The organism is Streptomyces sp. NPDC004051 (assembly GCF_053604275.1).
On record NZ_JBSGHG010000004.1, the window covers coordinates 114,681 to 172,351 of the forward strand.

At 72.4% G+C, this 57,671-nt stretch carries 47 protein-coding genes and 3 pseudogenes (2 of these 50 cut by a window edge); 36 read left to right on the forward strand and 14 right to left on the reverse strand.

Annotated features, from left to right (window positions below; all coding sequences use genetic code 11):
- A protein-coding gene (locus ACWEQO_RS07535; protein ID WP_452979947.1) for a methyltransferase domain-containing protein crosses the window boundary here: on the reverse strand, positions 1–84 show its 5' portion. The gene continues 738 nt to the left of window position 1, outside the view; 84 of the gene's 822 nt are visible here — the first part of the coding sequence; its start codon is at positions 82–84; the stop codon falls past the left edge of the window.
- A gap of 147 nt (positions 85–231) precedes the next feature.
- Between ACWEQO_RS07535 and ACWEQO_RS07540 the strand changes: the two genes are divergently transcribed.
- Both ACWEQO_RS07540 and ACWEQO_RS07545 read left to right on the forward strand, forming a co-directional pair.
- The gene (locus tag ACWEQO_RS07540; protein WP_452979950.1) at positions 232–1,851 is read left to right on the forward strand and encodes an ABC-F family ATP-binding cassette domain-containing protein; all 1,620 of its coding nucleotides are present in this window, start codon (positions 232–234) and stop codon (positions 1,849–1,851) included.
- Positions 1,852–2,001: 150 nt separating this feature from the next.
- Positions 2,002–2,259 carry a DUF6158 family protein gene (locus tag ACWEQO_RS07545; RefSeq protein WP_361462529.1) on the forward strand — a complete coding sequence of 86 codons (258 nt, stop codon included), beginning with the start codon at positions 2,002–2,004 and terminating at the stop codon, positions 2,257–2,259.
- Between the two features lie 42 nt (positions 2,260–2,301).
- Here the strand turns inward: ACWEQO_RS07545 and ACWEQO_RS07550 are convergent, their stop codons facing one another.
- Together ACWEQO_RS07550 and ACWEQO_RS07555 are read right to left on the reverse strand one after the other, a co-directional pair.
- The gene (locus ACWEQO_RS07550) at positions 2,302–2,844 is read right to left on the reverse strand and encodes a type 1 glutamine amidotransferase domain-containing protein (protein ID WP_452979953.1); all 543 of its coding nucleotides are present in this window, start codon (positions 2,842–2,844) and stop codon (positions 2,302–2,304) included.
- Positions 2,845–2,948: 104 nt separating this feature from the next.
- Positions 2,949–3,341, reverse strand: coding sequence for a DUF2795 domain-containing protein (locus tag ACWEQO_RS07555; RefSeq protein WP_452979956.1), 393 nt, complete (start codon positions 3,339–3,341; stop codon positions 2,949–2,951).
- Positions 3,342–3,513: 172 nt separating this feature from the next.
- Between ACWEQO_RS07555 and ACWEQO_RS07560 the strand changes: the two genes are divergently transcribed.
- The 3 genes from ACWEQO_RS07560 to ACWEQO_RS07570 all read left to right on the forward strand — a co-directional run bounded on the left by ACWEQO_RS07560 (position 3,514) and on the right by ACWEQO_RS07570 (position 6,039).
- Entirely contained in the window at positions 3,514–3,666 is a 153-nt protein-coding gene (locus ACWEQO_RS07560; RefSeq protein ID WP_452979959.1) for a hypothetical protein, read from the forward strand.
- A 180-nt stretch (positions 3,667–3,846) separates the two neighbouring features.
- Positions 3,847–4,686, forward strand: coding sequence for a hypothetical protein (locus ACWEQO_RS07565; RefSeq protein WP_452979962.1), 840 nt, complete (start codon positions 3,847–3,849; stop codon positions 4,684–4,686).
- A gap of 120 nt (positions 4,687–4,806) precedes the next feature.
- Positions 4,807–6,039, forward strand: coding sequence for an aminotransferase class I/II-fold pyridoxal phosphate-dependent enzyme (locus ACWEQO_RS07570; protein ID WP_452979965.1), 1,233 nt, complete (start codon positions 4,807–4,809; stop codon positions 6,037–6,039).
- A gap of 41 nt (positions 6,040–6,080) precedes the next feature.
- Here ACWEQO_RS07570 and ACWEQO_RS07575 read toward each other — a convergent pair whose 3' ends face one another.
- Positions 6,081–6,761 (reverse strand): DedA family protein, encoded by a 681-nt coding sequence (locus ACWEQO_RS07575; protein WP_452979968.1) that lies wholly within the window; start codon positions 6,759–6,761, stop codon positions 6,081–6,083.
- Positions 6,761–7,534 carry an MBL fold metallo-hydrolase gene (locus ACWEQO_RS07580; RefSeq protein ID WP_452979971.1) on the reverse strand — a complete coding sequence of 258 codons (774 nt, stop codon included), beginning with the start codon at positions 7,532–7,534 and terminating at the stop codon, positions 6,761–6,763. The genes ACWEQO_RS07575 and ACWEQO_RS07580 overlap by 1 nt, the downstream gene beginning before the upstream one ends.
- Positions 7,535–7,615: 81 nt before the next feature.
- Here ACWEQO_RS07580 and ACWEQO_RS07585 point away from each other — a divergent pair, with 81 nt between their 5' ends.
- From ACWEQO_RS07585 to dnaK, 4 genes are all read left to right on the forward strand, one after another.
- The gene (locus tag ACWEQO_RS07585; RefSeq protein ID WP_361462511.1) at positions 7,616–8,017 is read left to right on the forward strand and encodes a hypothetical protein; all 402 of its coding nucleotides are present in this window, start codon (positions 7,616–7,618) and stop codon (positions 8,015–8,017) included.
- Between the two features lie 146 nt (positions 8,018–8,163).
- Positions 8,164–10,245: a phage holin family protein gene (locus tag ACWEQO_RS07590; RefSeq protein ID WP_452979974.1), complete on the forward strand. Its 2,082-nt coding sequence runs from the start codon at positions 8,164–8,166 to the stop codon at positions 10,243–10,245.
- Positions 10,246–10,418: 173 nt separating this feature from the next.
- Positions 10,419–10,847, forward strand: a complete 429-nt coding sequence (locus ACWEQO_RS07595; RefSeq protein WP_279332583.1) for an OsmC family protein — start codon at positions 10,419–10,421, stop codon at positions 10,845–10,847.
- 193 nt (positions 10,848–11,040) lie between these two features.
- Positions 11,041–12,930 (forward strand): molecular chaperone DnaK, encoded by a 1,890-nt coding sequence (gene dnaK, locus ACWEQO_RS07600; RefSeq protein ID WP_361462515.1) that lies wholly within the window; start codon positions 11,041–11,043, stop codon positions 12,928–12,930.
- On the opposite strand, the gene ACWEQO_RS07605 is transcribed toward dnaK, so the two are convergent.
- Positions 12,924–13,787: a helix-turn-helix domain-containing protein gene (locus ACWEQO_RS07605; RefSeq protein ID WP_361462518.1), complete on the reverse strand. Its 864-nt coding sequence runs from the start codon at positions 13,785–13,787 to the stop codon at positions 12,924–12,926. The genes dnaK and ACWEQO_RS07605 overlap by 7 nt on opposite strands.
- Positions 13,788–14,024: 237 nt before the next feature.
- Here ACWEQO_RS07605 and ACWEQO_RS07610 point away from each other — a divergent pair, with 237 nt between their 5' ends.
- The 3 genes from ACWEQO_RS07610 (at position 14,025) to ACWEQO_RS07620 (ending at position 17,051) form a co-directional block, all read left to right on the forward strand.
- Positions 14,025–14,330 carry a 4a-hydroxytetrahydrobiopterin dehydratase gene (locus tag ACWEQO_RS07610; protein WP_452979979.1) on the forward strand — a complete coding sequence of 102 codons (306 nt, stop codon included), beginning with the start codon at positions 14,025–14,027 and terminating at the stop codon, positions 14,328–14,330.
- A gap of 5 nt (positions 14,331–14,335) precedes the next feature.
- The gene (locus ACWEQO_RS07615; protein ID WP_452979982.1) at positions 14,336–15,094 is read left to right on the forward strand and encodes a class I SAM-dependent methyltransferase; all 759 of its coding nucleotides are present in this window, start codon (positions 14,336–14,338) and stop codon (positions 15,092–15,094) included.
- A gap of 85 nt (positions 15,095–15,179) precedes the next feature.
- On the forward strand, positions 15,180–17,051 hold the full coding sequence (locus ACWEQO_RS07620) for a rhamnogalacturonan lyase (protein ID WP_452979985.1): 1,872 nt from the start codon (positions 15,180–15,182) through the stop codon (positions 17,049–17,051).
- A 69-nt stretch (positions 17,052–17,120) separates the two neighbouring features.
- Here ACWEQO_RS07620 and ACWEQO_RS07625 read toward each other — a convergent pair whose 3' ends face one another.
- Complete coding sequence (locus tag ACWEQO_RS07625) at positions 17,121–19,802, reverse strand: cellulose binding domain-containing protein (RefSeq protein WP_452979988.1); 2,682 nt, start codon at positions 19,800–19,802, stop codon at positions 17,121–17,123.
- Between the two features lie 190 nt (positions 19,803–19,992).
- Entirely contained in the window at positions 19,993–22,908 is a 2,916-nt protein-coding gene (locus ACWEQO_RS07630) for a glycoside hydrolase family 48 protein (RefSeq protein WP_361452355.1), read from the reverse strand.
- 584 nt (positions 22,909–23,492) lie between these two features.
- On the opposite strand from ACWEQO_RS07630, the gene ACWEQO_RS07635 reads away from it, so the two are divergent.
- Positions 23,493–25,214, forward strand: coding sequence for a glycoside hydrolase family 6 protein (locus tag ACWEQO_RS07635; RefSeq protein ID WP_452979992.1), 1,722 nt, complete (start codon positions 23,493–23,495; stop codon positions 25,212–25,214).
- 170 nt (positions 25,215–25,384) lie between these two features.
- Complete coding sequence (locus ACWEQO_RS07640) at positions 25,385–26,296, forward strand: class I SAM-dependent methyltransferase (RefSeq protein ID WP_452979995.1); 912 nt, start codon at positions 25,385–25,387, stop codon at positions 26,294–26,296.
- A gap of 100 nt (positions 26,297–26,396) precedes the next feature.
- On the opposite strand, the gene ACWEQO_RS07645 is transcribed toward ACWEQO_RS07640, so the two are convergent.
- Both ACWEQO_RS07645 and ACWEQO_RS07650 read right to left on the reverse strand, forming a co-directional pair.
- Positions 26,397–27,224 carry an aldo/keto reductase gene (locus ACWEQO_RS07645; RefSeq protein ID WP_361452363.1) on the reverse strand — a complete coding sequence of 276 codons (828 nt, stop codon included), beginning with the start codon at positions 27,222–27,224 and terminating at the stop codon, positions 26,397–26,399.
- 84 nt (positions 27,225–27,308) lie between these two features.
- Positions 27,309–28,256 (reverse strand): LysR family transcriptional regulator, encoded by a 948-nt coding sequence (locus ACWEQO_RS07650; protein ID WP_452980268.1) that lies wholly within the window; start codon positions 28,254–28,256, stop codon positions 27,309–27,311.
- Between the two features lie 204 nt (positions 28,257–28,460).
- On the opposite strand from ACWEQO_RS07650, the gene ACWEQO_RS07655 reads away from it, so the two are divergent.
- Positions 28,461–29,528 carry a bile acid:sodium symporter family protein gene (locus ACWEQO_RS07655; RefSeq protein WP_452979999.1) on the forward strand — a complete coding sequence of 356 codons (1,068 nt, stop codon included), beginning with the start codon at positions 28,461–28,463 and terminating at the stop codon, positions 29,526–29,528.
- On the opposite strand, the gene ACWEQO_RS07660 is transcribed toward ACWEQO_RS07655, so the two are convergent.
- From ACWEQO_RS07660 to ACWEQO_RS07670, 3 genes are all read right to left on the reverse strand, one after another.
- Complete coding sequence (locus tag ACWEQO_RS07660; protein ID WP_452980002.1) at positions 29,464–30,735, reverse strand: DUF4185 domain-containing protein; 1,272 nt, start codon at positions 30,733–30,735, stop codon at positions 29,464–29,466. The genes ACWEQO_RS07655 and ACWEQO_RS07660 overlap by 65 nt on opposite strands.
- 130 nt (positions 30,736–30,865) lie before the next feature.
- Positions 30,866–31,750, reverse strand: coding sequence for a formate dehydrogenase accessory sulfurtransferase FdhD (gene fdhD / locus ACWEQO_RS07665; protein ID WP_452980005.1), 885 nt, complete (start codon positions 31,748–31,750; stop codon positions 30,866–30,868).
- Between the two features lie 35 nt (positions 31,751–31,785).
- Positions 31,786–32,646 carry a 2Fe-2S iron-sulfur cluster-binding protein gene (locus ACWEQO_RS07670; protein WP_452980008.1) on the reverse strand — a complete coding sequence of 287 codons (861 nt, stop codon included), beginning with the start codon at positions 32,644–32,646 and terminating at the stop codon, positions 31,786–31,788.
- A 43-nt stretch (positions 32,647–32,689) separates the two neighbouring features.
- On the opposite strand from ACWEQO_RS07670, the pseudogene ACWEQO_RS07675 reads away from it, so the two are divergent.
- The 19 genes and pseudogenes from ACWEQO_RS07675 to ACWEQO_RS07765 all read left to right on the forward strand — a co-directional run.
- Positions 32,690–33,001 (forward strand): annotated as a pseudogene (locus ACWEQO_RS07675) (MFS transporter); the annotation flags it as partial.
- Complete coding sequence (locus tag ACWEQO_RS07680) at positions 32,970–33,125, forward strand: MFS transporter small subunit (protein ID WP_361452378.1); 156 nt, start codon at positions 32,970–32,972, stop codon at positions 33,123–33,125. The pseudogene ACWEQO_RS07675 and the gene ACWEQO_RS07680, both read left to right, overlap by 32 nt.
- 164 nt (positions 33,126–33,289) lie before the next feature.
- Positions 33,290–34,237 carry a beta-ketoacyl-ACP synthase III gene (locus ACWEQO_RS07685; RefSeq protein WP_361452380.1) on the forward strand — a complete coding sequence of 316 codons (948 nt, stop codon included), beginning with the start codon at positions 33,290–33,292 and terminating at the stop codon, positions 34,235–34,237.
- A gap of 149 nt (positions 34,238–34,386) precedes the next feature.
- Positions 34,387–35,070, forward strand: coding sequence for a GntR family transcriptional regulator (locus ACWEQO_RS07690; RefSeq protein WP_452980271.1), 684 nt, complete (start codon positions 34,387–34,389; stop codon positions 35,068–35,070).
- 237 nt (positions 35,071–35,307) lie between these two features.
- Positions 35,308–36,489, forward strand: coding sequence for an ROK family protein (locus ACWEQO_RS07695; protein ID WP_361452383.1), 1,182 nt, complete (start codon positions 35,308–35,310; stop codon positions 36,487–36,489).
- 189 nt (positions 36,490–36,678) lie between these two features.
- Entirely contained in the window at positions 36,679–38,196 is a 1,518-nt protein-coding gene (locus ACWEQO_RS07700; RefSeq protein ID WP_361452386.1) for a sugar ABC transporter ATP-binding protein, read from the forward strand.
- Positions 38,193–39,212, forward strand: a complete 1,020-nt coding sequence (locus ACWEQO_RS07705; RefSeq protein ID WP_361452389.1) for an ABC transporter permease — start codon at positions 38,193–38,195, stop codon at positions 39,210–39,212. Before ACWEQO_RS07700 ends, ACWEQO_RS07705 begins: the two co-directional genes overlap by 4 nt.
- A gap of 17 nt (positions 39,213–39,229) precedes the next feature.
- Entirely contained in the window at positions 39,230–40,279 is a 1,050-nt protein-coding gene (locus ACWEQO_RS07710) for a substrate-binding domain-containing protein (protein WP_361452392.1), read from the forward strand.
- An 80-nt stretch (positions 40,280–40,359) separates the two neighbouring features.
- Complete coding sequence (locus tag ACWEQO_RS07715) at positions 40,360–41,586, forward strand: Gfo/Idh/MocA family protein (RefSeq protein WP_452980014.1); 1,227 nt, start codon at positions 40,360–40,362, stop codon at positions 41,584–41,586.
- Between the two features lie 15 nt (positions 41,587–41,601).
- On the forward strand, positions 41,602–42,600 hold the full coding sequence (locus ACWEQO_RS07720; protein ID WP_452980017.1) for a sugar phosphate isomerase/epimerase family protein: 999 nt from the start codon (positions 41,602–41,604) through the stop codon (positions 42,598–42,600).
- A gap of 269 nt (positions 42,601–42,869) precedes the next feature.
- Positions 42,870–46,592, forward strand: a complete 3,723-nt coding sequence (locus ACWEQO_RS07725) for a ThuA domain-containing protein (protein ID WP_452980020.1) — start codon at positions 42,870–42,872, stop codon at positions 46,590–46,592.
- A gap of 141 nt (positions 46,593–46,733) precedes the next feature.
- Complete coding sequence (locus ACWEQO_RS07730) at positions 46,734–47,945, forward strand: inositol-3-phosphate synthase (RefSeq protein ID WP_452980023.1); 1,212 nt, start codon at positions 46,734–46,736, stop codon at positions 47,943–47,945.
- Positions 47,942–49,015, forward strand: a complete 1,074-nt coding sequence (locus ACWEQO_RS07735; RefSeq protein ID WP_452980026.1) for an SCO3242 family prenyltransferase — start codon at positions 47,942–47,944, stop codon at positions 49,013–49,015. Before ACWEQO_RS07730 ends, ACWEQO_RS07735 begins: the two co-directional genes overlap by 4 nt.
- A complete protein-coding gene (locus tag ACWEQO_RS07740) occupies positions 49,012–49,974 on the forward strand; it encodes a sugar phosphate isomerase/epimerase family protein (protein ID WP_452980029.1) in 963 nt (320 codons plus the stop codon). Before ACWEQO_RS07735 ends, ACWEQO_RS07740 begins: the two co-directional genes overlap by 4 nt.
- Complete coding sequence (locus ACWEQO_RS07745) at positions 49,971–50,786, forward strand: EboA domain-containing protein (RefSeq protein ID WP_452980032.1); 816 nt, start codon at positions 49,971–49,973, stop codon at positions 50,784–50,786. The genes ACWEQO_RS07740 and ACWEQO_RS07745 overlap by 4 nt, the downstream gene beginning before the upstream one ends.
- Positions 50,786–51,676, forward strand: coding sequence for a TatD family hydrolase (locus tag ACWEQO_RS07750; RefSeq protein ID WP_452980035.1), 891 nt, complete (start codon positions 50,786–50,788; stop codon positions 51,674–51,676). The genes ACWEQO_RS07745 and ACWEQO_RS07750 overlap by 1 nt, the downstream gene beginning before the upstream one ends.
- 3 nt (positions 51,677–51,679) lie before the next feature.
- Positions 51,680–52,849 (forward strand): metabolite traffic protein EboE, encoded by a 1,170-nt coding sequence (gene eboE, locus ACWEQO_RS07755; protein WP_452980038.1) that lies wholly within the window; start codon positions 51,680–51,682, stop codon positions 52,847–52,849.
- A complete protein-coding gene (locus tag ACWEQO_RS07760) occupies positions 52,846–54,225 on the forward strand; it encodes an alkaline phosphatase family protein (protein WP_452980041.1) in 1,380 nt (459 codons plus the stop codon). Before eboE ends, ACWEQO_RS07760 begins: the two co-directional genes overlap by 4 nt.
- Positions 54,226–54,382: 157 nt before the next feature.
- Positions 54,383–55,588 carry a sugar phosphate isomerase/epimerase family protein gene (locus ACWEQO_RS07765; RefSeq protein WP_452980044.1) on the forward strand — a complete coding sequence of 402 codons (1,206 nt, stop codon included), beginning with the start codon at positions 54,383–54,385 and terminating at the stop codon, positions 55,586–55,588.
- Between the two features lie 123 nt (positions 55,589–55,711).
- Here the strand turns inward: ACWEQO_RS07765 and ACWEQO_RS07770 are convergent.
- Positions 55,712–56,050: pseudogene (locus tag ACWEQO_RS07770) on the reverse strand (hypothetical protein); the annotation flags it as partial.
- Here ACWEQO_RS07770 and ACWEQO_RS07775 point away from each other — a divergent pair.
- A pseudogene (locus ACWEQO_RS07775) lies at positions 56,027–56,637 on the forward strand (succinate--CoA ligase subunit alpha); the annotation flags it as partial. The pseudogenes ACWEQO_RS07770 and ACWEQO_RS07775 sit on opposite strands and share 24 nt — an antisense overlap.
- A 77-nt stretch (positions 56,638–56,714) precedes the next feature.
- Positions 56,715–57,671 carry the 5' portion of an aldehyde dehydrogenase family protein gene (locus ACWEQO_RS07780; protein ID WP_452980047.1) on the forward strand. Its footprint extends 594 nt past the window's final position, so only the first 957 of its 1,551 coding nucleotides appear in the window; it begins with the start codon at positions 56,715–56,717; its stop codon lies off the right edge, out of view.

A 57,671-nucleotide genomic window follows, 5' to 3' on the forward strand; every position in this document is an offset into this window, starting at 1 on the left:
CTCGGCGGTCCGCCACGTGTGCGACCGCAGTACCGACTCGTGGTGTCCGTGGGTGTAGACGGCGGTATCCCGCGTTTCCGGCATGCCCGGCCCACCCCTTCCGCTGTCCGTAGGAGGCCCTTCACGCTACGCGCTCCGGCCGCATGGCGAGACCCGCATATCGCATGCTGGACGGCCTCGCGTGGAAAACCCGTTTGCCCCCCGCGTCGACGACCCCGCACAATCCCCACCATGGGCCACCTGGAAGCAGCGCATCTGGAGTACCACCTCCCCGACGGGAGGGCCCTCCTGGGCGATGTGTCCTTCCGGGTCGGCGAGGGCGCGGTCACGGCCCTGGTGGGGCCCAACGGTGCGGGCAAGACGACCCTGCTCCGCCTCCTCGCCGGCGAACTCGAGCCGCACGGCGGATCCGTCACGGCCGGCGGCGGCCTCGGCGTCATGCGCCAGTTCGTGGGCTCCGTACGGGACGGGACGACCGTGCGCGACCTGCTCGTCTCCGTCGCCACGCCTCGCGTCCGCGAGGCGGCCCGCACCGTCGACAGGGCCGAGCACGCGCTTTACGCCGCCGGGGACGAGAGCGCCCAGCTGAGGTACGCGCAGGCCCTGGCCGACTGGGCCGAGGCACGCGGCTACGAGGCCGAGACGCTGTGGGACATGTGCACGACGGCCGCACTCGGCATCCCGTACGACGAGGCGCAGCGGCGCCAGGTGCGCACCCTCTCCGGCGGAGAGCAGAAACGCCTGGTCCTCGAAGCGCTGCTGCGCGGCACCGACGAGGTCCTGCTGCTCGACGAGCCCGACAACTACCTCGACGTCCCCGGCAAACGCTGGCTCGAGGAACGACTCGAACAGACCCGCAAGACCGTGCTCCTCGTCTCCCACGACCGCGAACTCCTCGCCCGCGCCGCCCGGCGCATCGTGTCCCTCGAACCGAGCCCCACCGGCGCGGACGCCTGGGTGCACGGCGGCGGCTTCGCCACCTACCACGACGCACGCCGTGAACGCTTCGCCCGCTTCGAGGAGTTGCGCAGACGCTGGGACGAGAAGCACGCCCAGCTCAAGAAGCTCGTCCTCAACCTGCGCCAGGCGGCGGCGAACAGCCCCGACATGGCCTCCCGCTACCAGGCCGCCCGGACCCGGCTGCGCAAGTTCGAGGAGGCGGGGCCCCCGCCGGAGCCGCCGCGCGAGCAGAACATCACCATGCGCCTGAAGGGCGGCCGTACCGGAGTCCGCGCGGTCACCTGCGAACAGCTCGAACTCACCGGCCTGATGAAGCCCTTCGACCTGGAGGTCTTCTACGGCGAACGGGTCGCCGTCCTCGGCTCCAACGGCTCCGGCAAGTCGCACTTCCTGCGCCTGCTCGCCGGGGACGACGTGCCGCACACGGGCGACTGGCGGCTCGGCGCCCGTGTCCTCCCCGGACACTTCGCGCAGAGCCACGCGCATCCCGAACTGGAGGGCCGCACGCTCCTGGACGTCCTGTGGAAGGAGCACGCCCAGGACCGGGGCGCCGCCATGTCCCGGCTGCGCCGCTACGAACTGACGGGTCAGGCCGAGCAGTCCTTCGACCGCCTCTCCGGCGGTCAGCAGGCCCGGTTCCAGATCCTGCTGCTGGAACTCCAGGGGGTCACGGCGCTGCTGCTCGACGAGCCGACCGACAACCTGGACCTGGAGTCGGCGGAGGCGTTGCAGGAGGGCCTGGAGGCGTTCGAGGGCACGGTGCTGGCCGTCACGCACGACCGCTGGTTCGCCCGCTCCTTCGACCGCTACCTGGTCTTCGGCAGCGACGGCAGGGTCCGGGAGACCCCGGAACCCGTGTGGGACGAGCGCCGCGTGGAACGGCCCCGGTAGCGGCCCGCCGCCGTGTCCCCGGGACCCGGAGGCGGCCGGGATGTTCGGGGGCCGGGATGTTCGTAGAGTGGGGGCAGGGACGCGGGGCCCGTGGCCCTTCCGGGCGGGTGTCCGGACCGCAGGTACGCCTACGACGAGCGGGGCATCACGATGACCGGAGTCGAGCCGAACCGCCTGGACGATCAGCAGCTCATGAAGGAGCTGGAGAACATCCACCGCACGCGTCACGACACGCTGCTGTACGGCTCCAACGACGCACTGCGGGCCCACAACGACCGTATGGCGCAGCTGGAGGGCGAGTACCTCCGCCGCCATCCGCGCCGCCCGGTGGCGGCGGGCCGCACCCGCGAAGGCGCCCGGGAACGGAGCGGCGCGGACCGGGCGACGCCCGCGAACCCGGGCACCTGACGGACCCGGCTCCTTCCGGTCCGGTCAGGCCGTTCAGACCGTTCAGGCCGCTCCCGCGGTGAACACCTTCAGATACGTCTCGCAGAACGCCTCGAGGTCGTCCGGCTTGCGGCTGGTGACCAGCTTGGCGGGCTCGTGGTCGCAGATCTTCACCTGCTCGTCGACCCAGGTGGCGCCGGCGTTACGGAGATCGGTCCGCAGGCTCGGCCAGCTGGTCAGCTCCCTGCCGCGGACCACGTCCGCCTCGATGAGGGTCCAGGGCGCGTGACAGATCGCGGCGACGGGCCGCCCCTGCTCGAAGAAGTCCCGCACGAACGCGACGGCCTTGTCGTCCGTGCGCAGCAGGTCCGGGTTGGCCACCCCGCCCGGCAGCACCAGCCCGCCGAAGGAGCCGGCGGACGTGTCGCCGACGACCTCCTGCACCGGGAAGGTGTCCGCCTTGTCCAGATGGTTGAACGCCTGGATCTCGCCCGGTCGGGTCGACACGAGCACGGGCTCGTGGCCGGCTTCGACGGCCGCCTTCCACGGTTCGGTCAGCTCGACCTGCTCGACGCCTTCGGGCGCGACGAGGAATGCGATACGCATGGGGGACTACATCCTTTCGTCTGGTTCGTTCCGATTCATGGAGTGCGCGCGACGCGTGCACGCTGTTCGGGCTCCCGGTCGGGTTCGTCGGGACCGACCGACGGCTACGGACTGCTCGCCTCCTGGGGCTGCGTCAGTGCCTCGGCCAGCTCCTGGACGTTGTTGTAACGTCCCTGCCGCGGCAGGCGGCCCAGCGCCTCGACGAGGGTGTCGGGTGCGTGCCGCCGGTCCAGGGTCCGCATCAGCTCGCGCGGGCCCGCGGGGAACGACCCCCGGCTCAGGAGCCTGGCCAGCTCCAGCCGCACCGACTCCAGCGACGTCGGCCCACGGTTCGGCGTCACCGGGCCGTGCGCGACCGCGGGGTCGTCCTCTGCGAACGGCTCCGGGTCGTTCCACTCCTCGGTCCGGGTGGGGTGCCCTGACCTGAGCAGACCCTGCAGTTCGTGCTTCATCTCGTCGTCGCGGTGAACGCTCAGCCGGTCACTGCCTCGCTGCATGTCTCTCTCCAGATGGCTCGTGGTCTGCACCGCGTACCCGGCCGGCGGACACCGACACGGGGTTCCGCGGGCGGATCGCCACCGCCGGGTGCCGGACGCCGCCGGGTTTGGCCCGCGCACGGCGGGAGACCCGGTCTCCCCACCCCCCGCGCCTCCTGCGAAAGGACCGGCCATGGCGGTGCTCGCTGTGCTCATCCCGATACTCATGCTCGGCGTCCTGCTGATGCTGGGCCGCTACGAGGACCTCGTGCTGCCCGGCATGCACGAACAGGAGCCCCGCGGCTTCCCCGCGCCTCGCGACGGTGACGTCGCCGGCAGCCGTTGACCGACCGGCCGGGCATGGGGCGCGCCGGGTGCCCGGCTCTTGACCCGCCCGGGTGTACCCGCCCCTCCGATGGCGGCGGGCCGCGCGCGGTGCCGCGGCCGGCGGGCTGGGATGGGTGCGGGGCGCGACGTCCGCGAACGGGACCGCCGTGCCCGGCCGTCGCCCGAAGGAGCCCGCACCATGCGCCGCACCGCCCGCGCCCTGTCCCTCGCCGCCGTCTCCGGAACTGTCCTCGGCGCGCTCGCACCGGCGGTGTTCGCGGGGCCGTCCGCGGATCCGTTCGCCGAGGTCAGTCCGGGCAGGCCGGCCCCGGGCGGCACCGTCACCGTCTCGGTCCTCTGCGCTCCGGTCGGCGGCCGCCCGCCGGAGACCCTCGAGGCGGTCTCGGAAGCCTTCGACAAGGGCGTCGTCGAACTGAAGAAGGCGCCCGGCTCCGACGAGAAGGAGTCCGGCCCGGCCTACCGGGGCACCGCGGACATCCGGGACGCCGGAAGCGCCGGGGGTGCCGGGGGCGCCGGGGGCCCGGAGGGCGACCCGTTCGACGAACTCGAACCGCTGGAGGAGACTGCCTCCCCGGCCGAGACCGACTCCCCGGAGGAGAAGGCCGACCCGCTCTACGACATCGACCCGCTCTCCGCGGTCGACGGGCCCAAGGCCGCCGGCGAGGGCTCCGCGCGGACCGTCGAGGGCACATGCCCTGCCGAGCCCGGGAAGAAGGGCAAGCCGTGGAGCGCCTCCTTCACCGTCGCCCGCCACCCCGGCGGCTCCGGCGCCACCTCGTCCTCGTCTTCGTCGTCCTCGTCGTCGTCTTCGTCTTCGTCTTCGTCCTCGCGATGCCCCGAACACGAGCGCGCCCGCTGCGGAGGCACGGTGGCCTCGGGCGGTGTCCACGCCGGCACGGGCGGCGGGTTCACCGACTCCGTTGCCGCCCTGGCCGCGGGCGGCCTGCTGATCGCGGGCGCGTTCGGCGCCGCCGCCCACCGGCTGTACCGCGACAGGGCCGCGCGTACGGGCCGCTGACGTTCCCCGGGCGGCCCGCGGCCGTCCGCGCGGAGTGGCACCGTGGGTACTGACCAGGGTGACCGGCCCGGGTGACCCCCGTGGGCACGCCCGGGCACCAGAGACTGCGCGGAGGTGCGTATGCGGCGGACGGACCCCGAGGGGCACGGCCCCGTTCGCTTCGGCCCGGAACTGCCCGAGGACGGGCTGCCCGTGCTGCCCGAACTCTCCGCCGTCCTCGCCGCCGCCGCGTCCCGCGGGCAGGCCGAGCCGATCGGTGGCGGCCCCGCCCTGCTGGACGCGGCGTGCGGCCACGGGGACCGGCGCGGTCTGCCCGCCGCCCCCGACCGGGTGGCCGTCGCCCCCGGCGCGCCCGCCCTCCTCATGGCGCTCACCGCTGCCCTCGGCGGGGACGTGCTGGTGCCCCGGCCCTGCGCCGCCTGGTGGGCCCCCGCGGCCCGGCTGCTCGGCCGTCCCGCCTTCTCCGTGCCGACGCCCCCCGAGGGCGGCGGCGTCCCCGATCCGTACGCCCTGCTGGAGACCGTGCGGCGGGTGCGCGCCGAGGGCGGTGACCCGCGCCTGCTGATGCTCTCCGTCGCCGACGACCCCACCGCCACCGTCGCCCCGCCCGAACTGCTGCACGAGACCGTCGAGGCCGCCGTCGCCGAGGGGCTGCACCTGGTCAGCGACGAGACCTGGCGGGACACCCTGCACGCACCGCACGAGACCGTGCTGCTCAGCCCCGCCGAGATGTGGCCCGAACACGTCACCGTGATCACCGACCTGGCGGGCGCCCTGCTCCCGTCCGGCTGGCCCGCCGCGATCGGCCGCTTCCCGGCGGGCGCGGCCGGCGGCGCGCTCCACGCGCGCGTGCTCGACGTACTGACCGCGCTCGACGCGCGGGTGGCCGCCCCGGTCGCCGTCGCGGTGGCCCACGCGCTGGCCGAGCCGGAACCGGTCACCGCGCGGACGGCCGCCGCCGTACGCCTGCACGCCCGCGTGGCCGCCGCCGCGCGGGACGCGGTCGTCGTCGCGGGAGCCCTGGCCCGCCCCCCGCAGGCCGGACGGCACCTCTACGTCGACCTCACACCGCTGGCCCCCGCGCTCACCGCGCACGGCGTGGGCGACGCCCAGGAACTGGAGGACTTCCTCACCGGACGGCTCGGCATGCCCGCGCCGGGCGGCCACCGCTTCGGCGACGACCTCGAGGCGCCGCGCGTGCGGCTGTCCACCGCGCCCCTGCTCGGCGACACCGCCGAGCAACGGGCGGAAAGCCTCGCCGCGGCCGAGCCACTGGACCTTCCGCACGTGCGCCGCGCGCTGGACCACCTGAGGACGGTCCTCGCCGGCCTCCGCGACGAAGCCCGGCGATGAGAGCCCCCGCGGAACCCGGGAGGGCCCGCGGCCGACGGCGGTCAGCCCCGCAGGCGCCGCCACAGGCTCGGGGTCACGCTGATCAGGACGGTCAGGACGATCGCCGCGAGCACGCCCTGCCAGGGGTCCTCGAACAGCGAGCCGCCGAGGACCCCGATCAACTGGTACGTGAGCGCCCAGGCCAGGCAGGCCGGCAGGTTGCCGCGGACGAAGCGGCGCAGCGGCCACTCGGCGATCAGGCAGGCCAGCATCACCGGAAGGCGTCCCGCAGGAACCAGCCGGGACAGCACCAGCACCGTCACGTCGTGCTCGGCGAGCTTGGCCTGTGCCTGCGCCAGCCGGTCCTCCGGGGCCCGCGCCCGGATCGCCTCCAGCCAGCGCGAACCGTTCCGCGACCGCATCCCGCGCCGCCCCAGCCAGTACAGGGCGACGTCCCCGAGGAACGCGGCCAGGGAGGCCGTCGCGAACACCAGCACCATCGAGAGCGGCGCCGCCCGGTGGAAGGCGACCACCGCCGCCGAACTCACCAGCGCCCCCGTCGGCACCACCGGCACCAGCGCCCCGATCAGCACCAGCAGGAACAGGGAGGGATACCCGATCGCCTGCTGGGTGGAGTCCGGGACCACGCCCGTCGGTACGGCGGACACCGCGGCAGGGGAGGCCAGAGCGGCCAGGGCCGAGCCGGACGCACCGCCCGCCTGTACCAGGGCGGCGGGCACCATCACAGTGGGTCCTCCAGGCGCACGCTCTCCCCGTGCCCCAGCCGGTGCACCGGCACCCCGGGCGCCTGCTCGGCCGCCCGCCGTACGAATTCGTCGCCCGGTGAGTGGAACTCGTGCGGACGCACGGCGTCCAGGCCGATCGGCCAGTACGTGCCGTAGTGCACCGGCACCGCGCTGCGCGCCTCGAGCCGGGCCAGCGCCTCGGCCGCGCGCGCCGCGTCCAGGTGCCCCTCACCGAGGTACGGGCCCCAACCGCCCACCGGCAGCAGAGCCACGTCGACCGGCCCGACCTCCTTGGCCATCGTGTCGAACAGACCGGTGTCGCCCGCGAAGTACGTGCGCGCCTCGCCCTCCACGACGTAGCCGAGCGCGGGGGGGTGGTGCCGTCCGAGCGGCAGCCGCCGCCCGTCGTGCCGGGCGCTCACCACCCGTACGGCCAGACCGCCGACCGTCAGCACCTCCCCGGGCGCCACCTCGCTCACCTCGAGGTGCGTGAGCCGGCGCAGCCCCGGCACCGCACGGCGTGCGCCCCGGGGTACGAGCAGGCGCGTGCCCGGGGCGAGCAGTGCCAGCGAGGGCAGGTGCAGATGATCGGCGTGCAGATGGGAGACCAGCGCCGCGTCCGCGCGCCGCGCGCCCGGCGGTGGCACGGCACCGCGCCGCCGCCGCAGATGCGCGAGACGGCGGGCGAACAGGGGATCGGTGAGCACGCGGGTGTGCGAGTCCTCCACCGTGCAGGTGGCGTGACCCCACCAGGTGATCTCCACCGGCACCTTTGCGCCTCCTTCCGCGCCTCCCCGAAGCCTACGCGCAGGGGTAGGGTCGGCGACGCAGTCCGGAGGTGAGGGGGCGCCATGGGGCCGGTGCGGGTGACGGCGATCGCGAGTCTGACACCGCTGGCGGAACTGGACGCCGACCCCTTCCTCGTGGACTCCCGCAGCCAGCACGCCATGTGCGCCCGCTGGGCCCGCGAACACGGCTACGTGGTGGCCCGGGAACTGCTGGTGCGGGCAGTCCGCTTCGACCACGGCCTGCTCTGGGACGGCGTACGGCCGGGCACCGACCTGTTCGTGGCGCCCAGCCGCCGGGTGCTGGAGAGCGCCCTGGCCTCCGTCGAGGAGTTCACCGCCGAGTGCGCGCGGCGCGGGGTGCGGGTGGAGACCGTAGGCCGCGCCGAACCGTCGTACGACGCCGCGATGAAGGCCCGGGTGCACCGCCGCCTGTCGATGCCGACGGCCGGCTACGACGGCCGCTGAGCCGCCCTCGGCCCTCTCCCCCCGGGGCCCATCGGGGACGAATCGGCACTTCCGGGCGTTGTGGCAGGGTGGGTACGGGCAGGAGCCGGTTCGCGGGCCGCCCTGGCTGGTGGCGGCGACGAGCCGGGACGTGAGGTGGACTGGGCGTGGGTGGCGTGCGGTGGCGACGGATCGCCAGTCAGATCGGGCGGAGCGTCACCGTGTGGGCGGTCGCCACCCTCACCATGCTGGTGCTCGCCGGCCTCCTCCCCGACTTCCGGCTGCGCTCCGCCGACGGCGACAGCGCCACCGACATAGCGGTCACCGCCGGGCTCGGCGCCGGTGCGTTCGGCCTGCTGTCGGCGTTGGTGTGGCCGCTGCTGGTGCGGCTGCTGCTGCTGGTACCGGCCCTCGTCCTCGGCCTGCTGGTGTTCTTCCTCAACGGCGCGCTGCTGCTGCTGGCGCTGCGGCTCAACCCGATCGAGAGCGGGACCGCCGCGTGGGAGACCGCGGTCGTGGTCGCCGCCGTGATGTCCGCCGTCGCCTCCGCCACCGGAGGCGCTCTCGCGGTGCGCGACGACGACGCCTACCGCCGCCGCCTCTACCGGCTCGCCTACCGCCGCCGCGGCTCCGCGCCGCCCGTCCCGGCCACCCACGGCACCGTTTTCCTGCAACTGGACGGCGTCGGCCACGACGTCCTGCTGCACGCGGCCGACCGGGGCCTGATGCCGACCGTCGCCCGCTGGCTCGGCGCCGACGGGGCCCGTCGCCCCTCCCACCGCCTCACCCCCTGGCGCACCGACTGGTCCAGCCAGACCGGCGCCAGTCAGCTCGGCATCCTGCACGGCAGCAACCACGACGTCCCCGCCTTCCGCTGGTACGAGAAGGACCGCCGGGAGGTGATGGTCTGCAACCGGCCCGCCAGCGCCGTCGAGCTGCAGCGGCGGGCCGTCCGCCACACCGGTCACGCCGGGCTGCTGGCCGCCGACGGCGCCAGCCGCGGCAACCTGTTCAGCGGCGGCGCCGGCGAACAGGCCCTGGTGCTGTCCATCACCGCACGCCGCCGCACCCGGGAGAACCGCTCCCGTTCGGGCTACTTCGCCTACTTCTCCGACCCGGCCAACGCCGTGCGCACCGCCCTGTCCTTCGGCGCCGAGGTGGTCCGCGAGATCGTCCAGTCCACCCGGGCCCGGTGGACCAAGCAGTTCCCGCGCGTGTCCCGCGGCGGGCTCTACCCGTTCGTACGGGCCTTCGCGACCGTGGTCCAGCGGGACGTGGTGGTCGCCGCCGTCATGGGCGACCTGCTGGCCGGGCGCACCTCCGTCTACGCCGACCTGGTCGCCTACGACGAGGTGGCCCACCACTCCGGCCCCGCGAGCCGGGACGCCGAGAAGGTCCTCAAACGCCTCGACCGCTCCCTCGCCCTGATCGAGCACGTCGCCGAGCACGCCCCCCGCCCGTACCGGATCGTCGTCCTCTCCGACCACGGCCAGAGCCCCGGCGAGACCTTCCGCGCCCGCTACGGCCTCACCCTGGGCGACCTGGTCCGGGCCGGGTGCGGACTGCCCGTACCGCGCCGCGCGCGGCGCACCCACAGCGGCGCCGAGGCCCGCGCGGCGGTCCGGACGGCACTGCACCGGCCGGTCGAGGAGAGCGTCGAGCAGTACCGACCCCCGCGCGGCTCCGAGCCCGTCGTACTGGCCTCCGGCAACCTCGGCCTGGTCTCCTTCCCGGACGTGCCGCACCGGATGACCAAGGAGGAGATCGACGCCCGCCATCCGGCACTGCTGCCGACCCTCGCCAACCACCCCGGCATCGGCTTCCTGCTGGTGCGCAGCGAACGGCACGGCGGTGTCGTCCTCGGCGCGCACGGTGCGGAGATCCCCCTCGACGCACTCGACGCACTCGACGACGATCCCGGGCCGCTGGCCGCGTTCGGGCCGGGCGCCGCCGACGCCGTGCGCCGCACCCACTCCTTCCCGCACACCGCCGACATCATGGTCAACTCCTTCCACGACCCCGCCACCGGGGAGGTCCACGCCTTCGAGGAGCAGATCGGCTCCCACGGAGGCCTCGGCGGCGCCCAGTCCCGCGCCTTCCTGCTGTCCCCGGTCGCGCTGTCCCCGCCGGTCGCCGACGGAACCGAACCCGCCGGTGCCGAACACATCCACCGGGTACTGCGCCGCTGGCTGGCCGAGTCCGGCGACTTCGCCCGTCCGACCCGCCCCGGCCGGGAACGCGCGGCCTGAACCCGGGCGGTCCGGTCTTCCGGGCAAGGGCCCGGTTGTGCGGGCAAGGGTCCGGTCCTGCGGGTGGGTCGAGCCGTAGTGTGATCGGATGGGGTCGGGAACCCCGGTGACCCGGGCGGCCCCGGACAGAGCACGGACCGGACACACGGCCGGACATATCGAAAGGATGCGTCATGGCAGCCACGCGCTCCGCACACACCGTTTGGGAAGGCAACCTCTTCAAGGGCAGCGGGGTCGTCACCTTCGACTCCTCCGGCAGCATCGGTGAGCAGCCGGTCACCTGGGCGTCGCGCGCGGAGGAGGCGAACGGCAAAACCAGCCCGGAGGAGCTGATCGCCGCCGCGCACTCCAGCTGCTACTCGATGGCCTTCTCCAACATCCTCGACAAGGCCGGCAACCCGCCGACCCGCCTGGTGACCTCCGCCGACGTCACCTTCGTGCCCGGCGAGGGCATCACCGGGATCCACCTCACCGTCGAGGCCACCGTTCCCGGCCTGGATGAGGCGGCCTTCCAGTCCGCGGCCGAGGACGCCAAGGTCAACTGCCCGGTCAGCCAGGCGCTGAAGGGCACCGAGATCACGCTGACGGCGAAGCTCTCCTGACCCGTCGTCTCCACGCCCCGCGGCACACCGCGGGGCACCCGCAGGCCGCCCCGCCGGGGCGGCCTGCGCCGTGTGGCCGTCCGAACGAGCGGTTGACAAACAGCCCGCATAGACTATTGACAACGGCTCGCTCAAGTTTTGTGCTGGAGACCTTGAGGTCCGAAGAGGTGTGCCCTGGCGGAAGGGGACAGCGATGGGACGTGCGGTCGGAATCGACCTGGGAACCACGAACTCGGTGGTGGCCGTGCTGGAGGGCGGTGAGCCGACCGTCGTCGCCAACGCGGAGGGCGCGCGGACCACCCCCTCGGTGGTGGCCTTCGCCAAGAACGGCGAGGTGCTCGTCGGGGAGGTCGCCAAACGGCAGGCCGTGACGAACGTCGACCGCACCGCCCGCTCGGTCAAGCGGCACATGGGCGACAGCCAGTGGCACTTCCCCGAGCACGGCTCCGTGGACGGCACCCGCTACCGGGCGCAGGAGCTGTCCGCCCGGGTGCTGCAGAAGCTGAAGCGGGACGCGGAGGCCTACCTCGGCGAGGACATCACGGACGCCGTGATCACCGTCCCGGCGTACTTCGACGACGCCCAGCGGCAAGCCACCAAGGAGGCCGGGGAGGTCGCCGGCCTGAAGGTCCTGCGGATCATCAACGAGCCCACGGCGGCGGCCCTCGCGTACGGCCTGGACAAGGAGAACGAGCAGACCGTCCTCGTCTTCGACCTGGGCGGCGGCACCTTCGACGTGTCGCTCCTGGAGATGGGCGACGGAGTCATCGAGGTGAAGGCCACCAACGGCGACACCCACCTCGGCGGCGACGACTGGGACCAGCGCCTCCTCGACCATTTCGCCCAGCGCTTCAAGAACCAGTACGGCGTCGACCTGGCGAAGGACAAGATGGCCGTGCAACGGCTGCGGGAGGCCGCCGAGAAGGCCAAGATCGAGCTGTCCTCCTCCTCCGAGACCACCGTCAACCTGCCCTACATCACGGCCTCCGCCGAGGGTCCGCTGCACCTCGACGAGAAACTCACCCGGGCCCAGTTCCAGGAACTCACCGCCGACCTGCTGGAGCGCTGCAAGACGCCCTTCCACCAGGCCGTCAAGGACGCCGGCGTCAAGCTCTCCGCGATCGACCACGTCATCCTCGTCGGCGGCTCCACCCGGATGCCCGCCGTGACCGACCTGGTCCGCGAACTCACCGGCAAGGACCCGCACAAGGGCGTCAACCCGGACGAGGTGGTCGCCGTCGGAGCGGCCCTCCAGGCGGGCGTCATCCGCGGCGACGTGAAGGACGTGCTGCTGCTCGACGTCACCCCGCTCTCCCTCGGCATCGAGACCAAGGGCGGCATCATGACCAAGTTGATCGAGCGCAACACCACCATCCCGACCCGGCGTTCGGAGACCTTCACCACGGCCGAGGACAACCAGCCCTCGGTCGGCATCCAGGTCTACCAGGGCGAGCGCGAGATCGCGGCGTACAACAAGAAGCTCGGCGTCTTCGACCTGACCGGTCTGCCGCCGGCGCCGCGCGGCGTCCCGCAGATCGAGGTGGCCTTCGACATCGACGCCAACGGCATCATGCACGTCTCCGCCAAGGACATGGCCACAGGCCGGGAGCAGAAGATGACCGTCACCGGCGGCTCGGCGCTGCCCAAGGACGACATCGACCGCATGATGCGCGAGGCCGAGCAGTACGCCGACGAGGACCGCAAGCGCCGCGAGGCCGCCGAGACCCGCAACCAGGCCGAGCAACTCGTCTACCAGAGCGAGAAGTTCATCCGGGAGAACGGCGACCGGATCCCCGCGGAGACCAAGTCCGAGGTCGAGGCCGCCGTCGCGGAGCTCAAACCCCTGCTGGAGCAGTCCGCCGACACGGCCGCGCTGCGCGCCGGCGTCGAGAAGCTCGCCGCGGTCAGCCAGAAGATGGGCCAGGCGATGTACGCCCAGGCGGAGCAGGCGTCCACCGGCGACGCCGGACAGCACACCTCACCGCAGGAGGAAGAGGGCGTCGTCGACGCGGAGATCGTCGACGACGAGAACGACGGAGGCGACGGGGGCCGCGGCAAGGAGGGACGCGGCGGTACTCAGTAGCAGTCCCGGGACTCCCGCAGCAGCTTCTGGGTGTGCTGGGTGGTGGCGGCCCGCGCCACCATGTGGTCCAGCACCTCCAGATGCGCCGAGACCTCCTTGCGGGAGTCCAGGTACAGGGCGCCGGTCAGGTACTCGGTGAACACCATGTCCGGCAGCTCCGGCTCGGCGAAGCGGAACAGCGAGAACGGCGCGTACGTCCCCGGATGCGGGCCGTCGGCGAACTCGGCGACCTGGAGTGTGATCCGGTCCCGCTCGGACCACTCCAGCAGCTTGTCGAACTGATCGCGCATCACCCGGCCGTCCACGCTCACCGGCCGCCGCAGCACCGTCTCCTCGATGATCACCCACAGGTGGGGCGGGTCCGGCCGCTCCAGGAGCCGCTGCCGCTCCAGGCGCAGCGACACATGCCGCTCGACCGCCTCGGGCCCCTGGTTCCCGATCGTCCCGGCCTCCAGGACGGCCCGCGCGTACTCCTCCGTCTGCAGCAGCCCCGGCACGAAGTGCGGCTCGTAGGACCGGATGATGCGGGCGGCGCCCTCGAGGCTCACGTACAGGCTGAACCAGTCGGGCAGCACGTCGTGGAACCGCTGCCACCAGCCCGGACGGTTCGCGTCCTCCGCGAGCCCGATGAACGTGGCCGCCTCGCTCTGCCGCACCCCGTAGGCCGTCAGCAGGATCTGGACGTAGGGGATCTTCAGCGCGACCTCGGCCGTCTCCATCCGCCGTACGGTCGCGGGTGCCACCCGCAGGATCCGGGCGGCCTCCTCACGGCTGAGGCCCGCCGTCTCCCGCAGTTCCTGCAGCCGCCTGCCGAGCACCACCTGGCCCACGGTGGGTGCGGCCCGCCGTTCACTCACGCCACGTCTCCCCAACGCCCCCGGACACCGGTTCAGTCTGCCATGCCGGACCGACCCTCTCACGGGTTGCGGGCCGGCGCCCCCGCTCCGGCCGATTCCGGTCCCCGGCCGGGGAGGCGCCGTACGGGGGAGCCGCACCGCCTTGACCAGGGCCTCGCCGCTCCTCCTGTGGCAGGCTGGGACAGAGCCCCGCCACCGCAGGAACCGGCCCGCAGGAGACCGAAGAGGAGCGTGCCCATGTCCGACGAACCGCTGTCGCCGCAGGAGATCGAGGAGCGGCTGGCCGACCTGCCGGGCTGGGCGCTCGACGGCGGCCGCCTCACCCGTTCCTACCGGCTCGGCTCCCACTTCGCGGCGACGGCGATGGTCGTCCACGTCGCCCAGGTGCAGGAGGAGCTGAACCACCACTCCGACCTCACCCTCGGCTACAACACCGTGTCCCTCGCCGTCCAGACGCACAGCGCGGGCGGTGCCGTCACCGAGAAGGACCTCGAACTGGCGCGCAGAGTACGGGACTTGGCGCCCGGTCACGGTGCACACTGAGGTGTGTGCTCGACTACGACGAGGAAGCGGAGCGCTACGACGCCTCACGCGGCGGTGAACCCCGGGCGGCCGCGGCCGCGGCGGCGGTGCTGGGACTGATACCGGCCGGCGCGCGGGACCTGCTGGACGCGGCCTGCGGCACCGGCCTCGTGACCCGGCGCCTTTCCGCCGCCCGGGACGGCCTGCGTGTGACCGGTGTCGACCTCGCGCCGGCGATGGTCCGGAGGGCTGCGGCCCGGCTGCCCGGTGCCGTGGTCCGCGCCGACGGCCGCCGACTGCCGTTCGGCGACGCCCGGTTCGACGCCGTGGTCAGCGTGTGGCTGCTGCACCTGATGTCCGGCCCGCAGGACGTGCGGATCCTCGTCGGCGAGTGCGCCAGGGTCCTGCGACCCGGCGGGGTCTACGTCACCACCGTCGACAAGGGCGCCTCGCACAACGTGGGCAGCGACATCGACGCCGTCCTCGCCGCCCGCCCGCGCAGCCCGGTGCACGACGCCGCCGCGGACGTGACGGCCCGCGCCGCCGAACACGGCCTGGTCCCGGCCGGGCAGGCCGTGTTCCGGGGCCACGGCCAGGGCCGCAGCCCCCGCCGCACCATCGCCGACCTGCGCCGCGGCTGGTTCGTCACCCTGCCTCCCGGTGACCCGCGCGCCGACGGCTTCGCCGCCGCCCTCGCCGCCCTCCCGGGCCAGGACCGCCCCCGCCCGGACCCGGTCTTCCGGTTGCGGGCGTACCGGAAGCCGCCGGTGCCCGGAAACGGATGAACTCCCCCACGGGGAGCGGCAACCCGGGCGGGGCCGGTGGCGACTGAGGGGCGGAACCCATCCGTCCTTCCTGGAGGTCCGTCCCGTGCAGCATCCCCACAGACAACGCGGACGCCGGTCCGCCCTTCCCGCGGTCCTCACCGCCGCGGCCCTCGCCGGGGCCGGGCTCACCGGCCTCGGCACCGGCACCGCCGAGGCCGCCACCGCACGGCAGGTCGAGAGACTCGACCGGGGCGTCGTCAGCGTGTACAACGGCAGCGGAAACCTGGTCAGCTGGCGCTGGCTCGGCACCGATCCGGGCAACGTCTCGTTCAACGTCTACCGGGCCGGTACGAAGGTCAACTCCAGCCCGGTCACCGGCTCCACCACCTTCTTCCACTCCGGCGCCCCCTCCCACGCCGACTACACCGTCCGCGCCGTGGTGAACGGCGTCGAGCAGGGCGACTCCGTGCACGCCGTGCAGTTCCGCGGCGGCTACAAGGACGTTCCCCTCTCCCCGCCGGCCGGCGGCACCACCCCGGACGGCGTCTCCTACACCTACGAGGCCAACGACGCCTCCGTCGGAGACCTCGACGGCGACGGCGCCCTCGACTTCGTGCTCAAGTGGCAGCCCACCAACGCCAAGGACAACTCCCAGTCCGGCTACACCGGCAACACGGTCATCGACGGCATCCGGCTCGACGGAACCCGGTTGTGGCGCATCGACCTGGGCCGCAACATCCGCTCCGGCGCCCACTACACCCAGTTCCAGGTGTACGACTACGACGGCGACGGCAGGGCCGAGGTCGCCATGAAGACCGCCGACGGCACCCGGGACGGCACCGGCGCCGTCATCGGCAGTTCCTCCGCCGACCACCGCAACTCCAGCGGCTACATCCTGTCCGGGCCCGAGTACCTGACCATGTTCGACGGGCGGACGGGCAGGGCCATGGGCACCGTCGACTACGTCCCGGCCCGCGGCACCGTCTCCTCCTGGGGCGACTCCTACGGCAACCGCGTCGACCGCTTCCTCGCCGGCACCGCCTACCTGGACGGCTCCCGGCCCTCCCTGATCATGGCCCGCGGCTACTACACCCGGTCCGTCGTCGCCGCCTGGGACTGGCGAGGCGGCGCCTTCACCCGCCGCTGGACCTTCGACACCAACTCCTCCACCAACAGCGGCAAGGGCTACGACGGCCAGGGCTCCCACAGCCTCTCCGTCGGCGACGTCGACGACGACGGCCGGGACGAGATCGTCTACGGCGCGATGGCCGTCGACGACAACGGCAACGGCCTGTGGACCACCAGGACCGGCCACGGCGACGCCCAGCACCTCGGCGACCTCGACGCGTCCACCCCCGGACTCGAGTACTACAAGGTCTCCGAGTCCACCTCCCAGCCCGCCGCCCTCTACATCGACCCGGCAGGCGGGTCGGTCCGCTGGAAGCTCTCCGCCTGCTGCGACAACGGACGCGGCGTCGCCGGTGACATCTGGTCGGGCAACTCCGGCCCCGAGATGTGGTCCTCCTCCGACGGCGGCATCCGCGACGAGGGCGGCGGCACCAAGGGCCGCAAGCCGTCCTCCACCAACTTCCTGGCCTGGTGGGACGGCGACCCGGTGCGCGAACTCCTCGACGGCACCCGCATCGACAAGTACGGCCCCTCCTCCGACACCCGCCTGCTGACCGGCTCCGGCGTCGCCTCCAACAACGGCACCAAGGCCACGCCCGTGCTGTCCGGGGACATCCTCGGCGACTGGCGCGAGGAGGTCGTCTGGCGCACCGCCGACAACACCGCGCTGCGCATCTACTCCACCCCGCACGACACCGACCTCAGGATCACCACCCTGCTGCACGACACCCTGTACCGCACCGCGCTGGCCTGGCAGAACACCGCCTACAACCAGCCGCCGCACACCGGTTTCTTCATCGGCGCCGACATGCCGACCCCGCCCCGGCCGGCGGTCTACACCCCCTGAGAGCCGCGAGCCCGTGGGGCACGTGCCGCGAACCGCGGCACGTGCCCCACGGGCGTCCTCCCCGCCGGATCACGTCACCGTGCAGGCCTTTCCGTCCAGTTCGAAGGCGGCCGGTTCCGGGTTCGCCGCCGAACGGCTCGCCGTGAAGCCGAAACCGACCGAGGAGCCCGCCGCGACGGTGCCGTTCCAGTCGGTGCTGCGCACCGTCACCGTGGAACCGGACTGTGTGTGGGCCCCGTTCCAGAGCTGGGAGACCCGCTGACCGTCCGTGAACGACCAGCTCAGCGACCAGCCGTTCCAGGTCTTCGACCCGGTGTTGGTCACCTGGACCTGGGCCTGGAAACCGTCGGGCCACTGGTTGGTGATCGCGTAGGTCACCGCGCAGGCGCCCGTCGGCTCAGGCTCAGGCTCCGGATCCGGGTCGGTGCCTCCGCCGCCGTCGTCCCCGCCCCCGGTGTCCGAGGTGTCGCCGTACACGATCCCGCGGCCGTTGGTCGCCACGTACACCCTGCCGTACACCCGCGGGTCGCCGGTGATCGCCGCACCCGTCCAACCCCACTGGTGGGCGTCGTCGTTGACGCGGGTCCAGCTCTCGCCCCGGTCCGTGGAACGGAAGATGCCGCGCACCCCGTCGATCTTCGCGCTGCTGAAGACGGTCTGGTACGAGGCGCCGGGGGCCGCCTTGCCGAAGCCGACGGTGTCGGCCTCGTCGACGCCCCGCAGTGCGGTGAAGCTCCGTCCGCCGTCGGTGGAGTGCCACAGCCCGTACGCACCGTCGCTCGCCCCGCCGGCCAGCCATATGTCGCCCTCGGTGCCCGGCAGCGCCTTGAACCGCACGCTGTCACCGCTCGGCAGCCCGGCCGCGGGGGAGGCGGTGAAGGTGGCGCCGCCGTCCTTGCTGACGTAGAACTTCCCGGACTTGAAGCCGTAGAACGTCTTCGGGTCCACCCGGTCGGACTCGACGACCGCTCCCTCGGGGATGCCGCTCGACGCCGACCACGAGGTGCCGAAGCCGGTGGTGTGGTGCACCCCGGCGCCCTGCGGGCTCCACACGAAGCGGCTGCCGTCGGCGCCGGCCGCGACCGTGCCGCCGCCGCTGACGCCCGAAGGGTCGGTTCCCGCGAACCAGTTGGCGCCGTTGTCGGTCGAGAACGCGATGTGCGGGCCCGAGTCCAGGTTCCCCGACCGGACCACCGTGTTCGGGTCGGACTCGGCGAAGTCCAGACTGGTGGTGGCGGTGAAAACGGGCTGGGTGAACATCATCGACGGCACCTTCGTCAGGTCCGTGTGCCGGAAGCCGCCGAGGTCGAGGAGCCCGCTGAGCAGCGGGGCGCCCGACGGTGGAGAGACGAGGTCGTTGACCGCGGTCTCCTCCAGCCCGCGCACCATGGGCGTGATGGTGAACGCGGTGTCGTCGTCCCAGTTCGTGAGGTTCTCCGTGCCGTAGACCGTCGCGCCCGTCCCGTACATCATGCGGTCCGAGTCGAACGGGTCGATCTCCAGCGCCTCGGTCATCCACCCCAGTTTCGGGGTCTGTTCGGGCGGTGACGGGTGGGCGTCCCAGGTCAGCCACGGCACGGACGAGACGTCCATGGTGTAGCGGTTCTCCCGGTCCGGGTACGAGGTGTACTCCCATGCCTGCGTCCAGGTCGCACCGCTGTCCGTGGAGCGGAAGATCTGGGTGTCCGGCCACCAGGAGCTGTACGCCGTCGCCATGACCGTGCCCGGTCGCTGCCGGTCCACCGTCAGCCCGCTGAAGCCGTAGTAGGTGTCGGCCTCCGCCACCGGGCTGATGTCCGTCCAGGCGCCGGTCGCCGTGGCGTACCGGTACAGGCGGCCCTTGCCGCCGTCGTAGGGGCCGCCGGTGTCGCTGTAGGCCAGGTACAGGTGACCGTTCTCGGCGTCGAGGACGCCCTTGTGGGCCAGGTGGCCCGTCGGCTGGCCGGCGAGGCGCTGCCAGGTCGCGCCCGCGTCCGTCGAGCGGTAGACGGCGTTCTCCTTGTCGGCCACCCCGACGTAGATCGTCCGGGTCGCGCTGCCCGGCGTGCCCGTGGACTCGTCGAAGGTGACCCAGACGATGCCCTGGTTGTCACTGGCGTATCCGGAGGCGTCGCCCGGGTCCTGCACGTAGTCGCCCGGGTTGGGGAAGGCCGTCACCTGCGACCAGCTCGCCCCCGAGTCGGTCGACCGCCACAGCCCCCTGCCGCTGGGCGCGCCCAGGTACAGCACGCTGTTGCGGTGGGGGTCGACCGCCAGGCGTTCCCCCATGCCCCGTCCGGGCATGTTCCCGCCCAGCTTGAAGGGCAGGTCGGCCTTCCGCCAGCTCGCGCCCCGGTCGGTGGAACGCAGCACCGCGCCGTTCTTCGGGTCCCAGTCGTTGGTGTAGGTGCCGACCGCCGCGTACACCCGGTCGGGGTCGGCGGAGTCGGAGGCGATGCTGACCACGCCGGTGTGGCCCCAGTCGTCCCAGCCGACCGAGTCCAGCAGCGGGGTCCAGGTCTTCGTCGGCTCCTGCCACCGGTAGGCGCCGCCGATGTCGGTGCGGGCGTAGGCCAGGTTCTTCTCGCTGCGGTTGAAGACGATGCCCGGCACGAAGCCGCCGCCGTCGATGCGGGCGTTCTTCCAGGTGTAGGTGTCGGCGGCGAAGGCGGTGGCCGGCTCCGGGGCGTCGGCGGCCAGGGCGGGCGGGCCGCCCGTGAGCAGGCCGGCCGCCAGCGCGAGCACGGCCGTCAGGACGCGGGTTCTTCGCACGGTGAGGGTCCTTCCTCGGGGTGGGGGGAGAGGCAGGGAAGAGCCAGGGAAGAAACAGGGAGAGAAGCAGGGAAAGGGAGAGGTCGGGCGTGCGAGGGCCGGGCGGGTCCCCCGTGCGCGAGGGGACCCGCCCGGCCGCCGTGGCCCCGACGTCAGGTGCCGGGGCCGGCACACGGAGCGCCGGCGGGGGCTACTCGAGGAGCTCCGCGTACGAGCCCATGGCCAGGGCGATGTCGGCCTGGGCCCAGAACCGGTGGTAGGTGAAGGTGGGCGCTGCCCCGCCCGCCAGATAGGACTCGATCTTCGACCAGGCCGGGTCGTCCTGGTAGAAGGACCGGATCGACTCGAAGGTCGACGACGAGTCGATCCGGTCGCCGTTCGGCATGGTGCCGCTCCAGCCGCCGGGGACGTACACCGGGTCGTCGAAGCGGTTGTAGTCGGCGCGGGTCTCCTCGACGGCGATGCCGAGTGCGTCCTGGTTGTTCTCCCACATGCCGTCCAGCAGCGCCTTCGCCGTGGTGGCCGCCTCCGTGTCACCGGAGCGGTCGGCGTAGTACGTCAGCGTCTTGGCGTAGGCCGCGGCCACCCCGACGTCGTCGGTGTAGTCGGCGACGGTGACGTGCAGCCCGCTGTTGGCGCCGGGCGAGGAGGCGTTCCAGGTGTCGGGCTTGCCCGACCACCGGAGCGTCGACGGCATCAGGAAGGAGCCGTCGGGATTGACGGTGGTCTCGGACAGCGCCCAGTCCACCCACTTGTCGAGGACCGACTTGGCGAGCGCGTTGCCGGTCTGCTGGTACAGCTCGGCGACCCGCTCCATCGACCACGCCTGGAAGCCGAACCACTGGTTGGACGGCGGGTCGTGGTAGACCGGCTTCTCGTCGTAGTGCATGCCGTAGAAGGTCGGTGTGCCGGACGGCGGGGACGTGTACCGGCCACCCCAGCTGTTGGTCGCGCCGCCCGCGATGCCGCCCTCGTCGGACTGCAGCCAGCGGTAGAACTCCAGTTGCCGCTGCATCGACTTGGCCCAGTCGTTCGCGCCCGTCGCCGACTTCGGCTTCAGCGGCGCGTGGTTGCTCAGCGCGTACGCGGCGAGCGGGTTCTGGTAGCCGCCGTGCGCGTGGCTGGAGCCGATGCGCCAGGCCCAGCCGGCCGAGGTGTCGGTGGCGCCGCCCCAGGCGTAGTACCAGGACAGCAGGTAGTGCGAGGCGTCCTTGCCGGTGCCGGCCGGGCAGGACGGACTGGTGCAGTTGCCGACCTTCTTGAAGTACTTGTCGTACATGGCGTAGCGCAGGTAGTCACCCATCTTCGCGGCCTTGCCGACGGTCGCGGCGATCTGGGACCCCTTGCCCTGGTCCTTGGCCCACAGGTCGGCCCAGTACGCGGCCTGCACGGCGCGCGCGTCGGCGTCCGGGGCGTTGGTGTACTTCCACTGCTTGGCGTACGAGGCGTCCTTGGTGAACAGGTCCAGATAGCCGTTGGGGCCGCCGTACTTGAAGGCGTCGCAGGTCGGCTGCGGCACCGTCTCCCACACCGACTCCTGCGCGCCGCGCTGGAAGGTGTTGATGTACGACGGCCCGGTGTCCGCCGGACCCGCCTCGCACTTGCCGGGCGAGTTGCCGTAGCCGTACACGTTGTCGACGTCCTGGAGCCAGTGCATGCCGTACACGTCGTCCGTGCCGTAGGCGGACTTCAGCTCGGCCGCGATCGGGTCCGGGCCGACGGAGACACCCGCGTCGAGCTGCGACGGGTACTCGTTCGGCGTGTCGTGCTCGGGCGCGTACGTCGCGGGCTTCGAGGGATTGTAGAAGGCGTTGGTCGGCTGGTCGGCGTGGGTCGGGATCATGTACCGCTCCATGATGTCCCAGGCCTCGTTGAACTTCGACCAGTCACCGGTCACCTTGCCGTACATCGCCTGGAGCCACAGCAGATAGCTGTACGCCTCCGAGGTGGTCTCGTGACCGTGGTCCGGCGCCTCGACGATCAGCGTCTCCACCGAGTGGTACGGGATGCCCTCGGGGGAGAAGTAGCCGTTGGCCGGGTCGGTGATCTTCCCGTACAGCTCGAGGAAGCGCGCGTCGTACGTCTTGGCCGCGCCCAACTGCGTCACCGTGACCGCCGCCTTGGCGTGGCCGGGCGCCGAGGACTCGAAGACGGCCGAGCCGCTGCCCGAGGTGTCGGCGGCGATCGTCACCCGCTGCGCGGTGTTCCAGTTCGACGGGGTGAAGGTGAGCGAGCCGCCGGCGGACACCGACAGGCCCGAGTTGCCGCTCGCCCGGGTCGTCGTGACGGTCGTGTTCGCGCTCGGCTGCTTGGACAGCTTCACCTCGTACGTGCCCGACTTACCCTGCTGCACGCCCAGTTGGGACGGCGTGGCGACCACGGCGGGACCCGAGGCGACGGTGATGCCGACCGGGGTGGAGCTCGCGGAGGCTCCCAGGCTGTCGTACGCCTTCGCCGTCAGTGAATGACTGCCCACGGTCAATCCGGCGACGGAAAGGGTGAAGGGCGCGCTCGTGTCCGTGCCCAGCAGCCGGGTGTCGTCGTAGAACTCCACCTTGCTGATGGTGGCGTTGTCGGCCGCCGCGGCGGTCGCCGCGAGCGGTACCGGCTCGCCCTGGGTGTAGACGGAGCCGGCCTCCGGGCTGGTCAGCACGGTGATCGGCGGCTGGTGGGCCCCGGTGCAGGGGGTGCCGTTGATCGCGAAGGAGCTGGGTGCGGCGTTGCTGCCGCTGTAGGCGAACTGCGCGCCGGTGGTGACGGCGCCACCGGCCGCGATCCGCGCGTTGTGCCCGGCGTCCCGTACGGTCACGGTCTTCCCGGACTGGCTCCAGCTGCCGTTCCAGCCGTTCACGAGTCGCTGGTCGCCCGTGTAGGCGTAGGTGAGGGTCCAGCCGTCGATGGCTTCCGCGGCGCGGTTGGTGAGGGTCAGGTCCGCGGTGAAACCGGAACCCCAGTCATTGGTCCGGTAGTCCACGCTGCACTGAACGGCCGCAGCCTGAGCGGGGGTCGATGCCGAGGACAGCATCGTCAGCGGAAGGGCGAGAGCGGCCGCCGCGGCGGTCCACAGCCGCCGCACGCCGCGGCGTCTTCTGGGTGGGGGGAGCATGGTGCTGGTTCCTCCTGCGACTCGAAGATGTCAAGGCTTGAACCAGTGGGAGCGCTCCCATAGTGGGGATGGGGTCCAGGGCGGTCAAGGCTTGTGAAGAGTCGAAAAGATTCGATGGTCCGAGTTGAGCGAAAGTCAGTGGTCCCTCTGTTCTTCGCCGTCACTTGGCGCTAGCTTCATGGCACCAGTGGGAGCGGTTCCATCAGTCGACGCGTCCGTCTCGACGCGTCCGAACTGCAAGGAGTCGCTCATGCGGCACCCCCCGCGTTCAGTGCTCAAAGCCCCACCCCAGCCATGCCCGGTGGAGCACTTCGCCACCGTCTGCCCGAGGGACGCCGGCACCGGATCCGCGGTGTCCCGGCTCGACGGCGCCACCCGTACCCCCGACGCGGGGACAGCGCACTCCTGTGGGACCCCTCATGGCCGGTCCGGCCCCCGCACACCCCGGACCGCGGACCGGACCCCGTCCTGATCCCGAGCCCCGAGGCGCCCCCACGCCGTACGGCACCGGGCCGCGCGAGCCACGCGCGCCCCGACGGACAGCCCTCTTCGGACAGCCCCCTACGGATAGGAAACCCGCACTCATGAGTCGTACCAGAACCGCGCTCCTCGCTGCCATGGCGCTGGTCGCCGGCGCCGCCGGGACGGCCTACGCCGCCGTCCCCGGCGACGTGGGCGCCGCCGCCGTCCCCTGCACCGTCGACTACCGGGTGCAGAACCAGTGGGACAGCGGCTTCACCGCCGCCGTGACGGTCACCAACCTCGGCTCCGCCAAGTCCTCGTGGCAGCTGAAGTGGTCCTACGCCGGCAACCAGCGGGTCACCAGTGCCTGGAACGCCAAGGTCACCCAGTCCGGCGCCAACGTCACCGCCGTCAACGAGTCCTACAACGGCTCGTTGGGCACCGGTGGTTCGGCCAGCTTCGGTTTCCAGGGCACCTACAGCGGCAGCAACGCGATTCCCGCCACCTTCACGCTCGACGGTGTCACGTGCAACGTCGACGACGGCGGCCCGACCGACCCCACGGACCCGACCGATCCGACCGACCCCGGCAGCCGGGTCGACAACCCCTACAGCGGCGCCAAGGTGTACGTGAACCCCGAGTGGTCCGCGAACGCGGCAGCCGAACCGGGCGGCAGCCGCATCGCGAACCAGCCCACCGGTGTCTGGCTGGACCGCACCGCCGCCATCAACGGGGCCAACGGCAAGATGGGGCTGCGTGCCCACCTCGACGAGGCCCTGCGGCAGAAGGGCTCGGGCGAACTCGTCATCCAGTTGGTCATCTACAACCTGCCCGGCCGTGACTGCTCCGCCCTCGCCTCCAACGGCGAACTCGGCCCGACGGAGATCGGCCGCTACAAGACCGAGTACATCGACCCGATCGCCGCGATCCTCTCCGACCAGAAGTACGCCTCGCTGCGGATCGTCACCACGGTCGAGATCGACTCGCTGCCCAACCTGGTCACCAACGTCTCCCCGCGGGCCACCGCCACGCCCGACTGCGACGTGATGAAGGCCAACGGCAACTACGTCAAGGGCGTGGGCTACGCCCTGAACAAGCTCGGCGACGTGCCCAACGTCTACAACTACGTGGACGCCGGCCACCACGGCTGGCTGGGCTGGGACGACAACTTCGGGGCCTCCGCCCAGGTCTTCAAGCAGGCCGCCACCGCCGAGGGCGCGACCGTGGCCGACGTCCACGGCTTCATCGCCAACACCGCCAACTACAGCGCGCTCAAGGAGAACAACTTCTCGATCGACCAGACCGTGGCCGGCAAGTCCGTGCGCGAGTCCAAGTGGGTCAGCTGGAACCGTTACGTCGACGAGCTGTCGTACGCCCAGGCCCTGCGCCAGGAGCTGGTCTCGCTCGGCTTCGACTCGAAGATCGGCATGCTGATCGACACCTCCCGCAACGGCTGGGGCGGTACCGCCCGGCCCGCCGGGCCCGGCGCCACGACCAGCGTGGACACCTACGTCGACGGCGGCCGCTACGACCGTCGACTCAACACGGGCAACTGGTGCAACCAGAAGGGTGCGGGCCTCGGAGAGCGGCCGAAGGCCGCACCGGAGCCCGGGATCGACGCCTACGTGTGGATGAAGCCCCCGGGCGAGTCCGATGGCGCGAGCAAGGTCATCGACAACGACGAGGGCAAGGGTTTCGACCGGATGTGCGACCCGACGTACACGGGTAACCCGAGGAACGACAACAACATGTCGGGCGCCCTGTCGGACGCCCCGATCTCCGGGCACTGGTTCTCCGCCCAGTTCCAGGAGCTGATGAGGAACGCGTACCCGCCGCTGTCCTGACCGGCTGATCCCTGGTCCGCCGGGGCCGGGAGGCCGGGCCGTGTGCCCGGCCCCGGTCCCGGCGGGCCGACCCGTTCCGGGAAACCGTTTTGCGGAATCGGCAACTTCACTGGCTCCTGCCCGGTGCGTCTGCGCACCCTGTCCGCATCCGAGCGGAGAGGCCGACCACCATGGCGCACCACCACCACGACCATCAGCAGCACGACCACCCGGGCACGGGGACGGACACGCACACGCACACCGACATCGACTGGGCGGAGATGGCCGCCCTGCTCGAATCGGAGGCCGAACTGTTCACGCCCCTGTACGAGCGGGCCCTCGGCTGGCTCGCGAAGGAGGTGACGGAACCGGGGCTGATCGTGGACGCGGGCAGCGGTCCGGGCGTCATCGCGTGCCTGTTCGCCGAGGTCTTCGAGGGCGCCCGCATCGTGGCCGCCGACGGCTCCGCCCCGCTGCTGGAACGGGCGGCGGAGCGCGCCGCCCGGTACGGCGTCGGCGACCGCTTCGACACCCTCGCCGGAGAACTCCCCGGCGTGCTCGACGAACTGGAGTACCCCGCCGACCTGTTGTGGGCCAGCCGCAGCGTCCACCACCTGGGCGACCAGCGCGCCGCACTCGCCGCCTACGCCGCCCGGCTCGCGCCCGGCGGCACGCTGGCCGTGATGGAGGGCGGGCTGCCCACCCGGTTCCTGCCGCGCGACATCGGCATCGGCCGGCCCGGACTCCAGGCACGCCTGGACGCCGTGGAGGCCGACTGGTTCACCCGCATGCGCACCGAACTGCCGGACTCCGTCGCGCACACCGAGGACTGGCCGGCGCTGCTGACCGAGATCGGGCTGCACCACGCCCGCTCCCGCACCTTCCTCCTCGACCTGCCCGCCCCGGCCGGCGACCGGGTCCGTGCCCACGTCGTCGAGAAGCTCACCCGCACCCGCGACAGACTCTCCGGTGAACTGGACGCCGACGACCGCGCCACCCTCGACCGCCTCCTCGACCCGGCCGACGAGGCGAGCCTCCACCGGCGTCCCGACGTCTTCTACCTGGCGGCCCACACGGTCCACGCGGCCGTCCGCCCGGTGTAGGGCCCGCCCGGACCGGTGACGCCGCACGGACACGGCGGCCTCCCCCGCGCACGGGGAGGCCGCCGCATCCGCGTGGCGGAGGACCGGGAGTGCCCGGAGGTCAGTTCAGCGTCGCCGGGTCCGGGCCCAGCCGGCGGCCCTCGTCGAGGGCGCTGATCGCCGCGAGGTCCTCGGTGTCCAGGCTGAACCCGAAGACGTCGATGTTCTCCCTGATGCGGGACGGCGTCACCGACTTGGGGATGACCACGTTGCCGAGCTGGATGTGCCAGCGCAGCACGACCTGGGCGGGGGTGCGGCCGTGCTTCTGCGCGATGGCCACGATCGCCGGCACCTCCAGCAGGCCCTTGCCCTGGCCCAGCGGCGACCAGGCCTCGGTGGCGATGCCCTGCTGCGCGTGGTACTCGCGGGCGGCACGCTGCTGAAGGTGCGGGTGCAACTCGATCTGGTCGACCGCCGGCACGACCGACGTCTCGGCGATCAGGTGCTCCAGGTGCTCGCGCTGGAAGTTCGACACGCCGATGGCGCGGACCCGGCCCTCGGCGTAGAGCTTCTCGAACGCCCGGTACGTGTCGACGTAGCGGCCCCGGGCCGGCGTCGGCCAGTGGATCAGGTACAGATCCACATGGTCCAGCCCGAGCTTCGACAGGGACGCGTCGAAGGCGCGCAGGGTGGAGTCGTACCCGTGGTCGGTGTTCCAGAGCTTGGTGGTGACGAAGAGGTCCTCGCGGGGGAGCCCCGAGGCCGCGATCGCCCTGCCCGTGCCCTCCTCGTTGCCGTAGGCCGCCGCGGTGTCGATGCTGCGGTAGCCCGCCTCCAGTGCCGCCGCGACGGCCGTCTCGGCCTCCGCGTCCGGCACCTGCCAGACGCCGAAGCCCAGTTGGGGCATCTCGACGCCGTTGTTCAGGGTGATCGGGGGGACCTTGCTCACGAGCTCTCGATCCTTCGGGTTGTGATCGGATGACACGCCCATCGTCAACGATCACGGCCCCCGATGCATTCCGGACGGCACGATTCACCTGCGGTACGGCGCCCCCGCCTCCGCAGCCTCCTCCGCCTCTCCCGTCTCCGCGGCTTCCTTCTCGTGCGCCTTCTCGACCGCCCCGCGCTTCAACCGGTCCCCGCCCGACAGGATCGCCGCCGCCAGCGCGTGCGCCGCACCCCGCGCCGAGGGGCGCCGCCGGCCGTGCGCCACCACGAAGTCCACCCGGCCCGGCTCCGGCAGCCCCGCCCGGTCCGGCACCCGCACCAGCCCCGGCGGGATCAGCCCGCGCGAGTGCACCATCACGCCGAGCCCGGCGCGGGCCGCCGCGAGCAGGCCGTTGAGGCTGCCGCTGGTGCACACGATCCGCCACTCGCGGCCCTGCCGCTCCAGTGCCCGCAGTGCGAGCTCCCGGGTGATGCCCGGCGGCGGATAGACGATCAGCGGCACCGGGCGGTCCGGTTCCAGGCGCAGCCCCCGCGCGCCGACCCACACCAGCTCGTCGCGCCACACCAGCTCGCCCCGGGTGTCCTTCGGCCGCCGCTTGGCCAGCACCAGGTCCAGTTCGCCCGCGGCCAGCTTCTCGTGCAGCGTGCCCGACAGCTCGACCGTGAGCTCCAGGTCGACCTCCGGGTGCTCGTACCGGAACCGCTCCAGGATCTCCGGCAGCCTGGTCAGGACGAAGTCCTCCGACGCGCCGAACCGCAGCCGGCCGCGCAGCCGGGTGCCGGCGAAGAACTGGGCCGCCTGCTCGTGCACGTCCAGGATCCGCCGGGCGAAGCCGAGCATCGCCTCGCCGTCCTCGGTGAGCTCCACGGAATGGGTGTCCCGGGTGAACAGCTGCCGCCCGGTGGCCTCCTCCAGGCGCCGCACGTGCTGGCTGACCGTCGACTGCCGCAGCCCGAGGCGCCGGGCGGCCCGGGTGAAGGACAGCGTGTGCGCCACGGACAGGAACGTCCGCAGCTGCGTCGGGTCGTACATGTCGTGCAGGTCGTACCCCTCGGTCTCGGCCACCCCGGCAGGCTATCGCGAAACGTGATGACAGTGAGAGCGGTGTACGGGATTCCCGATCACGACGGGAGGGAGCAGGATGGAGAGGAGCTCCCCCGTGCTCGCGCGGGGGAGCCCCGAAGAACGATCGAGCGACGCGAAGAGTCCCCGAATGAGTGGAGCAAGTGGAACACCGTGAAACGCCCGCACCGGCCGAGTCGGACGCCGATCGACCCGTACATCCTGCTCCTGCTCGGGACGGTGGGCCTGGCCGCACTGCTCCCGGCGCGCGGCACCGGCGCCGCTCTCGCCTCCGGCGCCTCCACCGCCGCCATCGCCCTCCTCTTCTTCCTCTACGGCGCCCGGCTCTCCACCCGTGAGGCACTGGACGGACTGAGGCACTGGCGGCTCCACGGCACCGTCCTGGCCTGCACCTTCCTCGTCTTCCCGCTGCTGGGCCTGGTTGCCCGCGGGTCCGTCCCGGTCCTGCTGACCGATCCCCTCTACCAGGGTCTGCTCTTCCTCACGCTCGTCCCGTCCACCGTCCAGTCGTCCATCGCCTTCACCTCCATCGCCCGCGGCAACGTGCCCGCCGCGATCTGCGCCGGCTCCTTCTCCTCGCTCGTCGGCATCGTGGCGACCCCCCTGCTCGCGGCGGCGCTGCTGGGCGGGGGCGCCGGCGGGTTCTCCGCCGACTCGGTGACGAAGATCGTGCTGCAGCTGCTGGTGCCGTTCGTCGCCGGGCAGGTGCTGCGCCGCTGGATCGGGGGGTTCGTCACCCGTCACCGCAAGGTGCTCGCCCTGGTCGACCGGGGCTCGATCCTGCTCGTCGTCTACACCGCGTTCAGCCAGGGAATGGTGCGGGGCGTCTGGAGCCAGGTGAGCCCGGCCCGGCTGGGCGGACTGCTCGCCGTCGAGGCCGTCCTGCTGGCCGTGATGCTGCTGCTGACCTGGTACGGCGCCAGGGCGCTGAAGTTCGGCCGGGCGGACCGGATCGCGATCCAGTTCGCGGGTTCGAAGAAGTCGCTGGCCGCCGGACTGCCCATGGCCAGCGTGCTGTTCGGCGCGCAGGCCTCGCTGGCCGTGCTGCCGCTGATGCTGTTCCACCAGATGCAGCTGATGGTCTGCGCGGTGATCGCCAAGCGCCGCTCGCACGACCCCGGGTCCCTCGACGCGGGGATCGCCGAGGAGGTGGACGTCACCGTCCGGAGCCCAGCCGGACCGTCACGAACCGGGGCCGGTACAGGGACACGTTCCGGCTGAGCGGCACCGCGGCGCCGGACGGCTCGAGCAGGTTGACGTCGTAGCTGAGCACCAGCCGTCCGTCGTCGCTCAGTTCCGGGTGGGTCTGCGGGTTGTACGCGCCGGTCCCACCGTGCGGCAGCGCGGGAGCGAACTCCTTCCCCGGTCCGTGCCACGGGCCGGCGGGGGAGCAGGACCAGTACGACGTCACCGTGGTCAGCCCCTCGACACCCGCGGCCATCGTGAACAGGACGTACCGCCCGTCGTCCCGCACCACGGAGAAGGCGCTGCCCACGCCGGTGCGGTGCCCGTCGCCGAGCACCGGGCGCGGACGGGCGCGGGTCTGCCAGGCCGAGCCGTCCCAGTACTCCCAGGCCGCCGGATCGGCGAGCCCGCCCTCCACGACCCGCGCCACGTACGCGTGGGAGGCCCCGCGGGAGACGGCCCGACCGTCGTCGCCGCCGAAGACGTACGTCCAGCCGTCCTCCTCTATCAGGGTGGTGCCGAACAGGACCCGGCGGGACGGATCGGAAACGCTCCGCTGGTCGAGCACCTCCACCACCGACTCCAGGCGCAGATCGGGCAGGGAGAGCGTGGCGACCTCGGTGGCGGTGGGCACTCCGTAGATCCACGGGGACTGCCCTGCGGCACGCACCCACAGCACGACCCGGACGACCCGTTCCGCGGAGCCGGGGGAGCGGGGCTCGACCCGGGCGGCGACCGGCCAGCGCCACTGGTCCGGCGCGGGGTCGGGGAAGAGCGGGGCGGGGAGGGTGGCCTCCAGCCGGCCCTCGCGCATCAGCACCGCCGAGTTGCGCACCAGCGGAGTGGCGGGGTCCCGCCAGGCGTGGGGCTCGCCGACCGGGTTGGGCGGGCCGTACACGTGGCCCAGGTAGGTGTCGGAGAACAGCCACAGCAGCCGGCCGTCGGGCAGCCGCACCGAGTGGGTGCCGTCGCCGCCCGTCCAGTCGTCGGTGCGTGCGGCGTCGTCGCCGTAGCGGGCGAACTCGGCGGTGAGGGCGTCCTCCGCCGCCCAGGAGGCGACGGTGCGCGGCGCGCAGACACCGTCGTCCCGCCCCCGGTCCTCGTTCTCCGGCAGGACGAGAAGCAGCACGGCGCCGAGGACCAGCGCCAGTGCCGCCGCGAGCAGCAGACGCGTCCCGGCCGCCGTCCTCCTCCATGAACCCGCCCCTGCTCGTACGCCTGCTCGTGCTGTGTCGTCGGGCACGCTCCGGGACGTTAGTGGCCGGAGTGGCCCGGGTCCACGGCGCGGCGGTCACGCATCGAGGCGGGGCCCCCACGGCGCAGGGGGCGCTCCCCGCCGGGAGGGACCCCGCCGCCGTGCCGCGGGGGACCGGTCAGCCCTGGGCGACCGCGGTCCGCAGGACGACACGGTCCTCACCCGCGTACACGTTCATGGAACTGCCCCGCAGGAACCCCACGAGGGTCAGCCCCGTCTCCGCCGCCAGGTCCACGGCCAGCGAGGACGGCGCCGAGACGGCCGCCAGCACCGGGATGCCCGCCATGACCGCCTTCTGCGCCAGCTCGAAGGAAGCCCGGCCGGAGACCATCAGGACGGTCCGGGACAGCGGCAGGTCCCCGTGCTGCAGCGCGCGGCCGACCAGCTTGTCGACCGCGTTGTGCCGGCCCACGTCCTCCCGCACGTCCAGCAGCCCGCCGTCCTCGTCGAACAGGGCCGCCGCGTGCAGGCCGCCCGTCCGGTCGAAGACCCGCTGGGAGGCGCGCAGCCGGTCGGGCAGGGCGGCCAGCAGCTCCGGGGTGAGGCGCAGGGGCGGGCTGTCGGCGATCGGGTGGCGGGCCGTGGTGCGCACCGCGTCCAGGCTCGCCTTGCCGCACAGGCCGCAGGACGAGGTCGTGTACACGTTGCGCTCGAGCGTGATGTCCGGGATCTGCACGCCGGGGGCGGTCTGCACGTCGACCACGTTGTACGTGTTCGACCCTCCCCCACTCTCGGCTCCGCTCGAGCGGGAGGTGCCCCCACGCGTGGCCCCCGCGCAGTACACCACGTTCCGCAGATCGGAAGCCGTCGCCAGGACGCCCTCGCTGACCAGGAAGCCGACGGCCAGCGCGAAGTCGTCACCCGGGGTGCGCATCGTGATCGCCAGCGGCTTCCCGTTCAGCCGGATCTCCATGGGTTCCTCGGTGACGAGCGTGTCCGGGCGGGTGGACACCACCCCGTCGCGGATGCGGACCACCTTGCGTCGTTCTGTGACTCGTCCCATGTCCCCAGTCCCCGGTCTCCTGGTCGTTCCTGGTGTCAGTCCCGGTTCTGTACGTGCTGGTGGCCGAAGCGGCCCTTGATGCACAGGTTGCCGTGGGTCACCGGATTGTCGTGCGGTGAGCTGACCTTCACGATCTCATTGTCCTGTACGTGCAGCGTGAGGTTGCAGTCCACTCCGCAGTACGCGCACACCGTCGTCGTCCGCGTCTGCGCCGCCTCGTTCCAGGTGCCCGCCGCCCGCATGTCGAACTCCGACTTGAACGACAGGGCGCCCGTCGGGCACACCTCGATGCAGTTCCCGCAGTACACGCACGCCGACTCGGTCAGCGGACCGTCGTGCTCGACCGCGATCCGCGCGTCGAAGCCACGGCCCGCGACCGAGATCGCGAAGGAGTTCTGCCACTGCTCGCCGCAGGCGTCCACGCACTTGTAGCAGAGGACGCACTTGCCGTAGTCGCGCACGTACAGGTCGTTGTCGACCCTCGGCTCCTCGTCGAGGCGGGCCGCGTCCGGGCCGAAGCGGTCCGGTTCCGCCTCGTACTCCTTGATCCACTCGGCGGCCCGCGGGGTCGTCGACAGGTCGACGGAGGAGGCGAGCAGTTCGAGGACCACCTTGCGGCTGTGCCGGGCCCGCTCGGTGCCGGTGCGCACCTCCATGCCCGGCTCGGCCCTGCGCGAGCAGGCCGGGACCAGCGTGCGCGAGCCCTCGACCTCCACCACGCACACGCGGCACGCGTTCTTCGGCGTCAGCGTGTCGCCCTCGCACAGCGTCGGGACGTCCTTCCCGGCCGCCCGGCAGGCGTCCAGGATCGTCGACCCCTCGGGCGCCCGGACCGGCTCGTCATCCAGGGTGAACTCCAGCAGGCGGCGGGGGATCCCCAGCGGTGTCACGGTCATTCGTAGGCCCCCAGACGGTCGATGGCAGCGGTTTCGCCGCGGCCCGGCGTATCTGAAGGACCTCTTCGGCACCTACCGGGTCGGCGCCATCCACGGACGGCTGCTCACCGCGTGGTCCACGGCCGGCGTGCTCGGGCCGCTCATCGTGAACCGGGTCGCCGACCGGCAGGAGGAGGCGGGGAAGCACGGCTCGTCGCTGTACGGGCTGTCGTTCCTCGTCATGATCGGCCTGCTCGTGGTCGGTTTCGTCGCCAACGAACTCGTCCGGCCCCTGCACCCCCGCCACCACGTCCCCAGCCCCGACCCGACGGAGGAGGCCGCCGATGACCGGCGACAGCAGCACGAGTCCGCCTGACGCGGGCGGGACCGGCCCCGCCCGCCGCGGGCTGATCACCTTCGCCTGGCTGTGGGTGGGGGCACCGCTCACCTACGGGCTGTACGAACTCGTACGGAAGGCGACACAACTGTTCACCGGATGACGGGTGGTGTCCGGACGCATCCGAACGCGTGTCCGGACGTCCGCGGGGCTGACCGAAGCCGACAAGCCCGACGCCCGATTCCTGTCGCATCACCTGTCGGTGTACCCGCCAGTCACTGACCAGACTGATGGATCCCGCAACCGCAACACGAGGGGGACCCACCCATGATCGGCTCGCGCATCGTCGCCGTCGGCCACTACCAGCCCGCCCGGGTGCTCACCAACGAGGAGCTGGCGGGCATGGTCGACACCAGCGACGAGTGGATCACGAGCCGGGTCGGCATCCGCACCCGTCACATCGCGGGCCCCGAGGAGCCCGTCGACGAGCTGGCCGCCCACGCCGCGGCCAAGGCGCTGGCGGCGGCCGGCCGCACCCCCGCCGAGATCGACCTGGTGCTGGTCGCCACGTCCACCGCGATCGACCGCTCGCCCAACATGGCGGCCCGGGTCGCCGCCCGCCTCGGCATTCCCGATCCGGCCGCGATGGACGTCAACGTGGTGTGCGCCGGGTTCACCCATGCGCTGGCCACCGCCGACCACGCCGTGCGGGCCGGTGCCGCGCGCCGCGCGCTGGTCATCGGCGCCGACAAGATGTCCGAGGTGGCGGACTGGACCGACCGCTCCACCTGCGTGCTCGTCGGCGACGGGGCGGGCGCCGTGGTCGTCGAGGCGGCCGAGACCCCCGAGGAATCCGGGATCGGGCCCGTGCTGTGGGGCTCGGTGCCGGAGATGGGCAACGCGGTGCGGATCGAGGGGACGCCGCCGCGGTTCGCGCAGGAGGGGCAGAGCGTGTACCGCTGGGCGACCACGAAGCTGCCGGCCATCGCCCGTAAGGCCTGCGAGAAGGCGGGACTGGCGCCGGAGGAACTCGCCGGCGTGGTGCTGCACCAGGCCAACCTGAGGATCATCGAACCCCTCGCCCTCAAGATCGGCGCCGTCAACGCCGTCGTCGCCCGCGACGTCACCGAGTCGGGCAACACCTCGGCCGCGAGCATCCCGCTCGCCTTCGCCAAGCTCGTCGAGCGGGGCGCGGTGGCGACCGGCGACCCGGTCCTGCTGTTCGGCTTCGGCGGGAACCTGTCGTACGCGGGGCAGGTCGTCCGCTGCCCCTGAAGACCCGCCCCGCGGGGGTGTGACGCGATCGACTCCCCTCTCCCCGGCATACGGGCCCCGTGGACTGTAGACGAAAGACAATCACTGCTGGCGGCGCCGAACGACCGGCCGCACGGCCGGTCGCGGGCCGCCGAGGAGGGGGGACCGTGATGCTGTCGACCGGACTGCCCCAGGGGGCGGTGCCCAAGCTCGAACGACCGGGACCGCTGCGGGACCGGGTCTACGAGACACTGCTCGAGCTCATCACCACGCGCGCCCTCCGGCCCGGCCGGCATCTGGTCGAGAGCGAACTCGCCGGTCACCTCGGGGTCTCCCGGCAGCCGGTGCGCGAGGCGCTGCAGCGGCTGAACACCGAGGGCTGGGTCGATCTGCGCCCCGCGCAGGGCGCGTTCGTGCACGAGCCCACGGAGCAGGAGGCCGACCAACTCCTCACCGTGCGCACGCTGCTGGAGGCCGAGGCCGAGGCCGCCAGGCTCGCCGCGCTCAACGCCGACAGCGCGGGCATCGAGGCCCTGGAGGAGATCCTGGCGCTGGGCCTGGAGGCCGTCGCCTCCGACGACGTGGACGCCGCCGTCGTCCTCAACGCCCGCTTCCACACCAAGATCATGGACCCGGCCGGCAACGCGGTCCTCGCCGAACTCGCCGCCCAGGTCGGCCGCCGGGTGCGTTGGTACCACGCCCCCGTCGCCCGGCAGCGCGGCGGGCAGTCCTGGGCCGAGCACCGCGACCTGATCGCCGCCGTCGCCGCCCGCGACGAGCGGCTGGCCGAGCGGCTCATGCGCGAACACACCGAGCACACCCGGCGCTCGTACCTCGCGCAGGCGAAGTCCTGACGACACCGGCGTCCCGACCGGAGCCCCGGGGCGCGGGGACCCTGCCCCGGGAAGGGTCCCGCGCGGCTCCGCCCGGGACCCTTTGTCCTGTGAGTGGAAAAAGTGGGGGCCAATTCCTGCGCGACTTCTTCCCACCTCCGGCAGCCGCTGCTACGTTCCCTCCGAAAGCACGCCACACACGTGGCCGGAATCCGGCGCGCACAGGCCGACAGAGGCGGGGAGGGGTCCGTGAGACGTATGACCGCACGACCCGCGAACGCGCATCAGGCCCGACTGCTCCGGCTGTTGCGCGACGGTGGCCCCCACTCCCGTGCCCAACTGGGCGACCAGGTCGACCTCTCCCGGTCGAAGCTGGCCGTGGAGGTGGACCGGCTGCTGGAGACGGAACTCGTCGTGGCCGACGGACTCGCCGCCTCGCGCGGCGGCCGGCGTTCCCACAACATCCGTCTCAACCCGCACCTGCGCCTCCTCGGCGTGGACATCGGCGCGACCTCGGTCGACGTCGCCGTCACCAACGCCGAACTGGAGATCCTCGGACACCTCAACCAGCCCATCGACGTCCGTGACGGACCGGTCGCGGTGTTCGAGCAAGTCCTGGCCATGGCAGCGAAGTTGAAGGCCACCGGGCTCGCCGAGGGGTTCGACGGCGCCGGTATCGGCGTCCCGGGCCCGGTCCGCTTCCCCGAGGGCGTCCCGGTGGCGCCGCCGATCATGCCCGGCTGGGACGGCTTCCCCGTACGGGAGGCGCTCAGCCAGGACCTCGGCTGCCCGGTCATGGTCGACAACGACGTGAACCTGATGGCGATGGGGGAGCAGCACGCGGGCGTCGCCCGCACCGTCGGCGACTTCCTCTGCGTCAAGATCGGTACCGGCATCGGCTGCGGCATCGTCGTCGGCGGTGAGGTCTACCGCGGTACGACGGGCAGCGCCGGCGACATCGGGCACATCCAGGCCGTCCCCGACGGCCGCCCGTGCGCCTGCGGCAACCGGGGCTGCCTGGAGGCCCACTTCAGCGGCTCGGCCCTCGCCCGGGACGCGATGGAGGCCGCCGAACAGCGGCTCTCCGCCGAACTCGCGAGCCGCCTGGAGACGAACGGCACGCTCAGCGCCGTCGACGTCGCCGCCGCGGCCGCCGCGGGGGACGCCACCGCCCTCGACCTGATCCGCGAGGGCGGCAACCGCACCGGCCAGGTCATCGCCGGCCTGGTCAGTTTCTTCAACCCCGGCCTGGTGGTGATCGGCGGCGGGGTGACCGGTCTCGGCCACACCCTGCTCGCCGCCATCCGCACCCAGGTCTACCGCCAGTCGCTGCCCCTGGCGACCGGCAACCTGCCCATCGTCCTGGGGGAGTTGGGCCCCACCGCCGGAGTCATCGGCGCGGCCCGGCTCATCAGCGACCACCTGTTCTCACCCGCGTAAGCAGCCCACGGCACCACCGCACGGAACAGCGCACCCGCACCACGTACGGCTCCGCCGCTCCATCCTGCTCCGCCGCTCCACCCCTGCTCCGATGCTCCGCCCCCGCTCCGCCGCGCTCCACCCTGCCCTGACAACGTCGGCCCGACCGCGCCCTGACACCGGCCCGCACGCCCGCCGAGGGGAATCCGCATGGCACCCGAACCACCGCTGCTCAGCATGTCCGGCATCACCAAGTCGTTCCCCGGCGTCCGGGCCCTGGACGGCGTCGACCTCGACGTCCAGGCCGGCGAGGTGCACTGCCTGCTCGGCCAGAACGGCGCCGGAAAGTCCACCCTGATCAAGGTGCTGGCCGGCGCCCACCAGCCCGACACGGGCACGATCCGCTGGCGCGGGGAAGAGGTCACCCTGCGCTCGCCGATCGCCGCCATGCGCCTCGGCATCGCCACCATCTACCAGGAACTCGACCTGGTGGAGCACATGACGGTCGCCGAGAACGTCCACCTCGGCCAGGAGCCGACGACCGCCGGGTTCGTGGTCCGCCCGAGAACGTCCAGGGAGGCGACAGGCCGGCTGCTGGCCCGCCTCGGGCATCCGGAGATCGAACCGGCCAGGCCGGTGGGGGAGTTGTCGGCGGCACAGCAGCAGATCGTCTCGATGGCGCGGGCGCTCTCGCACGACGTGCGCCTCATCGTGATGGACGAACCGTCGGCGGCGCTCGACCCGGACGAGGTCGAGAACCTCTTCCGCATCGTCGACGATCTCACCGCCGACGGAGTCGCCGTCGTCTACATCTCGCACCGCCTTGAGGAGATCCGGCGCATCGGGGACCGGGTGACCGTGCTGAAGGACGGCCGGGCCGTCGCGGGCGGGCTGCCCGCGAAGTCCACCCCGACCCGCGAGGTGGTCTCCCTGATGACCGGCCGCGACGTCGAGTACGTCTTCCCCCCGCGGCCCGGCTCCGCGCCGACCGGCGAACCGGTGCTGACCGTCGAAGGGCTGTCCCGCAAGGGCGAGTTCGCCCCCCTCGACCTGCAGCTGCGCCCCGGGGAGATCGTCGGGCTCGCCGGTCTGGTCGGCTCCGGGCGCTCCGAGATCCTGGAGACCGTCTACGGGGCCCGCAGACCGGACACCGGCCGTGTCCTGGTCGACGGACGCCCGCTGCGGCCGGGCAGCGTCCGCGCCGCCGTGCGCGCCGGGATCGGGCTCGCCCCCGAGGAACGCAAGGCGCAGGCCCTGCTCATGCTGGAGTCCGTCACCCGCAACGTGTCGGTCTCCGCCATGTCCCGCTTCTCCCGGGCCGGCTGGATCGACCGGGGCGCGGAACTGGGCGCCGCCCGCGCCGCCACCCGTGAGCTGTCGCTCCGGCCGGACAACCCGGACGTGCCCGTGCGCACCCTGTCCGGCGGCAACCAGCAGAAGGCCGTGCTCGCCCGCTGGCTGCTGCGCGGCTGCCGGGTGCTGCTGCTGGACGAACCCACCCGCGGCGTCGACGTCGGCGCCCGCGCCGAGCTGTACGCGGTCGTCCGCCGCCTGGCGGACGAGGGCCTAGCCGTACTGCTCGTCTCCAGCGAGGTGCCCGAGGTGCTCGGCCTCGCCGACCGCGTCCTGGTGCTCCGGGAAGGCGACGTCGTCCACACGGCGCCCGCCCGGGAGCTCGACGAACACCGTGTACTCGACCTGGTCATGGAAGGAAGCCCGGCGTCATGACACAGCCCGTCTCCCCGCCGCGGGAACGCACCGACAAGGTGCCCGCCACCGGCGAAACACCCGCCTGGCGCGCCGTGTTGTTCCGCGCCGACCTCCGTACGCTGTCCCTGCTCGGCGTGCTCGCCGTACTCGTCCTCATCGGCGGCATCACCAGACCCGACGAGTTCCTGGACACCCGCAACCTCCAACTCGTCCTCACCCAGGCCTCCGTCATCGGTGTGGTCACCGTCGGCATGACCTTCGTCATCACCTCCGGCGGCATCGACCTGTCGGTCGGCGCGATCGTCGCCCTGTCCTCGGTGTGGGCGACCACCGTCGCCACCCAGGAGTTCGGCTTCGCCGGCATCCTGTTCACCGCCGTCCTCGTCGGAGTGGGTTGCGGCCTGGTCAACGGGGTGCTCATCGCCTACGGCGGGATGGTCCCGTTCATCGCGACGCTCGCCATGCTCGCCTCGGCCCGCGGCCTGGCCCTGCTGATCACCGACGGGCGGACCCAGGTGGTCACCGTCGACGGGGTCCTCGACCTCGGTGAACGCGACTCCTACGTCCTCGGCGTCCCGCCCCTGGTCCTGGTGTTCGCGGCGGTCACCGTCATCGGCTGGCTGATGCTCAACCGGACCACCTTCGGGCGCCGCACCGTCGCCGTCGGAGGCAACCCGGAGGCGGCCCGGCTCGCCGGCATCGATGTCCGCCGCCAGCGGCTCTACCTCTACCTGCTGTCCGGACTGTGCTGCGGCATCGCCGCCTTCCTGCTGATCGTCCTGGCCGGCTCCGGCCAGAACACCAACGGCAACCTCTACGAACTCGACGCCATCGCCGCCGCGATCATCGGCGGCACCCTGCTCACCGGAGGCCGCGGCACCATCGTCGGCTCCGTGCTGGGCGTCCTGATCTTCACCACGATCACCAACATCTTCGCCCTGAACAACCTGCAGAGCGACGTCCAGCAGATCGCCAAGGGCGCGATCATCGTCGCCGCCGTGCTGGTCCAGCGCCGTACCGCGAGCACGACCTGACGAAAGGGTTCACCGCCATGCCAGAGCCGACGCCTTCCACGAGCCGCAGAGGGCTGCTCTTCGGAGCCGCCGCCGTGTCCGCCGGTGTCCTCGTCACCGGCTGCACCAGCAACGAACCGAGCGACGCGAAGCCGACCGCGAACGACCAGCCGGTGGCCGACGACAAGCCCGGCAAGCCGGTCACCATCGGCTTCGCCGGACCGCAGGCCGACCACGGCTGGCTCAACGCCATCAACGACCAGGCCAAGAAGCGCGCCGAGAAGTACTCCGACGTCACCATGGAGACCACCGAGGGCTCCAACGACACCGCCCAGCAGATCGGCCAGATCGAGACCCTCATCAACAAGAAGGTCGACGTCCTGGTGGTGCTGCCCGCCGACGGCAAGGCGCTCACCCAGGTCGGGCTGAAGGCGATGCGCGCCGGCATCCCCGTCGTCAACCTCGACCGCATCTTCAACACCCCGCAGGCCTACCGCTGCTGGATCGGCGGCGACAACTACGGGATGGGCCTGAACGCCGGGCACTACATCGGCGAGAAGCTCAAGGACACTCCGGACGCCCGGGTCGTCGAACTGGCCGGCCTGGACAACCTGGAACTCACCAAGCAGCGCACCCAGGGCTTCGACGACGCACTGAAGAACTACCCCAACATCAAGAAGGTGGCCCGCCAGGCCGCCGAGTTCACCGTCGAGTCCGGTCAGGCCAAGATGGCCCAGCTCCTCCAGGCACAGTCGAAGTTCGACGCGCTGTGGAACCACGACGACGACCAGGGCGTGGGTGCGCTGCGCGCCGTCGAACAGGCCGGTCGGGACGACTTCCTGATGGTCGGCGGCGCGGGCGCGCTCTCCGCCTTCGAGGCGATCAAGGCGGACGACGGCGTCCTGAAGGCGACGGTGCTGTACCCGCCGTCGATGGCCGCCTCCGCGATCGACCTCGCCCGTGCCCTCGGCCAGGGCAAGGGGATCGGCGGCCTCGCCGAGTTCGAGATCCCCACCTCGCTGACCTGCTACTCGGCCGTGGTCGACAAGGAGAACGTCGACCAGTACATGTCCACCGGCTTCAAGTGACGAGCCCCGCCCCACGGGCCTGACCGGCCCACCGGGCGGGGCCCACCCCCGCCCGCCACGACGACGAGGAGGACATCCGTATGGCACAGCCGCAGCAGTCAGAGGGGGCAGACGGCGCGGGAACGGGGAAGCCACCCCTGCGCGTCGGCATGGTCGGCTACGCCTTCATGGGCGCCGCCCACTCCCAGGGCTGGCGCACCGCGGACCGCGTCTTCGACCTGCCGCTGAGCCCCGAACTGGCCGTGATCTGCGGCCGGGACGCCACCGCGGTGCGCGCGGCGGCCGACCGCCACGGCTGGGCGGACACCGAGACCGACTGGCGTGCCCTGGTCGAACGGGACGACGTCGACCTGATCGACATCTGCACCCCGGGCGACAGCCACGCCGAGATCGCGCTGGCCGCCCTCGCCGCGGGCAAGCACGTGCTGTGCGAGAAGCCCCTAGCCAACACCGTGGCCGAGGCCGAGGCGATGGTCCGTGCCGCCGAAGAGGCCCAGGGACGGGGCCGGTTGGCGATGGTCGGCTTCAACTACCGCCGGATTCCCGCGACCGCGCTGGCCCGGCGGATGGTGGCCGAGGGCCGCATCGGCACCCTGCGGCACGTACGGGTGGCGTACCTCCAGGACTGGCTGGTGGACCCCGCGTTCCCGCTGACCTGGCGGCTGCGCCGGGAACAGGCCGGCTCCGGCTCGCTCGGCGACCTCGGCGCGCACATCGTCGACCTGGCCCAGTACCTGGCGGGGGAGCCGCTGGCGGGCGTCTCCGCGCTCACCGAGACGTTCGTCCGCCGACGGCCGCTGCCGACCGGGCCCACCAGCGGACTGGCCGCCGTCGATGCCGTCGGGGCCACCGGCACCGGCGAGGTCACCGTCGACGACGCGGCCCTGTTCACCGGCCGCTTCGCCTCCGGCGCCCTGGCCTCCTTCGAGGCCACCCGGTACGCCACCGGCCGCAAGAACGCCCTGCGCATCGAACTCAACGGCGAGCACGGCTCGTTGGCCTTCGACCTGGAACGGCTCAACGAGCTCTCCTACCACGACGGCACCGAGCCCGGCGCACACGCGGGGTTCCGCCGCATCCTCGTCACCGAACCCGACCACCCCTACCTGGACGCCTGGTGGCCGCCGGGCCACGGCCTCGGCTACGAGCACACCTTCGTGCACCAGGCCCGTGACCTGGTCCACGCCGTCGCCGACGGCCGCACACCCGAACCCTCCTTCGCCGACGGGCTGCAGGTGCAACGCGTGCTCGCGGCCGTGGAGGAGAGCGCCGAGAAGAACTCCCTCTACACGACGATCGCCGCCTGAGGAGGACGGAGACCGATGCCGCGCAACTTCACGCTGTTCACCGGACAGTGGGCGGACCTGCCACTGGAGGAAGTCTGCCGACTCGCCCGGGACTTCGGCTACGACGGCCTCGAACTCGCCTGCTGGGGAGACCACTTCGAGGTCGACAAGGCACTCGCCGACCCGTCCTACGTCGCCTCCCGGCACCAACTCCTCGACAAGTACGGCCTCAGGTGCTGGGCGATCTCCAACCACCTGGTCGGCCAGGCGGTGTGCGACGCCATCATCGACGAACGCCACCAGGCCATCCTGCCCGCCAGGATCTGGGGCGACGGCGAACCCGAGGGCGTACGGCAGCGGGCCGCCGCCGAGATCAAGGACACCGCGCGCGCCGCGTCCCTCCTCGGCGTCGACACCGTCATCGGATTCACCGGATCGGCGATCTGGCACCTGGTCGCCATGTTCCCGCCCGCCCCCGAGTCGATGATCGACCGCGGCTACGAGGACTTCGCGACGCGCTGGAACCCGATCCTGGACGTCTTCGACGCCGAGGGCGTGCGGTTCGCGCACGAGGTGCACCCCGGCGAGATCGCCTACGACTACTGGACCACCGTGCGCACCCTGGAGGCGGTCGACCACCGGCCGGCCTTCGGACTCAACTTCGACCCCTCCCACTTCGTGTGGCAGGACCTCGACCCGGTCGGCTTCCTGTGGGACTTCCGTGACCGGATCTACCACGTGGACTGCAAGGAGGCCCGCAAGCGCCTCGACGGCCGCAACGGCCGCCTCGGCTCCCACCTGCCCTGGGGCGACCCCCGGCGCGGCTGGGACTTCGTCTCCGCCTGCCACGGCGACGTCCCCTGGGAGGACGTCTTCCGCATGCTGCGCTCCATCGACTACCGGGGCCCCGTCTCCGTCGAGTGGGAGGACGCCGGCATGGACCGGCTCCAGGGCGCCCCGGAGGCGCTGAACCGGCTCAAGGCGTACGACTTCGAGCCGCCCAGCGCGTCCTTCGACGCCGCGTTCAGCAGCTGAACCGCGCGCCCGACGGCAGGTCGGGAGAGGGGGCCGGAGCATCCGCCGGCCCCCGGCCCGGCCTGCCCGGATCCCGCTTTGTCCTGTGCCGGGGAAAAGTTCAACCGGCTCTGACCCAAGGGGTGTTCGTTCCGGAAGAACGCGGTTACCGTCCCTGAAGCGTTCAGGACACCCGCGCCTCCGGAGTGACGGCGCATCCCGGCATCCGCACGCACCGCACGTCTTCGCACCTGTTCCGTACGGCCCCACCCCGTTCCCGGAGGGACTTCGTGCACAGAAGCAGACTCAAACCCACCCGCACCACGAGGCGTACCGGACTCCGCACCGCCCTCGCCCTGCTCACCGGCCTGATGCTGGCCGCGGGCACCCCGGCGACCGTCGCCGGCGCCCACCCGGGCCACCCGGAACACGACGAACCGGTAGCCGCCGAGGGGCAGTTCCAGCAGGTGCCGCTCGCCAAGGGCGAGCCCGAGACGGGCGAGCCGATGTCGCTCGCCGTACTCCCGGACCGCAGCGTCCTGCACACCTCGCGCGACGGCACCCTGCGCCTCACCGACCAGGGGGGCGTCACCAAGGTCGCCGGAAAGATCCCCGTCTACAGCCATGACGAGGAGGGCCTGCAGGGCGTCGGTATCGACCCGGACTTCGAGAACAACCGGGCGATCTACCTCTACTACGCCCCGCCGCTCGACACCCCCGCCGGCGACGCCCCGGAGACCGGCACCGCCGAGGACTTCGCGAAGTTCGACGGCGTCAACCGCCTCTCCCGGTTCGTCCTCAACCCGAGCGGCACGCTGGACCTGGCCAGCGAGAAGAAGGTCCTGGACGTCGAGGCGTCCCGCGGCACCTGCTGCCACGTCGGCGGCGACATCGACTTCGACGCCGAGGGCAACCTCTACCTGTCCACCGGCGACGACACCAACCCCTTCGCCTCCGACGGCTTCACCCCGATCGACGAGCGGCCCGGCCGCAACCCGGCCTTCGACGCCCGCCGCAGCTCCGGCAACACCAACGACCTGCGCGGCAAGATCCTGCGCATCAAGGTCGCCGAGGACGGCTCGTACACCGTCCCGGAGGGCAACCTCTTCGCCCCCGGAACCGAGAAGACCCGCCCCGAGATCTACGCGATGGGCTTCCGCAACCCGTTCCGGATCAGCGTCGACGAGAAGACCGGCACCGTCTACGTCGGCGACTACGGCCCCGACGCCGGCGCCGCCGACCCGAAGCGGGGCCCGGCGGGACAGGTCGAGTTCGCCAAGGTCACCGAGGCCGCCAACTTCGGCTGGCCGTTCTGCACCGGCGACAACGACGCCTACGTCGACTACGACTTCGCCACCAAGACCTCCGGCGAGAAGTTCGACTGCGACGCCCCGAAGAACACCTCGCGACACAACACCGGCCTCACCGACCTGCCGCCCGCCCAGCCCGCCTGGATCCCGTACGACGGCGGTTCCGTGCCCGAGTTCGGCAGCGGCTCCGAGTCCCCGATGGCCGGCCCGGTCTACCGCTACGACCCGGACCTCGACTCCAAGGTGAAGTTCCCCGAGGCGTACGACGGCGACTTCTTCGCGGGTGAGTTCGGCCGCCGCTGGATCAAGCGGATCGAGCAGGCCGAAGACGGTTCCGGCGGGTCCATCGCGAAGATCAACGACTTCCCGTGGACCGGCACCCAGATCATGGACATGGACTTCGGTCCCGACGGCGCGCTCTACGTCCTGGACTACGGCCTCTCCTGGTTCCAGGGCGACGACAACTCCGCGCTGTACCGGATCGAGAACGCCCAGGACGGCTTCTCCCCGATCGCCGAGGTGAGCGCGGACAAGACCTCCGGCGCGGCCGGCCTCAAGGTCGCCTTCACCGCCTCCGCCAAGGACGCCGACTCCCCGGACCTCACCTACAGCTGGGACTTCGGCGACGGCGCCAAGGGCGAGGGCCTCAAGCCCACCCACAAGTACAAGAAGATCGGCACCTACACCGCGACCTTCACCGCCAAGGACCCCGAGGGCAACACCGGCAACGCCAGCGTCCGCATCGTGGTCGGCAACACCGAGCCCAAGGTGACGATCGACGTCCCGGGCAACGGAACTCTGGCCGCCTTCGGCGAGCCCGTCCCGTTCAAGGTGACCGTCACCGACCCCGAGGAGAAGGTCGACTGCTCCAAGGTCAAGGTCGTCTACAGCCTCGGCCACGACTCCCACGCCCACGAGCTGACCAGCGAGACGGGCTGCGAGGGCACCCTCAAACCGCCCCCAGGTGACGGCGGTCACGACCCCAACGCCAACATCTACGGTGTCGTCGGAGCCAGTTACACCGACGGCGGGGCGAACGGCCAGGAGGCCCTGACCGGCACCGCGCGCACCGTGCTCCAGCCGCTGCACCGCCAGGCCGAGCACTTCACCGCCCAGTCGGGCGTGAAGACCTTCGACAAGACCGCCGCCAACGGCGGCAAGACCGTCGGCGACATCCACGACGGCGACTGGATCTCCTTCAGCCCCTACCGGTTCGACGGGCAGAAGAAGCTGACCGTCCGGGCCTCCTCCGGCGGCGCCGGCGGCTTCGTCGAACTGCGCACCGGCTCGCCCGACGGCAAGCTGCACGGCTCGGCGTACATCCCGCCGACCGGCGGCTGGGAGACGTTCCAGAACGTCGACGTGCCGCTGCGCTCCCTGCCGAAGAAGACCACCGAGATCTTCCTGGTCTTCCGGGGCGGCGACGGCGCGCTGTACGACGTGGACGACTTCGAGTTCTCCACCCAGCCGTTCAAGGGAGGCAAGAAGGTCCTGGTCTTCTCCAAGACCGCCGGTTTCCGGCACGACTCCATCCCGGCCGGCGTCGCCGCCCTCAAGGAACTCGGCGCCCCGGCCGGCATCACGGTCGACGCGACCGAGGAGGCCGGACAGTTCACCACGGCCAACCTCGCCAAGTACGACGCGGTAGCCTTCCTGTCCACCACCGGTGACGTGCTGAACGCCGCCCAGCAGAAGGCGTTCGAGAACTACGTCGCGGGCGGCGGCGGATACATGGGCATCCACGCCGCCGCCGACACCGAGTACGACTGGGAGTTCTACGGCGGCCTCGTCGGCGCCTACTTCGACTCGCACCCGGCCATCCAGAAGGCCACCGTGCGCGTCGAGGACCACGACCACCCGTCCACCGCGCATCTGGACGACGCCTGGGAGCGCACCGACGAGTGGTACAACTACCGCACCAACCCGCGTGAGCAGGCCAAGGTCCTCGCCACCCTGGACGAGACGACCTACCAGGGCGGCACCATGAAGGGCGACCACCCGATCGCCTGGTGCCAGAGCTACGGCGGCGGCCGCTCCTTCTACACCGGCGGCGGCCACACCAAGGAGTCCTACGCCGAGGAGGCCTTCCGCACCCATCTGCTCGGCGGCCTGCAGTACGCCACCGGCCAGGTCAAGGCGGACTGCAAGCCCGCCAAGGGCTACCGGACGATCTTCAACGGCCAGACCCTGGACGGCTGGAAGCAGGCCGGCCCCGGCAAGTTCGACGTCAAGGACGGCACCCTGGAGTCCGAGGGCGGCATGGGTCTGCTCTGGTACCAGGCCAAGGAGCTGAAGTCCTACTCCCTCAAGCTCGACTGGAAGATGCGGGGCGACGACAACTCCGGTGTCTTCGTGGGCTTCCCGGCCTCCGACGACCCCTGGTCCGCGGTGAACAAGGGCTACGAGATCCAGATCGACGCCACGGACGCGCCCGACCGCACCACGGGCTCCGTCTACTCGTTCAAGTCGGCGAACATCAAGGCCCGTGACCAGGTCCTGCGTCCGCCCGGCCAGTGGAACTCCTACGAGATCAAGGTCCAGGGCGAACGGCTCCAGGTGTTCCTCAACGGAGTCAAGATCAACGACTTCACCAACAAGGACCCCGAGCGGAGCCTGACCGACGGCTACATCGGCCTCCAGAACCACGGGGCCGACGACCATGTCTCCTTCCGCAACATCCAGCTGAAGGAACTGCCCTCCTAGGGCGACCGGAACGGCGGCGGGCGGAGGACGCCGGACCTCCGCCCGTCGTCCCGCCGGGCCCCGCGCCCGGCACCCCGCCGGGCCCTCACGGGCCCGCTTCCGGCGCTCGCACCCGGTTCGCGTACGACAAGGAGGCTGCCCATGTCCGCCGAACCGTCCCTCCCCACCCCCACCCCCACCCCTTCTCCTGCCCTTTCTCCTTCCCTTTCCCCGGCCCCGCGCTTCGGCGTCTGGCTCCTCGGGGCGCGCGGATCCGTGGCCACGACCGCGATCGCGGGCTGCGCCGCCGTCACCGCCGGACTCCACCCGCCGACCGGCATGGTCACCGAAACCCCCGACTTCGCCTCGTGCGGCCTGCCGCCGCTGTCCTCCCTCGTCTTCGGCGGCCACGACACCGTCGACTGCCCGCTGCCCAAACGCGCCGAACACCTCGCCGCCGGCGGCGTCCTGCCGCACGGACTGCCCTCCGCCGTACACGCCGAACTCGTCGCCGCCGACCGGGAGATCAGACCCGGCGGCCCCCTGCCCGGTGACACGGACGGCGGCTCGGGCCGCCAGGACGACGAACTGATCGACGTGTTCGCGGCCGACATCCGCGACTTCGTGCACCGCCAGGGCCTCACGGGCGCCGTCGTGGTGAACGTCGCCTCCACCGAGCCCGCTCCCACCGACGGCTCCCTGCCGCCGAGCTCCCGCTACGCGGCGGCCGCCCTGCGCGCCGGCTGCCCCTACGTCAACTTCACCCCCTCCACGGGCCTGCACCACCCGGCGCTGGCCCCGCTCGCCGAGTCCTCGGGCCTGCCGTACGCGGGCCGCGACGGCAAAACCGGGCAGACCCTGCTGCGCTCCGTGCTCGGCCCGATGTTCCTGCAGCGCGCCCTCGCCGTGCGCGCCTGGTCCGGCACCAACCTGCTGGGCGGCGGCGACGGTGCCGCCCTCGCCGACCCCGCGGCCGCCGCCGCCAAGAACGCCGGCAAGGACCGCGTCCTCGCCGACACCCTCGGCACCACCCCCGAGGGCGAGGTCCACATCGACGACGTACCCGCGCTCGGCGACTGGAAGACGGCCTGGGACCACATCGCCTTCGACGGCTTCCTCGGCACCCGCATGGTCCTGCAGACCACCTGGCAGGGCTGCGACTCGGCGCTCGCCGCACCGCTCGTCCTCGACCTGGCCCGGCTGGTCGTCCGCGCCCGGCAGCAAGGCCTGTCCGGTCCGCTGAGCGAGCTGGGCTTCTACTTCAAGGATCCCGTGGGGGACGGCCCGTCCTCACTGGCCGAGCAGTACGCGGAGCTGAGGCGCTTCGCCGGGCGACTGCGGGACGGCGCCGACGAGCACGGGACGCAGCGGTGAACCGCACGACCGCCCCGGCACGGGACACGTCCGCGCCCACCGGGCCGCCGGCGGCAGACGGCCCGGTGGGCACGGACGCCGCCACGCCCCTCCCCGGCCCCGCGCCCCGCACCTCCCGCCCCCGCTCAGGCCGCGCGGGCGCCTGGGCCGAACTGCTGCGCCTGCCTGCGCTGTTCACCGTCCCCGGCGACGCCCTGGCCGGCGCGGCGGCGGCCGGCGCACGCCCCGGACCCCGCACCCTGCTCGCCATCGGCTCCTCCCTGTGCCTGTACGAGGCCGGCATGGCCCTGAACGACTGGGCGGACCGCGCCGAGGACGCCGTGGAACGCCCGCACCGCCCGCTTCCCTCCGGCCGCGTCCGCCCGGCCGCCGCCCTCACCGCAGCCGGTGCCCTCACCGGCGCCGGACTGGCGCTCGCCGCCGGTGCGGGACGCCCCGCCCTCGCGGTGGCCGCGCCCCTGGCGGCGACCGTCTGGGCCTACGACCTCGCCCTGAAGCACACCCCCGCCGGCCCCGCGGCCATGGCCGCCGCCCGCGGACTGGACCTGCTCCTGGGCGCGGCCGCCACCGGCGGCAACACCCGGGCCGCCCTGCCCTCCGCCGCGCTGCTCGGCACGCACACCCTCGCGGTCACGGCCGTCTCCCGCCGGGAGACCACCGGCGGTTCGGTCCTGGCCCCGCTGGCAGCCCTCGCGACGACGGGGGCGCTGACCCGGCTGGTCGCCCGCCCCACCCGACTCCCGGCAGGCCGGCGGGCAGCAGCCGCCCCCGGCCTGCCGGGCTCCAGCCCGGCCGGGCACCCGCCCCGGGCCACCGGCATCCTCACCACCGCCCTGGGCGCCGCCTACGCCGCCACGGCCGCCCGGCCCTACTTCCACGCCGTGCTCAACCCCTCGCCCCCGCTCACCCAACGCGCCGTCGGCGGCGGCATCCGGGCCACGATCCCGCTCCAGGCCGCGCTCGCCGCCCGCTCCGGCTCGGCCGCCACCTCCCTGCTCGTCGCGGCCCTGGCCCCGGCCGGCCGGATGTTCGCGAGGAGGTCCGCCATGAGGAAGGTGAGCATCACGTGAGCCGGAACCCGAACGGCGTCCCCCCGACCCCGCTCCGCTTCGGCTACGGCACCAACGGCCTCGCCGACCTCCGCCTCGACGACGCCCTCGCCCTCCTCGCCGACCTCGGCTACGACGGGGTCGGGCTGACCCTCGACCACATGCACCTCGACCCGCTCGCCCCGGACCTCGCCGCCCGCACCCGTCGGGTCGCGCACCGACTGGACGCGCTCGGCCTCGGCGTCACCGTGGAGACCGGCGCCCGCTACGTGCTCGACCCCCGCCGCAAGCACGGACCGTCGCTGCTGGACCCCGACCCGGACGACCGCGCCCGCCGCGTCGACCTCCTCCTGCGGGCGGTCCGCGTCGCCGCCGACCTCGGCGCGCACGCCGTGCACTGCTTCAGCGGCACCCTCCCCGACGGCACGGCCGAGGACACCGCCTGGGAACGCCTCGCCGAGACCCTCACCCCCGTCCTGGACGCCGCCGCCACCGCCGGCGTCCCGCTCGCCGTCGAACCCGAACCCGGCCACCTCCTCGCCACCCTCGCCGACTTCCACCGCCTGCGCCGCACGCTCGGCGACCCCGAACCCCTCGGCCTCACCCTGGACCTCGGCCACTGCCAGTGCCTCGAACCCCTCCCACCCGCCGACTGCGTACGCGACGCCGCCCCCTGGCTGCGCCACGTCCAGATCGAGGACATGCGCCGCGGCGTCCACGAGCACCTGCCCTTCGGAGACGGCGAGATCGACTTCCCGCCCGTCCTCGCGGCCCTCGCCGCCACCGGCTACCAGGGCCTGACCGTCGTCGAACTGCCCCGCCACTCCCACGCGGGCCCCCACTTCGCGGCCCGTTCCCTCCCGTTCCTCCACGCCGCGGCCCGCGCCGCCGCGACCGCCAACGGCGCCGGCACGGCTCCCGCCCCCGCGTCCCCAACCGGCGATCCCTCCGCCACCCCCGAAGGGAGCAGCACCCCGTGAACCACCCCCGTGCCACCCCGGCCACCCCGGAGGCAGCCACCCTTGACGGCCCCGAGGCGGCCCCCCGCCCTCCGGGATCCTCGGCGGCCCCGGCAGCCGACGGCACCACCTCCGCCGCTCCCGCCGCCCCGCTCCACCCCGCCGTCACCCCGCTCGCCGAACTGCACCGTTCTCTCTCCGCCCGCCTCGACACGGCCGCTCGCGCCTGGCTGGACCAGGCCCTGGACGAGGCAGCCGCCCGCCCCGGCACCCACGGGCCCATCTCCGTCTGGGAGCTGCGTCTGGCCGAGGCCGGCCGCCGCTGCGGCCTCGCCCACGCCGACGCCGCCCGCGTCCTGATCCTGCACGCGGCCCGCGCCGACCTCGAGGCGCTGACCCGGGTCTACCACCAGGGCACCGCCGACGAACGCCGGGCCGTCCTGCACGCCCTGCCCCACCTCGTGCCCGGCCCCGAGGCCCGCCCGCTCGTCGAGGACGCGCTGCGCACCAACGACACCCGGCTCGTCTCCGCCGCCGTCGGCCCGTACTGCGCCCGGCACCTCGACGCCCACGCCTGGCGGCACGCCGTACTGAAGTGCCTCTTCACCGGAGTCGCCGTGGATCACGTGGCGGACCTGCCCCGGCGCGCCCGGGGCGACGGCGAACTCGCCCGCATGCTCGGCGACTACGCCGACGAGCGCACCGCCGCGGGCCGCCCCGTCCCGGAGGACCTGCACCGGGTACAGGCCCTGATCCGGCCCGAGTCCGCCACCCCGACACCCGCCACGGACGGCCCCCGCACCCCCCACGGCCCCCATGTCAAGGAGTCCTGATGCGCCTCTTCGACCCCCACATCCACATGACCTCGCGGACCACCGACGACTACGAGGCCATGTACGCGGCGGGTGTCCGCGCCGTCGTCGAGCCCGCCTTCTGGCTCGGCCAGCCCCGCACCTCGCCGACCTCCTTCCTCGACTACTTCGACGCCCTCCTCGGCTGGGAACCCTTCCGGGCCGCCCAGTACGGCATCGCCCACCACTGCACCCTCGCCCTCAACCCCAAGGAGGCCAACGACCCGCGCTGCACGCCCGTCCTCGACCTGCTGCCCCGGTATCTCGTCAAGGACAACGTCGTGGCCGTCGGCGAGATCGGCTACGACTCCATGACCCCCGCCGAGGACACCGCGCTCGCCGCCCAGCTCCAGCTCGCGGCCGACCACGGCCTGCCCGCGATGGTGCACACCCCGCACCGCGACAAGCTCGCCGGCCTGCGCCGTACGCTCGACGTCGTCCGGGAGTCGGAACTGCCCATGGACCGCGTCCTGATGGACCACCTCAACGAGACCACCGTCAAGGAGGCCAAGGACAGCGGCTGCTGGCTGGGCTTCTCCGTCTACCCCGACACCAAGATGGACGAGGAGCGGATGGTCGCGATCCTGCGCGCCCACGGCCCCGAACGGGTCCTGGTCAACTCCGCGGCCGACTGGGGGAAGAGCGACCCGCTCAAGACCCGCAAGGTCGCCGACCTGATGCTCGCCGAGGGCTTCACCGACGACGACGTCGACCGGGTGCTGTGGCGCAACCCCGTCGCCTTCTACGGACTCAGCGGCCGGCTGAACCTCGACGTCACCACCACGGACGCCACCCACGAGGGCAACTCCATCCTGCGCGGGGCCCCGAGAGACGAACCCCGGCCAGCCGGCGCCCCTGCCGCGGAGGCGTGAGCCATGCGCTTCCGCCACCCCGACGGCTCCACCGTCCACCTGGCCTACTGCACCAACGTCCACCCCGCCGAGACCCTCGACGGCGTCCTCGCCCAGCTCCGCGACCACTGCGAGCCCGTCCGCCGCCGCCTCGGCCGGGACAGGCTCGGCATCGGCCTGTGGCTCGCCAAGGACGCCGCCCACGCCCTGGTCACCGACCCGTCCGCCCTGCGCGGCCTGCGCTGCGAACTCGACCGGCGCGGCCTCGAGGTCGTCACCCTCAACGGCTTCCCCTACGAGGGCTTCGGCGCCGAGGAGGTCAAGTACCGCGTCTACAAACCGGACTGGGCCGATCCCGAACGCCTGGAGCACACCACCTCGCTGGCCCGCCTGCTCGCCGGACTGCTCCCCGACGACGTCCCCGACGGCAGCATCTCCACCTTGCCGCTGGCCTGGCGCACCGCCCATGACCCGGAGCGCGCCGAAACCTCCCGCACCGCCCTGCGCACCCTCGCCGAACGCCTCGACGCGCTCCAGGAGCTGACCGGGCGCTCCATCCGCATCGCCCTGGAGCCGGAACCCGGCTGCGTCGTCGAAACCACCCACGACGCCATCGCACCGCTCACCGCGATCGGCCACGACCGCATCGGCATCTGTGTCGACACCTGCCACCTCGCCACCTCCTTCGAAGACCCGCACACCGCCCTGGACGACCTCACCCGGGCCGGCATCCCCGTGGTCAAGTCCCAGCTGTCCGCCGCACTCCACGCCGAACAGCCCCACCTCCCCGAGGTCCGCGAGGCCCTGGCCGCCTTCGCCGAACCCCGCTTCCTGCACCAGACCCGCACCTCCACCGCCGCCGGACTGCGCGGCACCGACGACCTGGCCGAGGCCCTGGCCGGCGACGCCCTGCCCGACGCGGCGCCCTGGCGCGCCCACTTCCACGTCCCGCTGCACGCGGCCCCCACCGCGCCCCTCACCTCCACGCTGCCCGTGCTGAAAACCGCCCTGACCCGGCTCGTCGGCGGCCCGCACCCGCTCACCCGCCACCTCGAGGTCGAGACCTACACCTGGCAGGCCCTCCCACCCGAGCTGCGGCCCCGGGGCCGCGCCCAGCTCGCCGACGGCATCGCCGCCGAACTCACCCTCGCCCGCGACCTGCTGACGGACCTAGGCCTGAAGGAACTCCCTTGAACGACCCCACCCCCCTCCTCGTCCTCGACGTCGTGGGCCTCACCCCCCGCCTCCTCGATCACATGCCCCGCCTCAAGGCCCTCGGCCAGTCCGGCTCCCGGGCCCCGCTCGGCACCGTGCTGCCCGCCGTCACCTGCGCCGCCCAGTCCACCTTCCTCACCGGCACCCTCCCCTCCGAACACGGCATCGTCGGCAACGGCTGGTACTTCCGCGAACTCGGCGACGTCCTGCTGTGGCGCCAGCACAACGGTCTCGTCGCCGGGGACAAACTCTGGGACGCCGCCCGCCGCGCCCACCCCGGCTACACCGTCGCCAACATCTGCTGGTGGTACGCCATGGGCGCCGACACCGACATCACCGTCACCCCCCGCCCGGTCTACTACGCCGACGGCCGCAAGGAACCCGACTGCTACACCCGGCCGCCCGCCCTGCACGACGAACTCACCGAGAAGTTCGGCACCTTCCCGCTCTTCCACTTCTGGGGCCCCGGCGCGGACCTCGTCTCCAGCCGGTGGATCATCGACGCGACCCGCCACATCAACCGCACCCGCGGCCCCGACCTGACCCTGTGCTACCTCCCCCACCTCGACTACGACCTGCAGCGCTTCGGCCCCGACGACCCCCGCTCCCTGAAAGCCGCCGCCGACCTGGACGCCGCCCTGGCCCCGCTGCTCGACGACGCCCGCGCCGAGGGACGCACCGTCGTCGCCCTGTCCGAGTACGGCATCACCCGGGTGAACCGGACCGTGGACATCAACCGCGCCCTGCGCCGCGCGGGCCTGCTCGAGGTGCACACGCAGGACGGCATGGAGTACCTCGACCCGATGGCCTCGCGCGCCTTCGCGGTCGCCGACCACCAGATCGCCCACGTCTACGTGCGCCGCCCCGAGGACCTCGACACCACCCGGGCCGCCCTAGAAGGGCTCCCCGGTATCGACCAACTCCTCGACGACGAGGGCAAGAAGGCCCACCACCTCGACCACCCGCGCGCCGGCGAACTGGTCGCCGTCGCCGAACCCGACGCCTGGTTCACGTACTACTACTGGCTCGACGACGAGCGCGCGCCCGACTTCGCGCAGCTCGTCGAGATCCACCGCAAACCCGGCTACGACCCGGTCGAACTCTTCATGGATCCCCTCGACCCCTACGTCAAGGTCAAGGCGGCCACCGCACTGGCGCGCAAGAAACTAGGCATGCGCTACCGGATGGCGGTCGTGCCCCTCGACCCCTCGCCTATTCGGGGCAGCCACGGCCGCCTCCCCGCGAGCGACGACGACGGTCCGCTCCTCATCTGCTCCACCCCCCGTGCCGTCGGAGACCGCGTCGCGGCCACCGATGTCAAACAACTCCTGCTCCGGCTCGCCGGACTCGGCTGACGCACCACCACGGCTGACGCACCACCACGGCTGACGCACCACCGCACAGGCCCCTCCGAGATCCAGCGATCCAGCTACGGAGAGTGAAACACACGGCACTGACAACGGCCGGTCCCGGCGGCACCGGAACCGGCCACGACCCAGAAGGCAGGCACCCATGACCCTGTACTCCGACCCCTCCAGAACCGAGGCCGACTCCGCCACCGGAGCCCCGGGCGAAGCACTGCGCCGCTCCCTCGGCGTGGACCGGCGCCGTTTCCTCAGCACCTGCACCGCCGTGGCGGCGGGGGCCGTCGCACTCCCCGTCTTCGGGGCCGCCCCCGCCCTGGCCCACGACCGCGGCAGAGACCACGGCCACGGTCACGGGCACGACCACGGCGGGCAGGCGCTCGTCCCGCCGCACAAGCGCGGCATCATCCTCTACACCGTCCGCGACGCCACCGGCCGCGACCCCCTCTCCACCGATCTGCCCTCCGGCTTCCGCGAGGTGTTCAAGCAGCTGGCCCGCCACGGCTACCGCCAGGTGGAGTTCGCCGGCTACAACCAGCACGCGAACGCACCCGGCGGGGCGAGCCTGGAGTCCGTCGCGGGAGCGAGGCTGCTGCGCTCCTGGCTCGACGACTACGGTCTGCGCGCCCAGGGCAACCACGGCTTCATCCCGTCCTCCTGGCCCCTGACCAAGGCGGACCTGGACACCTTCAAGAAGCACCTCGAGATCGCCAACATCCTCGGCCTGGACCACATGGGCACCGGCGGCGACCCCACCGGCAGCTCCCACCGCGCCGACTGGGACGTGGCCGCCGACAAGTGGAACGCCCTCGGCGCGATCGCCCGCCGCGAGGGCGTCAAGCTCTACACCCACAACCACGACGGCGCCTACGGCTTCCTGCTCGACGGCGGACCGCTGGACGACCAGGGCCGGCCGACCCGCAGCTCGGGCATCCGGAAGCTGGAGTACTTCCTGAAGGTCACCGACCCGAAGCTCGTCTGGCTGGAGATGGACATCTTCTGGGCGCACGTCGCCCAGTACAAGTTCCACACCTACACCGCCCACGACGGCTCCACCCGCAGGAACGTCTTCGACCCCGCCGGCCTGGTCGCCCGCAACAACAAGCGCTACCCGCTGTTCCACGCCAAGGACGGCGTCGTCAGCACGACCAACGGCATGGGCTACGAGATGGTGCCCTTCGGAACCGGCGTCATCGACTACACGACGTTCTTCTCCCGGGTCGGGCAGCCGAACTACCACAACCCGATGATCGAGGACGACAACGCCCCGAGCGCCACCGACCCCGGGCAGTCGCTGCGCGAGGCCAAGATCGGCTACGACAACCTGGCGGCCCTGCGCAAGCGTCGCCGCTGACCGCGAAAACGGAAGCGGACACGGACCGGGCGGCCCCTCCCGAGTGCTGCGGGAAGGACCGCCCGGTACTCCGCAACAGGGACGGTACGCGGCGTCGGCGGTGACCGACGGCGACCGGAGGGGTCAGGCCGTCTCGTCACCGAGCGGCCGCGGGTTCGGGACGATGCGGACCTTCGGCCGACCCGGGGGTGCAGGAACACGGCCACGAAACCGGCGAACAGGGAGATCGAACCGGCGAGGACGAACGCGCCCGCGTAGTCCCAGGCGGCCACCACGACGGCGCCCATGCCGGACCCGAGCAGACCGGAGACCAGCTTCGAGGAGTACACCAGACCGCAGTGGGTGGCGTTGTCGTTCTCACCGGAGCAGTCGGCTGACACCGCGGCCGGTGCCGTGGACGATCGCCTCCAGGGAGATGGCGGTCGCCACGATGCCGCCGGCGCAGCCCGCGTCGTCGCCGAGGGCATCCCCGTCCACGATTCCGTCGCCTTCACCGCGTACGCACGGCAGAAGGGCACCCGGATCATCGGCCCCAACTGCCCCAACTGCCCCGGACTGATCGCCCCCGGACAGTCCAACGCCGGCATCATCCCGGCCGACATCACCGAGCCGGGCCGCATCGGACCGGTCTCCAAGCCGGCACGCTCACCTACCAGCTCATGTACGAGCTGAGGGAGATCGGCTTCTCGACCTGCGTCGGCATCGGCGGCGACCCCGTCGTCGGCACCACCCACATCGACTGCCTCGCCGCCTTCCAGGACGACCCCGACACCGACCTGATCGTCCTCATCGGCGAGATCGGCGGCGACGCCGAGGAACGCGCGGCCGCCCACATCGGCGAGCACGTCACCAAGCCGGTCGTCGCCTACATCGCGGGCTTCACCGCACCGGAGGGCCGTACCATGGGCCATGCGGGCGCGATCGTCTCCGGCTCCTCGGGTACGGCTCAGGCGAAGCAGGACGCCCTGGAAGCCGTCGGCGTCCGGGTGGGTGGCACACCCACGGAAACGGCACGACACGTACTCGCCGTCCTCGAAGCCGGACGGTGACCCAGAGCGAACCCCAGCCAAGGGCGGCCCCACGGGCCCCCTCCTCTCGACTGTGCACCGAGAGCGGAGCGAACCGCATGGCATCCACCACACCCACCCTCACCCTCAAAGCCGGCACCTCCTGGACCGACGCCTGGCAGCGCTGCCTCGCCGTCGCCCCCGAGGCCTTCCGGGACGACCGCGTCCTCAACCTCTGGAACGCCGCCTGGCAGGCCGACGGCAGCACACTGCCCGCCGTCAGTCCTGTCGACGGCAGCCCCGTCGTCGGCCCCCCGCGCCTGGACCGGGCCACCGCCCAGGACGCCGTCCACGCCGCGCTCGACCAGCACCGCGCCTGGCGGCACGTCCCGCTGCCGGAACGCCGCGCCCGCGTCGCCGCCACCCTGGACGCCCTCACCGAACACCGCGAACTGCTCGCCCTCCTCCTCGTCTGGGAGATCGGCAAACCCTGGCGGCTCGCCCAGGCGGACGTCGACCGGGCCATCGACGGCGTGCGCTGGTACGTCGACGGCATCGACGCCATGCTCGTCGGCCGAGCTCCGCTGGACGGGCCGGTGTCCAACATCGCGAGCTGGAACTACCCGATGAGCGTGCTCGTCCACGCCCTGCTGGTCCAGGCACTGGCGGGCAACGCGGTCATCGCCAAGACCCCGACCGACGGCGGCGTCGCCTGTCTGACCCTGGCCTCGGCGCTCGCCGCCCGCCAGGGGATCCCCGTGACCCTCGTCAGCGGCAGCGGGGGCGAGCTGTCCGAGGCCCTGCTGCGGGCGCCCGAGATCGGCTGCGTCTCCTTCGTCGGCGGTCGCGACACCGGCGCCGCGGTGGCCACGGCCGTCGCCGACCTCGGCAAACGGCACATCCTCGAACAGGAAGGGCTCAACACCTGGGGCATCTGGAACCACTCGGACTGGGACGCGCTCGCGGCGGTCGTCCCCAAGCTCTTCGACTACGGCAAGCAGCGCTGCACGGCGTATCCGCGGTTCGTCGTCCAGCGACAGCTGTTCGACGATTTCCTGGCCGCGTACCTCCCCGCC

Coding starts and splice junctions, on each gene's coding strand:
- ACWEQO_RS07540 (WP_452979950.1), top strand. CDS start 232: ATGGGCCACCTGGAAGCAGCGCATCTGGAGTACCACCTCCCCGACGGG.
- ACWEQO_RS07545 (WP_361462529.1), top strand. CDS start 2,002: ATGACCGGAGTCGAGCCGAACCGCCTGGACGATCAGCAGCTCATGAAG.
- ACWEQO_RS07550 (WP_452979953.1), bottom strand. CDS start 2,844: ATGCGTATCGCATTCCTCGTCGCGCCCGAAGGCGTCGAGCAGGTCGAG.
- ACWEQO_RS07555 (WP_452979956.1), bottom strand. CDS start 3,341: ATGCAGCGAGGCAGTGACCGGCTGAGCGTTCACCGCGACGACGAGATG.
- ACWEQO_RS07560 (WP_452979959.1), top strand. CDS start 3,514: ATGGCGGTGCTCGCTGTGCTCATCCCGATACTCATGCTCGGCGTCCTG.
- ACWEQO_RS07565 (WP_452979962.1), top strand. CDS start 3,847: ATGCGCCGCACCGCCCGCGCCCTGTCCCTCGCCGCCGTCTCCGGAACT.
- ACWEQO_RS07570 (WP_452979965.1), top strand. CDS start 4,807: ATGCGGCGGACGGACCCCGAGGGGCACGGCCCCGTTCGCTTCGGCCCG.
- ACWEQO_RS07575 (WP_452979968.1), bottom strand. CDS start 6,761: ATGGTGCCCGCCGCCCTGGTACAGGCGGGCGGTGCGTCCGGCTCGGCC.
- ACWEQO_RS07585 (WP_361462511.1), top strand. CDS start 7,616: ATGGGGCCGGTGCGGGTGACGGCGATCGCGAGTCTGACACCGCTGGCG.
- ACWEQO_RS07595 (WP_279332583.1), top strand. CDS start 10,419: ATGGCAGCCACGCGCTCCGCACACACCGTTTGGGAAGGCAACCTCTTC.
- dnaK (WP_361462515.1), top strand. CDS start 11,041: ATGGGACGTGCGGTCGGAATCGACCTGGGAACCACGAACTCGGTGGTG.
- ACWEQO_RS07610 (WP_452979979.1), top strand. CDS start 14,025: ATGTCCGACGAACCGCTGTCGCCGCAGGAGATCGAGGAGCGGCTGGCC.
- ACWEQO_RS07630 (WP_361452355.1), bottom strand. CDS start 22,908: ATGCTCCCCCCACCCAGAAGACGCCGCGGCGTGCGGCGGCTGTGGACC.
- ACWEQO_RS07635 (WP_452979992.1), top strand. CDS start 23,493: ATGAGTCGTACCAGAACCGCGCTCCTCGCTGCCATGGCGCTGGTCGCC.
- ACWEQO_RS07640 (WP_452979995.1), top strand. CDS start 25,385: ATGGCGCACCACCACCACGACCATCAGCAGCACGACCACCCGGGCACG.
- ACWEQO_RS07650 (WP_452980268.1), bottom strand. CDS start 28,256: ATGTACGACCCGACGCAGCTGCGGACGTTCCTGTCCGTGGCGCACACG.
- fdhD (WP_452980005.1), bottom strand. CDS start 31,750: ATGGGACGAGTCACAGAACGACGCAAGGTGGTCCGCATCCGCGACGGG.
- ACWEQO_RS07670 (WP_452980008.1), bottom strand. CDS start 32,646: ATGACCGTGACACCGCTGGGGATCCCCCGCCGCCTGCTGGAGTTCACC.
- ACWEQO_RS07680 (WP_361452378.1), top strand. CDS start 32,970: ATGACCGGCGACAGCAGCACGAGTCCGCCTGACGCGGGCGGGACCGGC.
- ACWEQO_RS07685 (WP_361452380.1), top strand. CDS start 33,290: ATGATCGGCTCGCGCATCGTCGCCGTCGGCCACTACCAGCCCGCCCGG.
- ACWEQO_RS07690 (WP_452980271.1), top strand. CDS start 34,387: ATGCTGTCGACCGGACTGCCCCAGGGGGCGGTGCCCAAGCTCGAACGA.
- ACWEQO_RS07695 (WP_361452383.1), top strand. CDS start 35,308: ATGACCGCACGACCCGCGAACGCGCATCAGGCCCGACTGCTCCGGCTG.
- ACWEQO_RS07700 (WP_361452386.1), top strand. CDS start 36,679: ATGGCACCCGAACCACCGCTGCTCAGCATGTCCGGCATCACCAAGTCG.
- ACWEQO_RS07705 (WP_361452389.1), top strand. CDS start 38,193: ATGACACAGCCCGTCTCCCCGCCGCGGGAACGCACCGACAAGGTGCCC.
- ACWEQO_RS07710 (WP_361452392.1), top strand. CDS start 39,230: ATGCCAGAGCCGACGCCTTCCACGAGCCGCAGAGGGCTGCTCTTCGGA.
- ACWEQO_RS07715 (WP_452980014.1), top strand. CDS start 40,360: ATGGCACAGCCGCAGCAGTCAGAGGGGGCAGACGGCGCGGGAACGGGG.
- ACWEQO_RS07720 (WP_452980017.1), top strand. CDS start 41,602: ATGCCGCGCAACTTCACGCTGTTCACCGGACAGTGGGCGGACCTGCCA.
- ACWEQO_RS07730 (WP_452980023.1), top strand. CDS start 46,734: ATGTCCGCCGAACCGTCCCTCCCCACCCCCACCCCCACCCCTTCTCCT.
- ACWEQO_RS07750 (WP_452980035.1), top strand. CDS start 50,786: ATGCGCCTCTTCGACCCCCACATCCACATGACCTCGCGGACCACCGAC.
- eboE (WP_452980038.1), top strand. CDS start 51,680: ATGCGCTTCCGCCACCCCGACGGCTCCACCGTCCACCTGGCCTACTGC.
- ACWEQO_RS07765 (WP_452980044.1), top strand. CDS start 54,383: ATGACCCTGTACTCCGACCCCTCCAGAACCGAGGCCGACTCCGCCACC.